Here is a 57,671-nt window from a genome sequence, read left to right as displayed (position 1 = left end):
TGAAACTCAACCGGATGCGTATTTTCCGGATCGAAGGTTTCTGTTACCTTGGTACCGTTGCCATCCTGTTCGAACAGAACGGTCACTTTACGGCCATCGCCCAGGGTGTAGGCCAGGTAACGGTTTTCCTCCACCTCGGTGTAGGTACCGCCGAAATCGAAGCTGAAACTGCCGTCCTTCGCAGCCATGGTCGTTTTGATGTTACCGCCTACCCGCACGTCGTTTTCAGAAAAAGGGGCATGCCAGTCGTCGGATGCGAAACACCATTGGGTAATGTGCTCCGGCGCATTCCATTTATTCCAGACGTCCGCTACCGGTGCATTGATATTCGCTTGTACAGTTACAGGTTGTGTTGTCGCTTCCATTTCTTTGTGTTTTTTAGTGATGATTGATGTTACAAAGTTGCCGGGTTTCCGGGAAACGGAGCGATGCCTGTTGCGACAAAAAGCGGGTGCGTTTGCGACACCCGCTTCAAAAACGTCATTGATTCACTGTCAGAGCCTTTTTTACTGCCGGTGCCACATGCGTTCCGAGCAGTTCGATCGACTTCATCAAATCCTTATGCGCAGGTGCACCCACGTCCGTATGCATGAGAAAGCGCGTAAGCCCGAACATCTCCTGATGGTAAAGTATCTTATCCACCACTTCGTTCGGCTCGCCCACAAACAATGCACCGCTGCGGCTTTGCCCGCCTTCGAACTGCGCACGCGTGTAAGGCGCCCATCCGCGGCTGCGGCCGACGCGGTCCATTTGTGCAGCATACGAAGGAAAGTACAGATCGCTCAATGCCTTTCCGTCCGGCCCCACCAGCCCGTGGGAATGCGTAGCCAGCTGCATTTTGGCAGGATCATGGCCTGCTTCCAGGTATTCGGTTTTATATAATTCAAAAAACGGCTTGAACTGTGACGGCATGCCTCCGATGATGGCGATGATCAACGGTAGTCCGAGCCGTGCAGCGCGTACCACCGACTGCGGCGTACCGCCTACCGCCACCCATATTTCCAGGTTATTGTTCACAGCCCGTGGCAAAACCTCCTGCCTGTCGAGCGTTGCGCGAAACTTGCCCTTCCAGGTAATCACATCGTTTTCATTGATTTCTTTCAGCAATTGCAGCTTTTCGGTAAACAGGCCATTGTAGTCATTCAAATCATACCCGAAAAGCGGGAACGATTCGATGAAACTGCCCCGGCCTACGGTAATCTCCGCACGACCGCCTGAAATGAGGTCTACCGTTGAGAAATTCTGATAAACCCGCACCGGGTCCGCAGAGCTCAATACGGTTACCGAGCTGGTGAGTTTGATATTCTTGGTCACCGAGGCCGCCGCCGCCAGAATGATCTCAGGCGTTGAAACCGCGAAATCCGGCCGGTGGTGCTCACCTATCCCGAACACATCCAGCCCAACCTCGTCGGCGAGCTTGATTTCCTCCAACATATCCTGCAAGCGCTCCTGCGGCGACTGAAAAGAACGGGTCTCATTGTTAAATGCAAGATCCCCGAACATGCTGATTCCTATTTCCATTTCCTGTTTGATTTTCGTCTTTGTTTCGCGCGACGACTTTATCGCAGCGTCAAAAACACAACCGCCGATACATCGTATAGATTCCGGATTTGCTCGTTCAGCGCAGTATCCAAAAGTATAGCGAGGGGCTGCGGCTGACGGCCGACCGCGGACCGCCGACGGCCGACCGTAGACCATGGACAATAGACCATGGACTACGACTCACTGGTCATTTGAATCGGGAAATAAGGGTCAGGTATTGTCAAATGCGGGTCAGATGTGTTGCGGCCGGCCATGGTCTATGGTCGGCCGTCTGCGGTCGGCCGTCAACCGTCAGGCCGCCTGCGGCCTACTCGCTCCGCAAGCTCCGCACGGGGTTCACCATCGCCGCCTTAATCGACTGAAAACTGATGGTAAAAACGGCAATCAGCACGGCTATCACGCCCGCCAGCGCGAACATCCACCATTCGATGTCGATCTGGTAAGCGAACCCTTGCAGCCACTGTTTCATAATATACCAGGCTACCGGCGAAGCCAATACAATGGCCATGACGACGAGTTTGAGAAAATCTTTTGAAAGCAATCCCACTATACCCGTTACCGATGCGCCCAACACCTTACGAACGCCGATTTCCTTGGTCCGTTGCTCAGCGGTGAATGCAGCCAGGCCAAACAGCCCAAGGCAGGAAATGAATATCGCCAGGAACGCAAAGTAACCCGCCAGTTTGCCCACGATCTGCTCGCTCTGGTATTGGCGGGCGTATTCCTGATCTGTAAATGAATAGGTAAACGGGACGTTGGGGTTCAGTTTCCTGCATATCCGCTCAATAGCGGCCAGTGTTTCGGGTGTTTTGCCTGCCTGAATGCGGACGATCACACTCCCTTGCGGTTCTCGCGCACCGAGGTAGGCGATCAGCGGGCGGATAGCCGTATGCAGCGACTGAAAATGGAAGTCTTTAAGCACACCCACAATCCGGACTTTCGAATTCCCCCACTTCATTTCACGGCCTACCGGGTCTTTGAGGCCCATTACTTTTACAGCCGTTTCATTGACAATCACCCCCGATGAATCCGTAGGGAAGTCTTTGGAGAAATCGCGGCCATCGGTCATTTTCAGGTTCATCGTTTTGGTAAAATTATAACCTATGCCTACCGGTGTGAACCTCACCGGGGCGCTGGGATCACTGCCGGGCCAGGTAATGCCATCAGTACCGTTCCCGTTGGACGCGGGATTGGCGGTCATGTGTGAGACCTGTTTCACGCCCGCTACCTGCGTCAGCTGTTCTTGCAGCAGGTTGAATTTTTTAAAAAGCTCACCTTCGATGGGGAAGTACACGAGGTTTTCACGATCGAAGCCCAGGTTTTTGTTTTGCACAAAACCTACCTGTTTGTAAATGATGATCATCCCGACAATCAGGATCACCGACAGCCCGAACTGAAACACGACCAGTCCCTGCCGCACCCACACCGAGCTCGAATCGAATTTCAGGGCACCTTTGAGAATGCGGACAGGATTTAGCGACGAGAGGAACAATGCAGGGTAACTTCCCGCGAGCAGGCCTGTCACGACGAGCAGCCCCGCAATCGCACCCCAGAACATCGGCTCCGAAAACGGCAGCGTCATTTGCTTGCTGGTGAGACTGTTGAATGCAGGCAGCAATAAAGCTACCAGCATTACCGCCAATACCACCGAAAGCACCGATATCAGGAACGCTTCACCCATAAACTGCCCGGCCAGCATCGAACGCATGGCGCCCACCACCTTCCGTACACCCACTTCCTTTGCCCGCCGCGACGAACGGGCCGTGGCAAGGTTCATAAAATTAATACAGGCAATGAGCAGGATGAATACTGCTACAAAACTGAATAGCTGTACATATTCAATGCGTCCGCCATCCATTTTCGCCTCTTTGATGGTGCTGTTGAGGTAATATTCATGAAAAGGCTGCATGGCCAGCTGTGTCTTATACGGCTTGTCGCCGTCGCGGTCGGTCTTATCGAGCAGATGGAGCATTTTTGCTTCCACTTTGGCAGGATCGGCGTCTTTACGCAATTTAAAAAACGTGAGCGGGTCGGTATTGCCCCAGTGCATAGCCCAGTTATTGTCGTCGACGTAGGCCTCCCAGGTCATGAGGCAATCGAATTGGAGCGAGCTGTTGGGCCCGACGTTCTCGAAAACCGCGGACACGGTCATTTCTTTGCGATTATCATAGCGGATCGCCTTTCCCATAGCCGCCTCCGGACTTCCGAAAAACGCCTCGGCCATGTTACGCGAAATGGCGATGTTGCTCTTGTCGTGCAACGCCCCGGCAGGTGTTCCTTGCAGCAATTTGTAACTAAACATTTTAAAGAAATCGCCGCTCACCCAGTTGGTTGCCTGTTTGTTTATTTTATTGCCGACAGAAAACGTCTGAGGAATCGTCCACGAGTACGGCGTGCTCATTTCGATCTCCGGCACCGATTTTTTCAGCTCGTCGGCCAGCGGCCCGGGTGTCCAGATCACCCCCTGCACTTTCCCACTGAAATACTCGCGCATGTAAATGCGGTACAGCTGATCCTTATTCGCATGGAAGGCATCCACGGCCCGTTCGTCGCGGATCCATAGCATGATCATAAGGCTGCAAGCCATGCCGAGCGCCAGCCCAAGGACATTAATGGCAGAAAATGTTTTGCTTTTGAGAAGGTTGCGAAATGCGATTTTGAAATAATTCTGGATCATGGCTGGACTGAATGAATAGGTTTCGGAATAGTCGTTTGCGCGTTTCGAGCGCGCGAATGGGCGCATGAGGCGTATGGCCGCGAGGGCATATCTCCGGTCGGCGGCCCGTTTGCCCAGGCTTTCGAGCCAGTAGCTGTACATTTCGAACATATCGCCCTGTAATTCTTCGCGGGTGTCGGGGTGCGACCAGCGTGCGAGCAGCCAGGTGGCCCAGCGTGGAGGGAGAACGTGCGGTGTCCGGCTCATATCAGTTTCCCATTAATTGGAGTGTCTGCGGCGACATCGCATTCCACAACGTCTCCCGCGCCTCTTTCGCTTCCCGCAATGCTTTACGGCCAAAGGCAGTCACGCGGAAAAAGCGTTTGCGCCGCCCTCCCCGTTCGGCAGTGGCCCCTCCCATTTCCGACGACAGGTACCCTTTCTCTTCCATTCGTTGCAAAGTAGTGTGCACGGTGCTGAATCCCACGGCCCGCCCGGTCTTCTGGTCGAGCTCCTGTGCGACGGTTACGGCGTAGGCTTCTTCCGCCAGCACCGCAACCGTCAGCAACACGACTTCTTCCAGTTCTCCTAAAAATGCTCTTTTCATGGCTAAAAGTATTTATTCCGATTATGTCGGGCAAATGCTGTGCCAGAATTTAAAAACGCGCTTGTAGCTATCCCGGAACTGTTTTTATGCATTTTAATAAAGCGATGAATGTCCGATTCCGAACATCCTTGGCATCAAAGCGGACAAGTCGCAGATAGTGCTTGAAAACCGGTGGCCAAACAGTTACATTTGGGATACAATCGGTTCTGTTTTATGGATATAGGCAAGGAGCTCCTGTTCTTTTTCAGTGCGCTGGGTGCTTTCAACGGCATTCTGCTGGGGATATTCCTGTTGTTTTTCACGCAAAAGAAATACCTCGCCAATAACTTCCTGGCGGGTTTGCTGCTGGCGTCCAGCGTAAGGATCGCCAAGTCGGTGTGCCTGTATTTCGACGGAGGCTTGCCCAAGATATATTTACAGATCGGTCTTTCCGCCTGCTTCTTCATCGGACCGTTTTTGTACTATTTCGTGCGCTCGGCCGTAATACCCCTGGAAAAGACGCCCAAGGGCTGGACCTGGACGCTCGCGGCGCTGGCCGTACTGACACTCTGCGTAGGCATTGCCCTTCCCTATTCCGAATACCCGGTTTTATGGAACAAAGTGATCGCGAGGCTGATTTACGTGCAGTGGTTTGGTTTTTTGGTGGCATCCGGCCTGACGATCCGCGGCCTGCTCCGAAAACTGTTCCACCGCTCCTACGTCATGAAGCCCGCCGAAACGTGGATCTCCATGATTTTCCTGGGCAACGTGCTGATCTTCCTTTTGTATTTTTCTTCGCTGATCAATGCTCCTTTCGCTTCGTACATCAGCGGGTCCATTGCGTTTTCGCTTATCCTTTACCTGATGATCACGCTGGTGATTTACAAAAAGAAAACCGACGAGCTGTTCCTGCTTTTACCCGACAAACCCGTCGCTAAAAAACTCAGCGGAAGTGATGCCGAAATATGGCTGGGCAAGCTGGAAAAGCTGATGAGCGAAAAAGCTATTTACAAAAATCCCGACCTGAAACTGCATGAACTCTCGCGTGAAATACAGGTTTCGGGGCACCAGCTTTCGGCCCTGCTGAACGACGGCCTGGGCAAGAATTTTACGACGTATATCAATGAGTGGCGCATTGCCGAAGCCTGTAAAATGATGGCTACCGAACAGCATCTGACGCTCGAAGCGATCGGTTATGAGGTGGGTTTCAACTCCAAATCCACTTTTTTTGCTGCATTCAAGAAGGTAAAGGGCACTACTCCCTCCGCCTATCAATTAACTATCAACCAACCCATTACGGATTAAAGACGGTACGAATTTATAAATCCGTACTCCTGATTTGCCTTTTGCACACCTCCCCAAACGGCAGGCTTTGGATTTTTGCATCAAACCATATCCATTGTCACAGCCATGAAGCTTTCCGGCATCATTTTCTCCATCCTTTTCCTGTTTACACAAATAGCCATTGCCCAGCACCGTTACGCGATTTCGGGTAGGGCCGTCGGTGCAAACGGGCAGCCAGTCGCCGTGTACGCCCGCCTGCTTGACCTGCCCGATTCCACATTGCTCCAAGGCGCGCCATTCGAGGACGGCCGCATTACTTTCACCGGCATTACGCGCGAACCTACTACCATCAGACTGAGCAGCGTCGGTCTAGCGGATACCGTGATCGTCATCAGTCCTAACGGCCGGACGCAGATCGACCTCGGTACGATCCTCCTGCGTGAACATGCGCACGCACTCGCGGACGTGACCGTACGCGGGCAGGCGCCGCTCGTGAGGCAAGGCGCCAACGGCACCACTGAAATCCAGGTAACAGGCAGCATTCTGGCCGGCAGCACATCCGCTACCGAGCTGCTCGGGAGGTCACCGGGCATTATCTTCACCGATGGCCGGGCAGGTGTGGCTGGGCGGGGCGAGGCATTGATTTTCCTGAATGGTCAGGCTATTACCTATGAACAAATGGCAGCCATTCCCGTAATCCGCATTGCCCGGGTAGAAGTGATCCCGAACCCCTCTGCCCGATACGATGCCGAGGGGAAAGCGGTGATCAATATCATTACAAAACAGGTTGTCGACGGCGGTATGACGGGCTCAGTAACCCAGCAATATGCCTATACCCAATTTGCGGGCAGTGAGCTCAATACCCTCGCGGATGCCCAGTACATGCGCAACAAGCTGGCGTTGCAGGCCAACTATGCCCTCCAAACCGGCAACAACCGTGAAGTACTCCACACCACGCGTACCCGCCCCTCGCCCACCGAATACCTCCACTCCGATCTCACGACCGACTGGCAGCGCAAATTGCGGAACTATTCCAATTTCGGTGCAGGTGCACAATGGAACCTGAATGCCAACAGCTATTTATCATTAAGTTACAAGGGAAACCTCAACAGCCTCGGCGGCAACCAGAATAGCAGCAATGCGCTCACCGACCAGAAGGGCAGCAGCTTCTACCAAAGCCGCATTGCCAAGGACGAAGAACGCTGGAACCATGCCGTTACCCTTAATTTCCAACACGCATTGGACACGCTCGGCTCTGCATTGTTTATCGGTACCCAATATGCCCGCTTTAAAACCGACCAGCACGACCGGATTGCCGAAAGCAGCCGCACCGGCGACAGCACCGGCCTGCGCAACCTGGTCAACGACGTGCTCGTCCGCATCAACATTTCCAGCACCCAGCTCGACTATACGAAAGCATTCCGCAATGGCGGCAAGCTCGAAACCGGCGCGAAGTTCAGCTACGCCGATAACGGCTCCGGAACCGACTTTATGGTTTCCACCGAAGACGGCCCGTTCGTGCCCGATCCGGGCCTGAGCAGCAACTTCCGGTACCGCGAGAAAGTACCCGCCGCGTACCTCAATTATCAAGGGACCATGAAAAACAAGGTACTTTTCGGTGTCGGTGTACGGGGCGAATACACCCATTACTCGCTCAATACCACTGCTCGTGGCGGCCAGGTTATCGGGGACAGGTACTTCAATGTTTTCCCCAATCTGTTTATCAGCAAAAACTTCCCGAATGGCCTGCAAAGCCGCATTTCCTACGTTTCAAAGATTACCCGTCCACGCTATCAGGCACTCAATCCGTTTGTAATTTACCAGGATCCCTTCACGACCATCGAGGGGAATCCCAATATGCAGCCCGAGAAGATCCATACTTTCGAAACCGGCCTGCAATACAAGCAGCTCGACGTCCGCGCGGGTTATACCTACACCAAAGACAAGATCAGCGGGGCTGCATTACGCGGCGATTCACCCAACAGCTACATTTTAAAAGGGATTAACCTCGCGCGGGAGCATTCCCTCTTCATGACCGCCTCAGCGACATTCAGCATCGCATGGTGGAACACGACCAACACCATCACGGTAAGCCGCAACAACCTGATCGACAATGAATATGGGTTCGAAATACTCAAACCCAGGCCTCAACTTTATGCCTACACCAGCAATACCTTTGATGTAAACCATATTTTTAAAATCCAGCTCATGGCCTGGTACCTGAGCGAAAGGTCGCAGGGACTTTACAATGATTTCAGCCGGTCGACGGTAACCCTGGGCATAGAGAAGGACTTTTTGAAAAACGCATTGAAAATCAGGCTCACCGCGAACGATATTTTCCACCAAAGCCACGTTCACGGCAAATACAGCGTCGGCGCAACCAACATTTATTATCACCGCACCTATTCCACCGCATTCTTCGGCATCAGCGCGATATACCGGTTCGGGCGGTCGGGAAAAATTACGTTTAACAGTAAATCAACGGGCGAATCGGAACAGAACCGGGCGCGGTAAATATGGTCATGTGTGGTCATGGTTAGTCAGGTGTCGTCATGGATAGTCAGGTATTGTCAAATTTGAAACGGGCTATTCTGACTATTTCTGACAAACCTTGACCGCTTATGACCACACATGACTACTCATAAGTCCTCAACGCCCCAACATCCCCCTGCGCCTTCAATATTTTCTTCAATCCATCGACATTCATTGTCAGCCCTACCTCGGCATCCGGGGCGGTTTCTTCGTTGATAATGCCGATCGGGCCGCGGTAGCTGCTGTCGCGAATGATGCGGATCATTTCCGCTTCCGCATCGCCCTCGCCTACGGGCACAACCTTCACGGGATTTCCTTTTTTAAGTCCCATTAAGTTCACGGCCATTAAATGCGGCAGTATTTTGGGGAAGAACTTGGGGAAACGTTCAATGTCCTCCTCGGCGTGGTGCAGGTTATAGACGATCCCAATGTTGGGTCTTTTGAGATATTTCATCACTTCCAGCTGGTTTTCCGGCATTCCGTACCAGCCGCCGTGGTTATAAAGGCCTACCGTACAGCCGATTTCCGCGGCTTTATCCGCAATGTAGGCTACCGGTTTGGCCACAGCCTCCACCTTTTGCTGCTGGGTCATTTTGTCCATGTCTTTAATCCCGCCGATCATACACCAGATCTCCGTTTTCACATTATGCCGTTTCAGCAGATCGAGGATAATGGGCAGATTCTGATCGTTTTCCGGGTTCGGGCCCGAATACAGCCAGAATGCCTGCAATTTGATGTGGTGCTTTTTCAATGCTTCCAGCTCGGCATCGAATTCGGGAATGTGCTTCTCGCGCCAGTCGTAGGCGAGCATGGTAAAACCCAGCTTGTTCAGCATTTCGGCGCGCTGCTGGGGGGTGCGTTCCTTGGAATCGAATGGGACAATACACCAGGCAATAAGGTTCTGCCGGGCATAAATGTTGTCAGTGCCTTTCTTCTTTTGCGCTGAAACCGTCGGAAATGACAGCAGCACGAGTAGTAATGCGCAGGTTGCGATCAGTTTTCGAAGCATCGCCGGGTTGGAGTTTTACAGGATAAGCCCCAACCCGGCGATTTCTTTATGTTTTCAATCAAATTTTACGCGAAGCATCGGCCATGAACGGGTCACTAATGCCCTCTTTACCGGTTTCTACACGGCCGGCAAAGCGCATAATGCCCCTCTTTGCGCCCGTATGCACGTTGAAATCGTACCACTGATGGGCCTTTGAAGCCGGGATAAGCATTTTCACCGTTCCGTCGGCGGGCAGGTTTGCTTCTATTTCCTTTTGCTGATAGGCATTGTCGGTAACTTTCAGCGTCTGGGGTTTCTTTCCGTTGTTCACCGCCACGAGTTCCAGATCGCCAGTCGGTTTACCATTTTTATTCAAAACATAACCACAGGACAATGCCATCTCCGATTCCTGCGCGTTACCTGCAAACTCGCGGAAGTAGCCATTAGGACCGTAGACCCGCAAGTGGTATTGGCCGTTTTCAAAACCCGCCAGCTTGAAACTTTCCGTCAGCGTATCGCCAGCCTTCACGGCGTAGTTCCACACCCGCAACACTTCACCTTCATAGGCATTCATGGCGTAAATGATAAACGGTGCGCCCGCCGATTTGGCACCGAAAACCTTATTTCCTGCATGCATGGTTATCTCAAATGCAGCCCTATCCGCAGAAAACGCCCCGTTTACATACAGCTCATACGGAATCGCCACCGACGGCCTGGTCCCCGGCTCCTGCTTCGGCAAAAAGGGCGATCCGACCGGGTTATCATTGATTTTCCCGATTTCCGTCGCATTTAAAGCCTTGAAATTTGCCGGCACCGCTTTGAACTGCGCTTTGTGAATCGTCGTGAGGATTTCATCGCGATTCACCGGCTTCGGTTTTTTATACGGCGACGCATCGAAAGGCTGGAAAACCGAGCTCATATTGCCGCATATCGTCCGGCGCCATTCGGTAATATTCGTTTCCCGAACCTGCTTCCTGGACTTATGGTTCGTAAATTCTTCCAGAAACTGGATAATCGAAGTATGATCGAAAACCTGCGAACACACCTTCCCGCCCCGCGACCACGGCGACGCCACCACGAGCGGCACGCGGAAGCCCAGGCCTATCGCCCCACCACGCGCATTGGCTTTCGGCACCTGGGATTCGTCCTGTTCCAACGGCACATACTCGGCCTTGACATCGATGCCCGCGGACACCTTCCCGGAGTTCGGCTTGGTCGGATCAGGAATCGAAAATGGCGGAATGTGGTCATAATAGCCGTCATTCTCGTCATAGCAAAGGATGAAGATGGTCTTCTTCCACACCTCCGGATTTTTCGTCAGGATATCGAGCGTCTCGGAAATGTACCACGCGCCATACCACGGCGCCGACGGGTGATCGGAGAAGTTCTGAGGCGCGGCGAGGTATGAAACCGTCGGCAGCTTACCTTCGTTCACATCCTTGCGGAACTGGTAGAAAATGTCGCTTTTCGGCATTTCGATAGTCTTACCCACGTCGCCGTCAATGTATGATATCGACGACAGTTTCAGATAATCCGGGTCATTGCGGTTGGTCACAAATGCATTACGGTGCAGCTCTTGCTGAAACACCGACAGCTTCTTAAAATTCTCCTCACTAAATTCGGCCAAATCAGTTTCGAGGCGTTCCAGCAAGGCATGCCGCTGCTCCCATGATTTGGTTAGTTTGTCCTTTTCAGCACCCGTCGCGGCATCCAGTTTCTCTTTCAATGCCGGAAGGTCCTTTTTGATTTTATCCACTTCCAAAGTCGCGTAATGGATAAAATCTCTCGAATATTTCACGCCATACTGGGCATAACGCTCCAAAGGGTTGCAGCCAAAATTGCTCAGCCACGAGCCGACGCCGGGATGGAACTGTACCACCGCGCCTACTTCATTCTGATAGAACTTCCAGCTGATACCGGCTTCCTGCATACGCTCGGGGAAAGTTTTCCATTTCACTGGTTTGTTAATGGAAAAATAGCTGTTCCGTACCACTGCCAGCGAGTCCATTTCCGGCTTTTCGCGGATCGTACCCGACCAGAGGTAATAACGGTTGGGATGCGTGGGCGTCATCGACGAGCAGAAATTCTGGTCACAAATCGTGAATGCGTCGGCCAGGGCATAGTAAAACGGAATATCCTCCCGCTCGTAGTAACCGAGCGTCAGCGGCATTTCGGCATATTCCTTGTGGCCCGACCGCTTGGAAGTGAGCCATTTGTCGGATTTACCGCCATTGTAGGCATCCACCTGCGACTCGCGCGAATGCGGCAGGTCGTGCATCCAGGTGGCTTTCGTATTTTTAATATCGAGCCTGAATGGCGCGTAAGTGTCGCCTTTCAGGTCGGTTTGGAGCCACACTTTATTCCTATTCGGCAGATCGATAGCCCGTGGGTCGTTGAAGCCCCGTACGCCCTGCAACTTGCCATAGCTATGATCGAACGAGCGGTTTTCCTGCATCAGGATGACCACGTGCTCCGCATCGAGGTAAGTCGTATTCGGATCGGGCGTGATCGCCATCGCCCGCTGCACCGACTCCGGGAACAAACTCGCCGCGCCCGCGCCGCCAGCCAGCATCGCCGCCTTTTTAATAAAATCTCTTCTTGAATCCATGGGTTTAGTTTGGGTGGTTACTAAAAGGTACAAGTAATGGGAGCGGCAAAATTACTGATGCGTTCGCCGGTAGTGGGTTATGGGAGTGTTAAGAAATTTTGGAAAAAATCCAGATGGATTGTAAAAATTCCAAAACAAGTAGTACCTTTGGGGACTACTCAAATGTTCCTTCATTCTTTCTGCACTCAGGAAACCATCAACCGGTAACACCTATTTTCGAGCTATGAACGCAATTGAAGAAAAAATCGAGGGGACTATCCATTTACTACTTTACATTCTGCAAAAGCTCGGCGGGCACTCCGATATTCACAAGCTTTTCAAAATCCTTTACTTTGCCGACCAGAAACACCTGGTCAAATATGGTGCTGCTATTTCACAGGATCATTATCACGCCATGAAAAACGGGCCGGTACCCTCCATTGCCTATGATATTTATAAGAATGTCAAAGAAGGTGGAACATCCTACGCGCGGTACTTTTCGGCTGTGGATCGTTACTCAATTCAAGGGATTACCGCACCGGATCTTGATTTCCTTTCCGAATCAGAAATGAAATGCATGGATGAATCTGTGCAGGAAAACAAAAAACTCAGTTTCAACGATCTGACGGACAAATCACACGACGAAGCCTGGAACCAGACAGGTCGGGACAAGGAAATAAGCCCGGTTGCCATTGCCAAAGCCGGCGGGGCTGACAACCACATGGTCAAATACATTGAAGACCAGTTGCTGATCCATTCAGCGAAGTTTGAATGATTACCAATAGCTGCAATCATTCTGATGGCTTCATTGATTGGGACCGTCCTTCGGATGATGGTCAAAGACACGACTCCGCCCAAAGTCAAGCGTTTCATTATCGTCGGTGAATCAGCCGACAGCCTCACGTTAGCTTCGGTATACATTAATACGGAACTCAATATGAAGGTCAATTACAATCTGGACCTTCAATGCCAACATATTGAATTTCCGGCCGACGGTCGCGACTATCTTGATCACACATCGTTTGTCGATTGCTCGAAACTCAAAATCATCGAGCGATCAGAACTATGCACGATCATTCAAAACCGTCCGACCGTCGTTATCGGCAAGCTCGATCGGCAAGATTTCGAAACAATAAGGCGCCAGATCAGCTGTTCAATGACCATCAAAGGCAAAATCAAGAAGCGATATGGCTTTTATGATTAATGCATTTCCCAATTCCTGATTTTTTTCAAACCCGACCTTCGGGTATTTCGATTTGGGGCTACTAAGAGGTGATATATGAATCAACACCTCATGCCACGCAGCTTATTTACACGTTTATTCCTCCTGATTACCATCAGTTTTAACGGGCTCCAAGGGTTCGCCCAAAAGGTACTTTCGGTTTCCGGCTATGTCAAAACAGCATCCGGCGAGGCGCTGCCCGGCGCAACCGTTTCCATCCTCAAAACCCCGAACGGCGTTACGACGGATGCGAATGGCTTTTTTGCCCTACCAGCCGCGAAAACAGGCACCTACACCGTGCAAGCCACATTGATGGGCTACAAAGCCGTGTCGGAAACGGTAACGATACAAGCCGGAAAGACAGCCTCCCTCCATTTCCAGCTCCAAGAAAACCAGCAAAATCTCAATGAAGTAAGCGTTTACGGTAAAACGGAAACGCAGGCAGTGAAGGAACAGGCCTTTACTGTGAATGCGATCGAGACGAAACAGTTTCAAAACACCACAGCCGACCTCAACCAGGTACTCAACCGCAGCGCCGGCGTACGCATCCGCGAGCAAGGGGGATTGGGATCGAACTTCAACTTTTCGATCAACGGGCTTTCGGGCAAGGCGGTGAAGTATTTCATCGACGGCGTACCGATGGAAGTCATGGGCAGCGCGATGTCGCTGAACAATATTCCCGTGAACCTGTCGGAACGTATCGAGGTGTATAAAGGCGTGGTGCCGGTGCAGCTTGGCTCGGACGCCATGGGCGGCGCGGTGAATGTGATCACCAACCAGAAACAAACCAACTACCTCGACCTCAGCCACAGCTACGGTTCGTTTAACACCCATCGTTCGGCGCTGACAGCTCAGTATGTGCACAAGCCGACGGGCATTACCGTCAAGGCGAGCGGCTTTTTCAATTACTCCGACAACAATTATAAGATGAAAGGCGTCGAGATCCTGGAAGGCGGGACGCGTGTCGGGAATCAGATCACCGACCTCACCGGGGCCAACTTCGTAACCACCGACGTGAAACGTTTCCACGACCACTACCGCTCGGGTATGGGGCAGGTAGAGGTGGGTATTACCAATAAAAGCTGGGCCGACGTTCTGTATGCAGGTTTTGGTTACTCCGAGAGCCGCCAGGACCAGCAAACGGGTTTTGAACAGGCCATTGTATACGGCAATGTGGAACGAAAGGGAAAATCGTCGACCGGGACGTTGCGGTACAAGAAAAGCAACCTATTGGTAAATGGCCTGGACGTAAACCTGTTTGCTTCGCTTTCAACAGACAAATACCTGACTGCCGATACCCTACTTCGCCAATACTACTGGGACGGCTCCTGGACTACCAAGGGCGCGACCGAAATGGGCGGTATCAAATCGCTCTCGCATATCATCCGCCCGCGTGCCTTCCTACGTGCGAATGCGAGCTACACACTCAACGAGCGGCATTCATTGAACCTCAACTACACGATAGATCGCCTCAAAAACGAGAATTATAATGAATTGCTCGTATCCGGCGACGATATGCCGGGGATCATGACGAAGCAGATCCTGGGACTTGCCTACCAGCAGGAACTGCTCGACAAGCGCTGGACCAATACCTTTTTTGCCAAATATTATGGCCTGGGCCTCGAACGGAAGAAATGGGTCGACAACGGCTACCAGGTTTTGACCGACAATTTCCCCAATTACGGTTACGGCGCGGCATCGCGGTACAAAATCCTGCCCGACCTCGGCGTGAAGCTCTCCTTGGAACATACCTTCCGCTTGCAGGAGGTAGAAGAAGTGTTTGGCGACGGCCTGAATGTCCAGCCTAATCCGGACCTCAAACCCGAGCGCAGCGATAACGTGAACCTGGGCTCCTACTATGGTTTCCGCACCGGCAAGCACCGCTTCTTCGCCGAAGCAGCCGGCTTTTACCGCAATGCCTCCGACTTCATTTACCCCGTTGCCGACCAGCGTTCGAAGGCTTTGAAAAACGAGAACAAATCGAATGTGCGGGTAACAGGCTTCGAAGCCGAACTCCGGTACGACTACGCCGATCTGCTTTCTTTCAATGTGAATGCAACCTATCAGAATGCGATCAATATGACGAAGTTCGGCAGCACGACCTCCAATGTGCCCGAAGCGACTTATAAGAACAAAATCCCTAATCAGCCGTGGTTCTTCGGTAATGCCAACCTGGGCATCGGGAAAAGCGATGTGTTTATGAAGGGTTCGCGCCTGCAATTCAGCTGGTTTACCCAATATGTGCATTGGTTTTACCTCACCTGGGAGGCTTTCGGGAATGTAAACGGCAAGTCGACGATCCCGAGCCAGCTGATCCACAATGCGACGCTGAGCTATTCGTTTGCCGACGGTCGCTACAACGTGTCGGCCGAATGCCGCAATCTCACCGACGACCTCGCGTACGACAATTTCAGGCTTCAAAAGCCTGGTCGTGCATTCGCGCTGAAACTCCGCTATTTCATCCATTAAGCAACTTAAATTTTACCTATAACACCCAAAAATGAACAGATTTTTCAGCTACCCGGCCAAAGCCATCCTCGTTGCGCTCACCGCATTCACCCTTCACGGATGCAGCGATAGCGACGATAACGGAGGTACTCCCGTTCAGGAAGAAGGCAAATACTCCGCCGTACTTTGTGTGGGCGCATGGCCCAATACCGCCTATTACATTGCGGATGTGCCGTCGCTCACGAGCGGTACCATCACCCTCAAAGGCAACGGCGCCGAAATGACCGGCAAAGTGTATGCGCAGGACATTATTCAAAAGGACGGATTTTACTACCACGCCAATTTCGGCAGCGGCCGTTTTGGTAAGTATCACGTTCAAAACGGCACGCTGGTGATCGACAAAGAAGTGCCCTTCACATTCCTCAACTGGAGCTCCTATGTGTGGGTGGATGATCAGACGCTCGTGATCTTCGGCGACGCGGAAGGCGAAGGCCGTTACGCTATCGTGAAAGTGGCAGATATGACGCTTACTACCGGAAAACTGGACCTGAAAGCAAAACCGGCTGGCTTTACCGGCTATAACGTCGGGTTTGCCGAATACCGCGACGGCAAGCTGTTTGTGGGCTACGGCTATTCGTTCTCGGATTGGTCGGTAAAACCGCTGCCGGTCAACCCCGATTTCAATGTGGCGGTTGTGAGTTACCCTTCCATGAAAACCGAAAGCACCATCACCGACACGCGCACCACTACGCCCGGCGGCCCGATCGTGTACGCGCCGGCGTCGTTCAAGGATGAAAACGGCGACATTTACTTCATCAGCGATCCGGTGGCCGGTTACGATTACAAATCTCCATCGATAGTTTACCGTATCAAAAACGGTGCTACCACGCTCGATCCGACCTATTTCTTTGATCTTTCAGCCAAAACGGATAACGGCATGGGCGCGGCGATGTGGTATATCGGCAACGGTAAAGCCATCGTGCGCACGCGTATCAAGGGCGAGTCAATCGATGCCGACCACTCGTTCTCTGTTATCGACGTAAAAACCGGCACATTTATCAAAAAGCTTGACCTCCCTGCCGACAAGGGCGAACGGATGGTCAATGCCGTGGTGGTGGAAGACGGCAAAGCTTATATCGCCGTGAATGCAGCCGACAAGGATTATATCTGGGAATACGACCCGGCTAGCGAAAAACTGACGAAAGGCGCCGAGTTTGTAGATGGCATCGATTACATTCTTCGGCTGGAAAAAACGAAATAACAAGCTCGCTATCAACACTTAATTGATATATCAAGTTAACCCCCGCGGAAAATCCCACGGGGGTTTCTTCTTTCTGCACAAGGTAACATTCTTTTTACATTCGGTTACAGTAAGCACATTAGTAACCATTCTTTTACCAAGAAAGACCTTGGTCATGCGATATTTCTTTACAACCGCACTGTGCGCCCTTTCCATGGGAGTCGCCCTGGCGCAGCAGCCTTCATCGACAGATTTTAACCTCAATTTTGAAAAAACACTCATTGCAGACAAGCTGCCTGCTCCCTGGATGGAATGGGGAAAAGGCTATAAATTCTCTCCCGATACCACGGAAAAATACCAGGGTAAGGCCTCCCTACGCATCCAGTCGCCGGAGGTGATGGACAATATACAATTCGGTTCTGCGGCCAACCCCTTGCCGGCCGATTACAGCGGCAAGGAAATAGAACTGAGGGGCTATATGAAATTCAGGGATGTCGGGAAGGGCTTCGCCGGGCTGATGATGCGGATCGACGGAAAATCGGGAATGCTGCAATTCAATAATATGCAAGGCGAAAACCTGCGCGGGACACAGGACTGGAAGCAGTACAGCATTAAGCTGCCCTACCCCTCCGGTGCAGATAAAATCTACATTGGCGCGCTGCTCGTGGGGCCGGGAACACTCTGGGTCGATCAGTTTGAGCTGCTTATCGATGGTAAGCCATTCACCGAGGCCCCTCCTAAAAAGATTTATGCCGCCGAGCTCGACAAGGAATTCGACGGCGGGTCGAAGCTGGCATTGGGTCCGGGTTACAAGCTTTCCAAAGAGCAGGCTACCAGCCTGGCGCAGCTGGGCAGGATATGGGGATTTGTGAAATACCATCACCCCGCCGTGGCGAATGGTAATTTCAATATGGATTATGAGCTTTTCCGCGTGGCTGCGCCGTACATCGCTGCCAAAAACGATACGGAGCGGCAACAGGTGATCGGCCAATGGCTGAGTAAGTTCGGGCCGATCAGGGAACTGTCGCCGGAGGCCATTCCGGCAGATGCGGTGATAAAACCGGACCTCGCGTGGCTTGCGAAGTCGGGCGATGCATTACCGCCCCGACTCGACTCCATCCGCCGGGCTGCCCGCACGGATGAGCATTACTATATCGCGTCGTATATCGACGTGGGTAATCCCGAATTCAAGAACGAAAATCCCTATGCGGAAATGGCCTATCCCGATGCCGGTTTCAGGCTGCTCTCGCTGTTCAGGTACTGGAATATGATCGAGTATTTCTTCCCCTACAAGCCGCTGATCCACGAGGACTGGCAGGCGGTACTGGAAGAATTTGTACCCAGGTTCGTGACGGCCGCTAACGAAACAGAATACAAACTGGCCGCATTGGCTCTCATTACGAGGGTCAAGGATTCGCACGCCAACCTCAATGGCAACCACGAAGCGCTGGACAAATATTTCGGGCAAAACTTCGCGCCCGTTCAGCTGAGTTTTATCGAGGGGAAACCGGTTGTTATCGATTATTTCAATGCGCAGTTGGGCAAGCAAACCGGGCTGAAACCAGGCGATGTGATCGAGACGATCAATGGAAAAGGTGTTAAGCAGATCATTGCCGAAAAGAAGCCTTACACGCCTGGCTCTAATCCCGTGATCCAGCTGAAAACTATGGCACCAAACTTGCTTCGGAGCAACGACTCCACGATTGCGATCACCTTCAAGCGGGCAGGAAAAGTGCAAAAAGCAAACATTTCTGTTTATCCGCGCAGCAAGGTTAATACATATGCCAATTACAACAAAAAGGACACTTGCTTCAAAATGATCGGGCAGGACGTAGCCTATATTTTCCCGGGGAAATTCAAAAATTCTTATCTGCCCGCATTGGCACCGCAAATCGGGAAAAGCAAAGGTTTGATCGTGGATATGCGGTGTTATCCGTCGGATTTTATGGTATTCTCATTCGGACCGATGCTGCTGCCGGAGGCGAAACCGTTTGCAAAATTCACCGTAGGCAACTTCAAAACGCCCGGTGTGTTTACCTGGACGCCCGAGCTGAAACTCGGCAAAACTAATCCCGATCATTACAAGGGAAAGGTGATTGTGATCGTGAATGAAAACTCCGTAAGCCAGTCGGAATTCACGACGATGGCCTTCGCCGCTGCACCCAATGTGACGGTAATCGGCAGCACGACAGCCGGGGCGGATGGTGATATATCACACATCGTCCTGCCCGGCGGGCTACGTACGAGCATCAGCGGTATCGGCGTCTACTACCCCGACGGCCGCGAAACCCAGCGGATCGGCATTGTGCCACAGGTAGAGGTGAAGCCCACCATCCAGGGCATTGCCGACGGCCGGGATGAGCCGCTCGAAAAAGCCTTGCAGCTCATCCACGGCAAGTAACCTCAAAACTCCCGGTCACCAAATTCGCTGGCCGGGAGTTTGGCTTTTTTGGCGAGTTGATTGAGGTTGTAGCTCAGATTAATGAGGAAAATGTCTGTTTCCTGAATGTAGTTGGTGGTCGTGTAAAAGTCTCTGCCCCAGGTTGATATACGCTGCTGGTTAGCACCTGCGATACCCAGGTCCATGTTCTGCCATTGCAATGTGGCCGAGAGTTTGCCTTTCAGGAACGTTTTCTTCACCGAAAGCGACGGATTCACAAACCGGGAATCCTCACCCTGCGCGGTTACTCTTTTCGACAAGTAGCTGATCCCCCACTGCGCCTGCAAAGTGGGGGCGATTTTGAAGGTAGTATTGGCATTAAAAGAATACACTACGCTCGATGTGTTCACCACTACCGTGTTCCCGAAAAGCCCTCCCTCGATCGCGTACCGATACACGTTCGCGCCGGCGTAAACCTGCCACCATTTAGTCAGGCTGGTATTCCCACCGATTTCCACGCCCCATGAAGTCGCCAGGCCTGCGTTGGTGTAAATACGGTTGACGATCGTATCATTGTAAACGCTGTTGACCCGGTTGACTACGTTTTTGATCCGCTGATTATACAAGGTTACAAAAGCACTTCCCTTTTCGAACTCTTTCACGACGCCCGCTTCGGCCGTTCCGATGAATTCGGGTAGAATGTCCGGATCACCCGATTCGAGGGTTTCGGAATGCTCCCGTTCGGGAAAAGGATTCAGCTCGTTGTTCGTTGTGCGCTGGACGCGGCGCGTGTAGCCCGCTTTCCCGCGCCAGCCTTTGCCCCATGCGTACTGGAATTGCGCAGACGGGAAGAAATTGGATAAATCAAGGTTGCGGGTAACGGCACCTTCGGCGGTAAACTGCCGGGTGGCATATTCATAGCGCAATCCACCCGAATATTCCAGCTTGCCCGATTTCCCGCTATACTGGCCGTACATCGAATGGATGTGGTTTTCCAGGCGCGTGCGGCTCGAAAACTGCGGCACCAGCACAAATTCGCCGGTTTCCATATTTTGATCCAGGTATTGAAATACGCCTTTCTGCAATTGGTTGCGATATTGGTAGCCTGTTTCCAGCTTCCCTTTGCCAATCGGTACAACATAGTCGGCCTGCAAGCGGTACGCATTTAAAGGGTTTTCGCTCGGATTGCGGGTGTTTTGCAAAGTATGCGTGCGGCCCGGCTCGGAAAGGTTGATATTGGTGGTGAGGCCGTCCAGCTCGGCAGATTCGACCAATCCGGACAACGTCAGCTCCGATTTATTTCCAAAACGATGCAGGTAATCGAGATTAGCAGACGTCACATCGGCTGTTTTCTGGGCAATATTGGAATTGAAATAGGTAATCCGTCCCACGTTCTGTCCTGTACCCAGGTTGGTTTTGGTATTGTTATAAACCAAATCGGCCCTTCTCGACTGGAAGCGATAACCCTTGTAAAAACCTGCTGAAATGACGTCCGACGGGCTGGCGGTATAGCTCACCGATGCCCGTGCCGTATAGTTGTACCGCTTGAAACTCCGCTCACCATCGGACGGGAAGGAAGTAAAAACATCCCCGATCGTCGTGTTGACGTCACCCACCCTCCGGCCTGTGAGATCGTTCCGAAGGTAACTGCCGCTCAGGTTCACTTCCCATTTACCAGCCCTGATGCCCCAGGCAGCGTCTGCGCCGAAGCGTTGCGGATTTTTCAGGTTATGATAGGTATGAACGGACGGTAACCCACCCTGCACATTCACCACCAGGCTCTGGCTGTCTTTCGCGACTGTTTTGGTAGTAATATTAATGATCCCCGATTTCCCGTCCGGATCAAAGCGCGCCGATGGGCTGGTGATAATTTCGACGTTTTCAATGCTATTCGCGGGAATCTGGTTAAGTACAACCGCGGGGTCGGTCTGCACCGGCTTGCCATTCACGAGCACCAGAAAGCCCGTCGAGCCGCGCAATGCGATATCGCCTTCGCTGTTGACTGTCACCGACGGCGTATTTTTGAGCACGTCCACAGCAGTACCTCCCTGGCTGCCCAGAAATGCGCCCGCGCGGTACACCTGCCGGTCGATTTTGTTTTCAACCGTGCTCCGGTTGCCTGTCACCTCCACAGCGTCGAGCACGCGACCATCGGGTTGCATGGCCAGAGGCGGTAATGCCACGTTACCCGCCTGCACGGGTACCGACGTGCGCAACTTCCCGTATCCCATGTATTGTGATTCGATGTAATACGCAGTAACACCCTGTTTTTCAAATAGGAAAGCTCCCCTATCATCTGCCAGCATGCCGCTTACCAGGGTTGAATCGGCTGAGCGGTACAATGCGACGGAGGCATAAGGCAGCCCCTGGCCGGTTTGATGATCGGTGATTTTGCCGGTAATGGTCACCTGGCTCTGCGCCATGATGGGCACTAATGCGCCAAAAAGCACTGTAAGGGTAAAAAGAAATTTCATAAGGGCTATTTCCGCCTGTTCACGGTGATGCGGCAAAAATAACCCTACAAACTCAGTAGACTTTTGTACTTTCGGTCCTAAAACTGGTATATCTAGGAAATCCCCTTGCGGTAAATGCTCGGCAGAACGCCGGTTTGCCTTTTGAAGAACTTATTGAAATGCGACGGGTCCGTAAAGCCAAGCTCGTAGGCAATCTCGCCCAAATTAGCTTGCGAGTAGAGCAGCAGGCGCTTGCTTTCGGCCGTCAGTTTTTCGTTGATCACCGCTCCGGCTGTTTTATCCAGAAACCTGCGGCAATTGGCATTCAATGTTTTAGGCGTCACATTCAATTGGCCGGAATACCAGGCGACTTCGTGCATGGATTTGTAATGTGCCGCCACCAGTTCAAAGAAGGATTTGAGCAATGGGGGCTCGGGCTGGCTGCGATCCATGTGCGCTTCACGTTTCAGCAAATTGAAGAGCAACAGCAGGTAAGTCTGTACAATAGCCTCATAATTTGACTGCCGTGAGGCATATTCCGTTTCAATGCTTTCAAAAATTCCCTCGAAAGTCGCCCCTGCGTTTTCAAGGCGGTAGCCGCTGCTGAATGCCAGAGGAAAGGTCTGAAACAGCGCATCATAAAGCGGGTGCCCCAGTAGAAAGTCCTTCTGCACCATGATTACGAAGCCTTTTGGGATGGCGGTCAGTTCCCAGTTATGAATCTGACCCGGCATCACGAGGTACAGGCTGTTGCCGCTTACCGGAAAACGGTGATGGTCGATCTGGTGCAGCCCTTCGCCCTGTGTAAGGTATATGATTTCGAGATATTCCTTGTGCCCGTGCGGATGAGTTGTTTTAATTACCTCCTTCATCCTTTTGATACGGAACAACTCTCTGTCGTTCAACTTATTCTTAATCTCGATTTGCATAAAACGGGGCCTAGGGATATTCTAGTAAATTAATAGAGTATACAAATTAAGTCAAAAGCATTGAACATGAAAAGAGGGCGCCCCGAAACAGGGCACCCTCTCGCACGTTAGCTACTCTAAATAATGGCTATTACGCCTGTTTCGCCAATTGGATATTGGCCAGGATCTTGATATTCTCTCCCAGTGCAAGACCGCCGGTTTCAGTAAGTGAATTGAATGTCACGCCGAACTCCTTGCGGTCGATGGTACCGCTTACTTCAAATCCGACTTTGGTATTACCCCAGGGATCACGCTCGGTACCGCCATATTCGGCTGCGAGTTCCACTTCTTTGGTAACACCTTTGATCGTCAGGTCGCCTACAAGCTTGTACAAATCGCCCTTATCTTTTCTAAGCGAAGTTGAAACAAAGCTGAACTCGGGATATTTCTCCGCTTCAAAGAAATCGGCATTACGCAAGTGCTCGTCACGGCCGGGCTGACCGGTATCTACGCTGTTGACGTCAATGGTAAAATTGACGTTGGCGTTCTCGAAACTATCGCCGTCCGTCGATGCCGACCCGCTGAAAGTACGGAAGAATCCTGTTACAGTCGAGATAACCAGGTGCTTTACTTTAAACTGAACTTCTGAATGCGCTACATCTACATTCCACGTTGTCTTTGACATGATTTCATTGTGTTTGATGGTATGAATACTTCACACCTGGCCCTCACAGGAAGCCACTCCTGATCGCCTGCCGTCAGGGCCGGGCGGCGATACAAAATTAGCCCCCAGGTGCACGCGAGATCGACCGCTTACCCCGAGGTTACCACTATACTCTTAGATAGTGGTTGCGCCTACCGCACTGGATTCAGGTTCATCAATGCACTTTCATATAAAAATTTTTCTACAAGAACAATCATTATTTGTAGAACCATATCTACGAATTAAATCATATCACGTAAACATTTAATTCGATATTTGTCCGCGAGTTACATGCTATCCTGCGCTCTCCCTCCTCGCCCGGCCAACAGATTTTAGTCCCGCAGAATTTGCTGCCCCGGGCCCGATCTATGCGGCCCCATTTACGCAGTCTGATCCAATCATGAATTTCAATCCCCTAATTTTTTCACCTAATCAAACGTTTGCTTATGAACAAAAATCTATTGATCAGGGCTCTTTTCCTGCTATTCGGAGTGCTGTGCTATGGAGCGGCCATAGCGGTCAACATCACCGGGACCGTCTGGGTCGATGCCGACAATGACGGCATCGTCGACGCCGGCGAAACCGGCACCGATTTTGGCGGTACGATGTACGTCAATGTCGTCAATGCATCCGGGGCGATTATTGCCTCTACACAAGTCGGCCCTGCCGGCGGCTATTCCTTCGCCGGCCTGCCCAACAACCTGACGGGCCACAAGCTGGTACTGACCAACACAGCCACCAATTCCAAGGGGAACCGCATACCGGGCACTTACTACGTGGCCGAAGACGTGGTAGGGCCAAGCAACACCGCCAACCAGGCCAATGCGCCGCTGAACGGCGAAATCGCGCTGACCAACCAGGCTGCCAACATGGCAAACCAGAACTTCCGGATGAGCCAGCAGACGCCGTTCGGGTGTCTGGATGGTATTGCTTATCAGATTGCAGTGGTTTCCGGGCAGACGGAGTCCTCCCTGTTCAGCTATAATGTGGGTTCGGGCACACGCACACTGATTGGATTGACTTCCTATTCGATGAACTCGTTGATTTACAGCACTGCTGCCGACAACTTCCTGTGGGCTACGCTGGTTGGCTCCAACGACATTGTACGGATCGGCGCGGGCGCCGGAACAGTAGTTTATGACATTGCAAACCTGCCGTCGGCCAGTTACAATGTGGGTGTGGAACTGCCCGATTCATATATGCTGGTTTACGCAACGAATGCAACGGACTACTACGTGATCGACGTCGACCCGACGCGTGCGACTTTCCTGGAACTGGTTGACCCTACCAACGGATATGCATTGAAAACGGGGCCGAATTACGGCACACCCGTTTCCGCAGGCTTTGCAGGCTCGGATATCGCCTACCTCACTTCCACCGGCCTGGCTTACGGAATCACCACAACCGGCGTCCTGCAAACGCTGAACCCGGCAACAGGTGCTGTAACGACCAACCCGACCGGCGTAACGGGCCTTCCGGCCGATCCATACGGCGGTTTATTCAGTGACAAGGCAGGCAAATTATATGCATTCAACAACACCACAGGAGGGTTTTACCGCATCGATCCCGTTGCCAACACCGCCACTTTGCTTTCAACGAGCCCTCCTTCGGGCGGAAACGACGCGGCAAGCTGCCCGAACGCATTCGTGGAATGTGATACCGATATTCCGGTGGTGCCGGCCGACGTGACCCTTTGCCCCGGCAATTCTACGAACTTCACCGTGGCCCCCGACGGCAATGGTCCGTTCACCTACCAATGGCAGCAAAGCACCAACGGCGGCGGTGCCTGGGCGAATATGCAAACAACGCCATTTACAGGCCCGAACGGCAGCTACTCAGGTGCCGGTACTGCCACGCTTACCGTAACGCCATCGACAGCGGCTTGGAACAACTACCAATACCGCTGCGTCATCACCAGCAACCTTTGTACTACGCAGTCGTCGTCGGCTACCATGAACGTGTACGCCACGCCCGGCGAACCAACACTGGTTGCCAGCACCGACGCTCCCATCTGCCCCGCAGTAACCTACGACCTGAACCGTCTGGTGGCAGGCCCAGGTCCTGCCGGCAGCACGTTGCGTTTTTACACTTCGTCGACGCCTTCCGCGGGCACCCTCGTGGCCGATCCTACGCAGGCACCTGCCGGCACGTATTACGCACGTTACGAAAACCCCGGTTGTTCCGGTCCGGTGAGCCAGCCGATAACCATCACAAGCTGCGTTACGCCTTTTGAATGCGAGGACGGCGTAGCCTATCAGGTGGCTGCGGCGGGGGGTGAAACCGTGTCTACGCTCTACGCGTACAACGTTGTCACTGGCGTTAGGACCCAGATCGCACCACTCACAACACTGGTAAATTCACTCATTTACAGCGAGATCGACAACACGCTATGGGCGACTAAAAACGGCACTAACTCGATCGTCCGCATCGGCGCCGACGGCACGCTGATCGAATACCCTATTGCCAATCTGAGCGGAAACTTCAACGTCGGCACCGGGCTGCCGGGAGGCTATATGCTGGTTTACAATTCCAACCAGCCGCGTTACTACGTGATCGATATCAACCCGGCACGTTCAACCTATCTGCGGCTGGTCGACCCGGCGAATAGCTACGCATTGCAGACCTCAGCGCCTTACGGCAAAGCGTTGAGTGCGGCCATCAATGTCGCTGACCTTGTGTATGAACCGGTTACGGGCTTGGTCTACGGGGTTGAATCCACCACTTCGAGACTGGTGACGCTCAACCATGTCACCGGGGTAACGACCGTCGGTGCCGTGGTAGCCAGCTTGCCCACAGGCACCTCTTTCGGGGCAGTATTTGCCGACCCGAGCGGCAAACTTTATGCATTCGCCAACGATCCCGGCACATTCCATCGCATTAACCCCACTGCGGCTACTTCGACGCTGCTTTCGACCAGCATTACCTCCAATAGCAATGACGGAGCGAGCTGCCCGAACTCAATTCTGGAAAACCTGCCTTTCGATTGCGCGGATGGTATTACCTACCAGGTGGCCGCCGCTGCCGGAGAACCTGTTTCTACACTCTACGCATACAATGTGAATACCGGCGCACGCACAGAAATCTCGCCGTTGCCAATGACGGTCAACTCGCTGATCTACAACTCTGCGGATAACATGCTCTGGGCAACCAAAAACGGCACCAACAGCATTGTACAGATCGACCGTGAAGGCGGTACGGTGGAATATCCCATCACGAACCTGCCCGGAACTAGCAACTTTAACGTGGGTGTAGAGTTGCCAAATGGCTATATGATGGTTTACACGACCAATCAGCCGAGATTCTACGTGATAGACGTTGACCCTAACCGCCCTTCGACCTACCTGAAACTGGTTGACCCGACGAACGGATTCGCGCTGCAAGCCGGCCCGACCTATGGCGTGGCACTGAGCGCACCTTTTGGCGGATCCGATTTTGCCTATCTGCCGTCGACTCAGCTCATATATGGATTCACGACCGATGCACGTATTTCGACGATCAACCCATTAACAGGTGCAGTTACCGTAGGCGCATCGCCGGTATCCGGCCTTCCAGGCGCCAGCGGCTTCGGCGCCGTTTTCGCAGACGCGACCGGTAAGCTCTATGCATTCCACAACGACTCGGGTCGTTTTTACAAAATAGACCCTGTTGCGAATTCAGCCAGCTTCATGTCAGCGTCGACACCATCCGGCAGCAACGACGGCGCAAATTGTGTAACCGCAACGCTTTGCGATATCGAGCTTACCAAGCCAAATCCGGCAGCCCAGATCGTTTGTGAAGCCACTACCGCTACTTTCGCAGTAAAAGCAACGGGTACCGGCACGCTTCTGTACCAATGGCAAGTGAGCACCGACGGCGGTACCAACTGGACAAACCTGGCCGCTGGCGGCGCTACCGATGCCAACGGAACCTATTCGGGCGCCAATTCGGACACATTGCGCCTTTCGCCCACCAACACTGTGTGGAGCGGCAACCAATACCGCGTGATCGTCGACAGCGACAGCGACCTGTGTACACTCACATCCGGCTCTGCTTTGCTCACCGTCCGGACTGAACAAGAGTGCGGATTGCCGGTTAAACTCGTTTCCTTCTCCGTTTCCAAAGAAGCCAACAGCACCGCGCTGCTCAACTGGAATACCTCCGAAGAAACCAACAGCGACCGCTTCGAAATCGAGCGCAGCTTCGACTCGAAAAACTGGACGATCATCGGAACAAAGGCATCGCACGGCGAAAGCAGCGTATTGCGTAAATACGATTTCGTGGATCAGGCACCGGCAGCGGGACTGAACTACTACCGTCTCAAAATGGTAGACCGCGCCGCGGACGATCAGAATGCCCCATTTGCATATAGCCGCATTCTGAGCATAGAATTCGAAGGCAACACAATGCTCGCCGCCTATCCCAACCCGGCCAGCGACCGATTGAAATTCAAGGATTTCGCAAAAGTGAAGTCTGTTGTCCTGCACAATGCCGCAGGCATAAAAGTAATCGACCGCAAGGCCGTCACCCCGGAAGGGCTTGACGTCAGCAAACTGGCTCCGGGCATTTACACCGTGAAGCTTACTTTGGCCGACGGCAGCCAACGGGTGCAAAAGGTAATCATAGTTAGATAAATAGTACTTGGTAAGGAAAAAAGCACAGGCCGGTTGGTCTGTGCTTTTTTGTGTTAAAACTAATGCTTTGGCGCAGGGGTGTTATCATTTTGTAGTACCAAAAATGGCAAATACACATTCCAATCCGCCTTCACTTCTTCCTGGTTAAGAAATCCCCGCGAATAATTGCCCAGTACAATATCGGGATCGCCATCGCCGTCCCAATCATTTACATCCATGCAAATCCAACGGCCGTTTTGGGCAATCGGCGGGGAAAATGGCTGGAATTTCAAATCGGATTTCGTCGACTGGTTTTGGAAATACAGGAATTTCTCTTCGGGATGATGGGCGAGGTCTGCGAAGAATGCAATCGATGCGATATCGAGGTCGCCATCACCGTCAAAATCTGCCGCCATCGCTTTGGTAGCCCCATTGGCGGGGTAAAACCATTTTTGTTCAAACTGAAAATCTCCTTTATTCAAATAAATATAAATGCCGTGGTAAGGTTTGAGAATGCGGGAATAATCGCTGTTGTCGCCTGATGTGTAGAGAATATCTGGCTTGCCGTCGGCATTGAAATCGGCGAGCTGGAAACTGGATGAGCCGTAAACGGGAGGAAAACGCAGCAATTCTTGTTCGGCAAATCCGCCTTTTTGGTTATTCGTAAAAAGCCAGATCCCCTCTTGCGCGTGAGCGAACAAAGCAATGATATCCGGCCAGCCATCACCATTGAAATCGCCGGTCACCGATTGCGTTGCACCCGCCACCTCGCGGACAGCTGATTTTTCAAACTTCCCGTCCTGCATTTGCCGGAACAGATACAGCCCGCCCTGATTATGCCCGAATGCGGACACGACATAATCCGTTTTCCCATCCCGGTTAAAGTCCGCCGCAGCGGTTTGCAACGGCCTGCGCAGGCCCGTGATAAAAGGCACAGGGTCCAACCCCGATGTCTCCACACGGTAGAGTTCGCCGCGCTCCACATCATAGGCCCGCATTTCCCCTACCGCCGTCACGATGGGCTGTCCGGGGGCCGGCCCTCCGGAGGCAAACAGCATATGCATCGCCGGCGAGGTCAGCGGAGCTTTCGATTTTTTACTGAAATCATGATCCCAGCGTACCAACGCAGGGATTTCGGAACTGCTTGTGTAAATCGACTGCCCAGCGCTGTCGATCGCAACCATGGTGGTGGTAGCGAGGTGCGATGTGTCGTCGGAAGGCTTTTTAAGCGTAAAACCGGCCCATTCCTCACGCACAGGCGTGGTCACGCGTGCCCCGGGCAAATGCACAGGCGCGAGAGAGTCATAATACGCCACGATTTTCATCCAGTCGGTTATGGGCATGGCCGAATTTTCACCGGCAAAATACTGGTTCCGCTGCCACACCTCGATCCCGAAGTATTGCGCCATTACCGGCAGCACCCGGTTTTTCCAGGTGTCCTTGTCGAGCAACGCCGGGTCGACAGGCAAATGACAGGTACTGCAATGCTTCCGGGCCGCATCCCTCCCCTCGGCCAGTTCGCCGGTCAGCTCGGTGTCGCCCGAAGTGCCGCAGGCTTGCAGGCACACTGCCGCGATAAAAATGCCGGCCGGTAATGCCGGGAGCCATTTGGATAATTTCATAAAACCGATCAATAATCCTTCTATTATAAACAAAAAGGGGCAGTTATAAACCGCCCCCATTGCTTTGGTAGATATTAGCTTGTTATTGGTAACCGGGATTCTGTTTCAATGACGATACGCCATTCTTGGTACTCAGGTCAATCTGACGCTGCGGTATCGGGAAGTACTCGTTCACATTTTTAAGGAACTTCCCGCCTCGTACGTCCGGCGTAATCTTGCCTTCGAATGCGATATAGGCATTCAAAGTCTGCTCAGCAATGCCCCAGCGCGACAGGTCGAAGAAGCGGTGGCCTTCCATCGCCAGTTCAAGCTTCCGCTCGAAATAAATGGCCGCCAATGCACCTTCTTTTCCTTTTGCAGCAAATGCACCGGCAGGATATTGCGCGATTTTGTAGTTCGCTGCAGGTGTCTTGGTAAATCCGCCCATTGGTTTGGCCGGATCGGCGTAGGTATATACCCAGCTTTCAGGCTTCGCAGCACGTGCACGAACGCGGTTCACATATTCCTGTGCTTTCGCCAGGTTGTTCTGCTGCGCTTCTGCTTCGGCAGCCATCAGCAGTACGTCGGCAAAACGGATCACCTGGATATTGATAGCCGTGCCCGGCGCCCATGAATGCTGATCCGAATATTTGTCCTGCGTAGCCTGCCAGTAGATATTCTTTTTAGGAGAATAAGGACCTGCATAGCTCTGGTCGCGAATCCACGACTGCCCCGGGTGGTTACCCCAGTCGAGGAACGGAATGCCGCGACGGCCTACCGTCCAGTCGATGCGCGGGTCGAGTGCCGTAGTAACATCCGGCGCAAATGCCGCGTCGGACTTGATACCCATGTCGTTCTTCAAAGTCGTCGCGTTGTAGCCGTCCACTTTGGGCAAGCCATTGGCGTCGGTCTGGAACGAGTTGGCGAGGTCCAGGCTCGGCTGGTAGAAACCGCAGCAGCGGAACGGCGAGTTGTAAGGGAAGTTCAGCATACCGCCGGTGTTCGCATTGTCGATGGTGTTGGTACCGTCGTTGGCAGCCATCTGAATCGCGAAAACCGATTCGGCGAGGTTCTTTTGCGCCGCGTCGAAGTTGTCCTGGTATTTGGGTAACAGGTCGTATTTCAATCCATTGCTGGTAACACCCTGCGCGATCACCTGATCAAAAATGGTCTTTGCTTCCGAATATTTCTTCTCGTAAAGGAAGGTTTTCGCCAGGTAAGCAGCAGCAGCCCATTTATTTGCGCGGCCTACTTCGGCTTGCGTGGCAGGGAGGTTGTCCATCGCAAATTTGAAATCCGCCTCGATGTTCGCCCAGATATCGGCATCATTCTTCACCGCTGCCGGGTCCGGCGTAGTTTCATCCACCCAGGGCACCATATTGAACATTTTCTTCAATTCTGAATAGTAATGTCCACGCAGGAAACGCGCTTGGGCCGTATAATCCGTCTTTTCGGCGTCGGTGATCCCCGATGTTACGAGCGGGATGAATTTCAGCACCGTATTGGCGCGGTTGATGCCTTCATAGGCAGCCCGCCATTTGCTATTGAAAAACCCGTTGCTCGGTCCCGCGCTGTAAATCATAATGGAGTTGATACCCGGCTGGTCGGCACCGTCGCTTCCCTTTTTGGCATCTCCGCCGGCGATACTTCCGTAAATCCAGTTGTCGGCAGCGGCATCCCATGCACTGGCAGCCCCTACCCCGTTACCGTCCAATGCCGCATAGGCCCCTACCAGCAAGCTCTGCACGCCCGCCTTGGTGCTCAGCTGCGCATCGCTCAACGAGCCCAATGCAGGTTTGTCCAGAAAACTCTCTTTGCAGGAATACGAAATCAGACCGAAAATCGCGACCAGCGCTATTTTTGAAAATCTAAATGTCTTCATCTCTTTCTGTTTTTATATACAGTGAATTAGAATGTCAGGTTTAAACCAACCAGGAACTGGCGCGTGTTCGGGTAAACGCCCTCATCCAAACCAAATGCGGTAGAACCGGCCACCTGGCTTTGTCCAACCTCTGGGTCCGGACCGGAATATTTGGTGATGGTGAACAGGTTGGCGGTTTGCACATACACACGCAGGCGATCGATTTTCAATGCCTGGGTCAGGTGTTTTGGCAACGTGTAGCCAATCTGGGCGTTTTTCGCGCGCAGGTAAGAACCATTCTCAACATAGTAAGAGTTAGGCACGTTGGTTGTACTGAAAGAACCTGTGTTTTCCTGGATCGGTGCGGTGGCATTCATGTGCTGGGGAGTCCATGAATCGTACAATGCCGTATTGCTTTTCGCACCCTGGAAGTTGGTGTAGAAGTCGTGCCACCATTTCAGGTTGTTCCAGATCTGGTTGCCTTGTACACCGTAAAGGAAGATACCGAAGTCGAAGTTTTTGTAGGTAGCACCGATATTCAAACCGTAGCTGAATTTAGGGCTTGGGTTACCGAGGAAGGTACGGTCGTCGGCGGTGATAATACCGTCGCCATTCACGTCTTCATAACGGAAACGTCCTACTTTCACCTCATTCTGATAAACCGCCGCCGGGTTACCGCTCTTCTCAGCCGCCTGTGCATTTGCTGCGTCGATCTCCGCCTGGCTGTTCCAGAAGCCTACGATGTTGTAGCCGAAGAACTGGCCGATCGAGTGGTTCACTGCATTACGGACAATCGTGCTACCGTTAAACCGGCGGCCTTCCTGGTCGAAATAGCTTACTCCGTCGGTGATTTTCACGATCTTGTTGTTGTAAGTCGTGAGTGTCACGGTCGCATTCAGTTTCAGGTCTTTGCCAATGGTTTTCTCACCGTAGATCGACATATCGATACCCTTGTTCTTCATTTTACCGATGTTCACAGCCGGTGCGGTACCTTGTCCGACGGTTCCGGCAAGCTCAGGCGAGAACAAAAGGTCGTCGATATTTTTCTGATAATAGTCGATCGTGAAATCGATGGCTCCGTTGAACAACTGCGCATCGATACCGATGTTGGAGTTGATGTTACCTTCCCATTTCGCGTTCGGGTTACCTACGCGGGTACGCTGGAAGCCCAGTACCGTGCTGTTGCCGGTTCCTTTGATATCGTAGAATGCAAAGCTTCTGTTCTGACCATAGGTTGTAAATGCATTGGCAGGATCCACATTGAACTGGTTACCCATAATACCCCATCCACCGCGGATTTTGAGGTCGGTGAGCCAGGTCAGGCTTTGCATGAACGCTTCCTCTTTCAATCGCCATCCCGCGCTCACGGCCGGGAACCAACCATATTGCGAGGTAAAACGCGACGAACCATCCCGGCGCAACGTACCGCTCAGGAGATATTTGTCTTTGAAGTTATAGTCGATACGGCCGATGTACGAGAACAACGCATCCGAAGAGCGGTTCGAGAAGTTGGTAGGTGTTCCTGAACCGGTAGAAAGACTGGTATAATTGGGGTCAAAAGAGAAATAGCTCTGGGTAGAACCGCCCACTTCGCGATAAGTACTGTTATAAGCCTCGGTACCCAAAAGCACCTTCACATTGTGTTTGTTATTGAATGAATGCTCGTAGGTAACGGTATTGGTCCACGTCCAGTTATAGCCGGAATTCACGCGCTCCGAGTAAGAGTTGGTCGTCACGTTCTCGGAGTTCTCCCATTCAGGATAAGCGAATGTGTTTTCTGCATAGGTAAACTGGCCTCCACCGAAGCTGGTACGGAAGTTGAAATCTTTGAGAAAATCCACTTCGGCGTACATGTTTCCGAACAAGTTGTTGGTAATGCCGCGGTTGTTGCGGGCACGGTCGCGAATCGCGACAGGGTTTTTGGCATTACCCAAACCACTACCGAAAGAACCGGCATAATTGCCCTGGATATCGTACACCGGAATGATCGGCTGCATACGGTAAGCCATACCGATACCACCACCCTCTTCGAGGATACCTGTACGCGGGTTGTTCACGAGCGTGAGCGCGATGTTCTCACCCACCCGGATAAACTTCGTCACATTGTACTGGCTGTTGGCACGAATCGTGTAGCGTTTCAGGTAGGTGTTCATCAGGTTACCCTGCTGGTTGAAGTGGTTGAACGAGAACAGGTAGTTACCTTGCTCTCCGCCGCCGCTTACCGAAAGGTTATGGCTCTGGATCGGCGCATTCTTGAACACTTCATGGAACCAGTCGGTACCCCCTTTGTTAGCCTTCACAATGCGGTAGAACGAGTCCATGTCCGCTTTGTCGGTATAATTGGGGTTCACGTAGTATTTCGACAAATCCACGGCACCTTCTTTCACGCCCGTAGGCACAATGTAGTCAGGCAGAACGGGCGTTTCGCCGCTGCCGTACTGCGGATCGTTGATCGTTGCTCCCGAGTTTTTCAATGCCAGGAATTTCAGATCCGCCATACCTTGCGGCGAAAGGATGTCGTACACGTTGCCTTTCGGAACGGTCTGCGTACCGTAGAACATATCGTAGCTCACTTTCACTTTACCCTGCCCGCGTTTGGTAGTGATAATTACCACCCCGTTGGATGCCCGCGAACCATAAATGGAGGCCGAACCGGCGTCTTTCAATACCTGCATCGAGGCTACGTCGTTCGGGTTGAGGTTGTTGATATCCTGCGTAGGCACACCGTCCACTACGAACAACGGGGTGTTGTTCCCGAATGAGTTGATACCGCGGATACGGATCTGCGGCGCCTGGCCCGGTTGACCGGAAGTAAGCACGGTCACACCCGAAGCACGGCCTTGCAGCTGGTTGCTGAGGTTCGAGTTGGGCTGTTCGGTCAGTTCGGATACCTTCACAATCGAAACGGCACCCGTCAGGTCCTTGCGGCTCGCGGTTCCATAACCCACAACCACCACTTCGTTCAACAGTTTTTCATCCTGGGTGAGCGTCACGTCGAGCGTGCTCTGGCCGGCGGCCACGTCTACATCTTTTGAAGAGAAACCTACGAAGCTGAATGTAAGTGTTACGTTGCCGTCTGGTGCGTCAATTTTAAATACCCCCTGGGCATCGGTGCCCGTACCGCGCGCGGTACCTTTGACGACCACCGAAACACCGGGCAGGAAAGCACCGTCTTTGTCGGTTACCGTGCCGGAAATGGTCCTGTCCACGGTTTCCGATTTGTAGCTTTGCGGATTGAGCTTTTCGATCGGCAGTTTCACTCTTTTCAGGATGATCTGCTTACCCGAAACCTCGAAACCAAGGTCCAGCGGCGCCAGGATGGTTTTCAATGCCGAGCCAAGCTGCTCCTGCTTCACATTCACGCTCACTTTGCGCTCCGCCTTGATCAGATTGGAACTATAAAGGAATTTTATTTTAACCTGGTCTTCAATTGCTGACAACACTTTACGGACGTCCTGATTCTGCATCTGGATCGTAACGCGGTTATTCAGAACCTCCTGCGCTTCGGTAGCACCAGCCAGGGCCACAGTCGTCAGAAGTGCAGCAATGATGAGTTGCATACAACTGAATCTCATAAGGATCTGCCAATAAGCATAGTTAGGATACAATTTTTTCATAACTTTACTAAGTTTTGTAACATGGAAAAATGGGCAAAACGAGTCCTCCATCCGCTGGTAACGGATGTAATCGAATTGGGGATGAACTCAGGGTTGGTGATGGTGCAACATCATCAACCTTCTTTTTTGGGGAGTTTGGTTAAATCATAGAAGCGATCTGGGGGTTAGGGTTGTTAGTTAGGTTTGTAAGCATTTGTAATTTCTTTGAATATCAGTTACATCCTCTGCCTGAGACGATCATCTTCCCGTCTATCACTTCGAAACTTGCCTCGATGCCCTTGCAAATAAGGTCCATCTTTTCATACAGGCTCTCGGTCGTGAAAGAGGCCGTCAGCAGGCATTCCCCGAACAAACGGTGGTCATATACGATGTCGATCCCGTAGGTCTCTTCGATATTGCTCAGCAATTCCGAAACCGGCATGTCCTGGAATTTCAGCAGCGGCGCTGGTAACACCGCCGAGGCCAGGATTTCCGGCTCATCGACCAATCCCTTACGGATCTGTGTTTGCTCACGTGAAAAAAGTACTTTCTGGTTCGGCGTAATGATCGTGCCCGCAAGCTCCGGACTGGCAATCCCTTCGCATACCTCCGTATCGGTGCGCGGGAAAACGGAAACTTTGCCGGTTTTCACACACACTTCCACCTGCTTCGCGTCCTCGAATGCCTTCACCATAAAACTCGTACCCAACACCTTGGTAACCAGCTCGTTGGAATACACCACAAATGGTCGCTGGCGGTTTTTAGTCACCGTAAAAAATGCCTGCCCCGACAGGTAAACTTCCCTCAATGCACTCTTGACGAAATCCTTACGATAACTCACACTGCTTTTCGGCTGCAAAAGAATCGTGCTGCTATCCGGCAATGTGAGCAGGATCGGCGAGGTAGTTGTGTTGGTTTGCTCGACCAGCGGTGCCTCCACGGCCGATACCAGTTCTTCATAGCTCACATGGCTATCGTGCCGGTTGGGCTGTCTTGCCCAGCCAATCACCAGCAACACCACCGCCGCAGCCGAAAGTGACGCACCCAAACGCAGCCACAGGCCACGCATAGGCCAGCGACTCGCCGAACCCTTCCGGCTATGAATCTCATCGAGCATCGCGGCCACCTGTCCGTCTGTCGGGAAATCCGCTTCCATTTCTGAGCGAATACCCAGCAGTACCGACCTGGCACCGGCAATAGCTTCGGCTTTTTCGGGGTGTGTGAGTAAAAAGTTATCCCAAAAATCACAAGTTTCCTGAGACGGGGCCAGTACCCAGGATTTGAAATATTGATCTTCCAGGAAATCAGTTACTTCGTAATGATAGTAACCCATCAGTATGATTATTTGATGAAAAATTTGACATGGTGCTCATCAGGAAAGAGCAAAAGCAATGGCGGTTTAACTCACTTTTCGTGAATTATTTTAGAAGAAATAGAAATAATCCCGAAGTGAGGATCGAAATGGTTAGCTGACGAAGCTTGGAAACAGCGCGTTGCACGAGGTTTCTCACCGATTGCTCGTTGATTGTAAGTATCTGGGAAATCTGGGAATAGCTGAAATCCTGGTAAAACCGCAGCATCATGACTTCGTACTGACGCCCGGGAAGGCTTTTCAGCCATGCGTCGAGTTCGTCCTTTTGTTTCTGGGTCTGCTCCGATTCGATGATTTCATTTTCCTTCGGAAGCGAAACCGGGTGAAATTCCTCGTCGATCAGATCCCAGGGCTCATTGAAACGCCCATTGCCATTCCGGTGAATACGCCGTCTGAGTGAACGAAAAAGGTAAAAACGGGGAGATTCGGCGTCGGCCAGGCGAGAATGGCTTTGCCAGAGGTCGATAAACAAATCCTGAACCAGATCTTCTACCACTGCTTCGTCCGGGATCAGTTTCTTGCCGTAACTGTAAAGCACCCTCACGTACCGCTGATACAGTAAAGTGAATGCCTCTTCGTCTCCCTGCCGGAAGCGCTGCCAGAGCATTCGATCATCGGTATCGGTAAAGGGAGAAGCCAAATAGTCAGGTTTTTGCTTTTATCAAAAATACTAAAAAATGTTCAAATAGAACAATTTTAACAAACATTCCCTTCGAATATTCGCATTTTTATGTCCTATATTGACCTGTTTGGCATATCGTAAACTGCTGGCTGCATAGCAATTAGCCCGACATGCGCCGGCAATTTTGTGTTGCATGATGGGGGTCATGAAGCCATTCGGCTATCGATCAGTTGAGAGAAGTCCCTCCGAAGCTCATTGATGTCCGGACTTTTCTTCATAAAACCGGAAGCGCCCAGTTCCATGCATTTCGTCACGATCTCCTTCTGGTCGGAAGTTGAATACATATATATCGGTGTCTTTACGAGCCTGGGGTTCTGTTTTAACTCCACGAGCAATTCCATCCCGTTCATTTTGGGCATATTGATATCTATAAAGATCAGATGCGGCTGATAGCTGTCGCCGCCCAGTTTTTCCAGCGCCTGGATGCCGTCGCATGCAAACTCGCATTCCACGTCCGCGCCTGTATCCTGCATCGTCAGCAGGAAAATTTCCTGATCGTCGACATCGTCGTCCACCAGGAAAATCATAATGTTTCCACGTATCATCATTTTAGAGGTAAGCTTACAGCCTTCCGGGCCCATTACTATGCCTCGGCCGACCCTTCCCGTTTACGGTGCTGACTGCAAAATTCATTCCAACGTAACCGGGTTATGAACGGCGGTCGGCCCGTTGCAAACTAGGGTCGCAAACCAGATCCATATGCCGCTGTCCGCCCCGCAAAATCACGTGTTAGGGAAAAAATTGCACGGTTACCGAGCCAGGACGGCCACGAAGCGCAACTTATTTGTAGAATTTTTTCAAAACAAAACCTAAAAAAGTAGAATTAATTAAGTTTTCTGTATACTTGCGGCTACAACATTTAGCCAACACTATTTCAATGAAGAAAAATCTCCTCCATTTGTGGCTGTTCATGCTCATGGCAGCCGTGTCTTTCTCGTGTAGCGACGACGACGACAAAACCCCTGACACTATCAAACTCGAAGACTCCTGGAAAGAAGGCTGGTCTTCGCAAAAAGTGCTCGACATCGCCAAAGGTCAACGTCCGGCCCCGTCGGTTTACCTCGACCAGAAGTACATCGATTTCCACCTGGCGCAGTTCAACGGTGGTGCCACATATCTCGTCTCCAAAGCATCATTAGACAAGTACGGCCGCGACACGCTCGGCTATCCGGATAATACGCAATTCGTGATGACCAAAGCCGAAATGGACGCCATGCTGACCAAAACCGGCAAGGACATCAGCAAGATTGAAACAGAACTCGGTATACCGGCCGGCAGCTGGAAAGGCCTGGAAATGGTACGGATATCGATTCCCGACCCCAAAGGATTGAAGGTACGCGTTCCATCGGGCAACGAAATGGGCGCCAACAGTTTATGGCTGCCGGGCGGGCACCTGCCGACGGGCTATTCCGAAGCGGTTGTCAACAAGATCCCGAAGGGAAAATACACGGAAACACCACTATAACCATGAAAACAAGGCAGCACGTTGGGCGACGTGCTGACCTTTCTTTTTTGACGTATATTTAGCCCCGCATAACGCTTTTTACATGAAAGAAATAGCTAAGGAAGCCTGGAACTACACTTTTTCCGAACAACATCCCGGAGATTACATCCTCTCGGTGGTGTGCGGCGGGGCAGGTTTGTATGACTTTGTAATCCGCCTCACCGGCGCACAGATCGCCGCCTACGAGCGCGAGGGTATTCCTTACATTTCCAGGCTGGCAGAACAGGTTCGCTACGACCAGACGCCCTTCAATGCACAAAAAGCCTGACGACCAACCTTCTTTTTTCCAAGCTGATTAACAGACTTTTAAAGGCCCATCCGGGCCTTTTTATTTTTTCCGTGCAACGTTTCGGGAACTCGGTCGTCATTGCATTGCATTCGCCGCAGGGCATCCGGCAGTGAGTGCGGATCTAACAGTCGTTAATTAGCCATGTATGAAAACACCCCTACTCACCCTGGCCATTCTGGCCCTCACACTGAATTTCGTTTCCGCACAGCACGTGCGTATTTCGGGCCTGCTGATGGATTCTACGGCCAGTAAGCCCGTCGAATTTGCCACGGTGGCATTGCTGCAAGACGGAAAAATCACCGAAGGCGTCACGGCCGATGCCAAAGGCCGGTTTACGTTCGCCAAAGTTGCGCCGGGCGTCTACATTGTTCAGGCCTCGCTGCTGGGCTATACGACCAAAACTTTCGGCCCTGTGCATGCCGACAAGGAGGATATCGAAATAGGCGTCATCAAGTTGGCGTCCGCAGCGCAAAATCTGAAAGAGGTAACGGTCAGCGAGCAAAAGGCACTCTTTGAAGAGCGTTCCGACAGAATGGTTTACAATGCAGAAAAGGACATCAGCATCAAAGGCGGTGACGCTACCGACGTTTTAAAGAAAATTCCGTCCATTGCGGTGGACATCGAAGGCAATGTGCAGCTGCGCGGCAGCGGCAATATCAAAGTATTGATCAACAATAAGCCTTCCAATGTCGTGGCGCGCAGCGTTTCCGAGGCCTTAAAGCAAATCCCTGCCGACATTATCAAGCAGGTGGAGGTAATCACCTCTCCTTCTGCCAAGTACGACGCGGAAGGCACCGCGGGCATTATCAATATTATTACCAAAAAGAATACACTGAAAGGCACGAACGGCTCCATCAGCCCGAACTTCGGCCAATGGAACAACTGGCCCAATGCGAGTATCAGCCACCGCAACAAAGGTCTGACGCTCTCTGCCAACGGCGGTTTCAGCAACTGGAAAAACAAGCGGTATATGCAGCAGCTGCGCACATTTACCAATGCCGACACCATCACCAACCAGGATCAGATGCAATGGGTACGCGGCCGGGGCAAGAACTTTTACGGCTCTTTCAATGCCGACTGGGATATCGACTCGCTCAACCGCGTCGGCACGGGCATCAACTATTATAATGGCATCAACACCAATTATTTTGACATTACTTTCGATGAGACCAGCCTGGGGGTTTCGCGCCAGTACTTCCAGCGCGATATGCGCCGGACCTACGACTGGCAGGGCGCCACGGTCAATTTCGACTACACTCGTTTATTCAAAAAACCTAAAAGGGAACTCACGCTCCTGATGATGTATTCCTTCGAAGGCGAGGACAGTGACTATGACTCCGATCTCAAAGACCGCAGCGACGCCGTGTATTACCGCGAGAAAAGTTACAATATCAGCAACAATAAGGAAGGAACGATCCAGCTGGATTTCACCAACCCGCTCGACAGCATCAGCACCCTCGAAACAGGCACCAAGACGATTTTCCGCAAAATTCTGAGCGATTACCGCATATCCAGCGCCATCGACGGTTCCCAGGATTTCCACGATATGCCGGAACAGGCCAATGTCTTCGATTATGCCCAGCAGGTCACCTCGGCTTATCTGGTTTACAACCGCACACCGAAAAACAAATGGGGCATCAACCTCGGCGCGCGCTACGAGCACACGTTCATACAAGCCAACTTCCTGAATGGTACCGCGTCTTTCTCGAACAACTACGGCAACCTCATCCCGAGCGTGAGCCTGTCGCGGAGCCTGAAAAAAAGCCAGCAGGTGCGTGTGAGCTACACCCAGCGCATTCAGCGGCCGCAGTTCTTTTACCTCAATCCGTATGTCAATCAGGCCGATTCCAAAAACCAGTACGGCGGTAACCCGTACCTGAAACCCGAGTTGACGCATTCGGTGGAGGCGAATTACAGTGTGTCGATCAAGCAGACAAGCATTAATGCATCGTTTTTCCTGCGCCAGACCAACAATGCGATCGAGAGTATCAGTACCGTCGACAGTGCCGGCGTTTTGAAACAGATTTTCCAGAATGTGGCCCAAAACTCTGCTTATGGCCTCAACCTGAGCGCCAATACCAAAATTATGAAGCAATGGTCCGTAAACGGCTCGCTCAACTTGTTCTATAATGTACTGGAAAGCGCCGAGCTCAAAACCCGCAACGCCGACTGGATGTACCGGATCAACCTCAACTCGACCATTGATTTCGGCAAAGGCATCAAAGCGCAGCTTTTTGGATTTTACAACTCGCCGCGCGTGAACCTTCAGGGCAGTTACGGCGGCTTCGGGTTCTATAATATTGTATTACAAAAAGAAGTACTGAAAAAGAAAGGAACGATCGGGTTTGGCTATGACAACCCGTTCAATCAGCGGATACGATGGAAAAACGACTTCTTAGGCCCGAATTTCGTGCAAACGCAGGACGTAGCCATGTATCGCCGCGGCTGGCGTCTCAATCTGAAATATGAATTCGGGCAGGTCTCCGGTAACCAGCGTCAGAAAAAACGGATCAGCAACGACGATAAGAAGGCCGGTGAAGGAAACAATTAAGGTTCAGCTGCATTACTAAATCGGACGGAATGGGGTAAAGCCCGGGTTTTGCGAAAAAACCCGGGTATTTTTTTGGAAACCGTATGGTTTCATTTATATTTGGAAACCATACGGTTTCCATTTTATTTTTTTCACCTCTTTCTAATTATGAACCAGACGCGGCGCGATGTTTTTCAGGCTATTTCAGACCCGACACGGCGGGAGATCATCGGTTTGCTGGCCCGGCATTCGCTTAACCTGAACAAAGTCGCCGATCATTTCACCATGAGCCGACCCGCCGTTGCGAAGCATATCCGCATCCTGACCGAATGCGGGTTGGTGATTGTGCAAACCCGCGGCCGCGAAACCTACTGCCAGGCCGATCTGAAAGGCCTCAAACAGGTTTCCGAATGGGCCAATACCTATCAGGAGTTCTGGAACGACAAGCTGGATGCGCTCGAACGCCTCCTGGACGAGGACCCTTCCGATGAAAATCTCTAAACTTTAACCCATAACAACAATGGCCTTTGAACCTTTTGTTTTAGAAAGAGTCCTGAATGCCCCGCCTGCACGCGTGTGGCGAGCCCTGACCGATGCCGGCCAGATGAAAAAGTGGTATTTCGATATTCCGGATTTCAAAGCGGAGCCCGGCTTCGAGTTTGAATTCACCGCCGGGAGCGAGGACAGGCAATACCGGCATCTCTGCAAGGTCACAGAAGCGGATCCGGGGCGGAAACTCGCCTACTCATGGCGCTATGCCGATTACCCCGGCGATTCCGAGGTAAGTTTCGAGCTTATTCCCGAAGGCGACAAAACCCGCCTTCGTCTCACGCACAAGGGCTTGCATACCTTCCCGAAAGACCACGCCGATTTCGGATTGCAAAGCTTCTCCGCAGGCTGGACGCACATTATCGGCAAAAGTCTGGCAGAATTTGTGGAACAGGAAGATTAAGGAATAACCCTGTCCGAGCGCAGCTGATCGAATATGCGGTAGAACATCTGTTCGGTATCCGCATATTCGTGAAAGCCTAGCCTCCTCGCCTTCGATCCATCCGCAAGAAAATCGTAGTCCCAGGAGAACACAAAATCTCCGAACGGCCAGGCGGATAATGCTTCATACCCGTATTGCAATCCGTGACGCTCGCGGAGCGCGTCCCACACGGGCGCCTTGTCGCGCATGACCTCCGCAAGCGGGAGCTGCACGGGCGGCGCGGTGTCGAGCCCGAAGTACCGGCCAATTTTAGGCCACATTTCCTCCCAGCGGAACAGATCACCATTATTAATATTAAATGCCTGATTGGCAGCGGCCGGCGTGGTAGCAGCCCAGACGGTGGCTTTGGCGAGCAGATCGGCGTCGGTCAGCTCGATGAGCGGATGATAGGCACCGGGTTTGCCCGGGAAGCGGAAAGGCACATTCAATTCCTTTGAAATGGAGGCGTAAACCGCGATCAGCGATACCAGATTGAGCGGATTACCCGGCGCAAAACCACCCACCACCGACGGCCGTATCGCCGACCAGCTCCACGATTTCCCCCGCTGCGCCGCGGTAATGTACCGCTGTTGCTCGGTCATGAACTCCGGAAGCATAATCGGCGGATCATCCTCCCGCGCAGGCGTCCTGAACGGGCCCAGGTGTGCGCCGTACACTTTGTAGCCTTGCATAAAACTAATGTGTTCGAGTTGCGGGGCTACCTTTTCAATGGCTTCCACCACATTCCTGAACATCGCCATATTAGGCGCTACCAGCTCCGCCCAGGTCGGCTTATCCTGGTAGGCGGTATAAAAAACGTGCGTCACGTGATTCAGCTTCGTGAATTTCGCGGCCACATCCGTCTCATCGAGCAAATCGACGACGATGGTTTCGACATTCCCCGACAGCGGCTTTCTTGAAGTCGCGACGACCTTCCAGTCGGGCAACGATTGCAGGTAGGCCGTCAGGTTCTTGCCGATTACGCCGCTCGCTCCTACTACGAGTGCGGTTTTTAAATGTTCCATTGGGTTATGCCCTGTCAAGGGGTTTAGTAAGGTAAATCAGGGGATTTGTTTCCAGCTTTTCCAGAGATGCTACGAATGCCTGGATATACGGCTGCGCGTTATGGGCATCCAGCCCTTCGCGACTTTCCCATATTTCCTGGAATACGAATACATTCGGGTTATTATCGTCCTGATAGAGATCGTACTGCAAACAGGCAGGCTCCTTTCTGGATTCGGTTACCATGTTCAACAGCGTCGCGCGGACCTCGTCGCGGTGCGCTGTTTTGCTTTCAATGACGGCGGTAAGGTAGATAGGCATGGTTTAAGCTGCGGTTTCAATTTCCAGACTGTTGAACACCCCGGCCAAATGTGCCAGGTATTGATTTTTGTAATCCTCGATGCGCTCCGGCGTCGCATTCTTTTCCAGATCGTGGAAATGCATGCTTTCCAGCGGCTCCATACCCGTAAATGCATTCATGCGATGGAAACCGAACATCACACCCTGGTCTACCGAATGTTCCCGGAAGAACTCACCGGGCAATGTAAATGCAGTTTCCGGTGCATTCCAGGTGGTGGTAAGCATATATTTCCGGCCGTGCAGCATACCGCCCGTGCCGTAATTGATAGCCGGGTTCTCCGTTTTGCGGCCATCACTGCGGTAAATGCCTTTTCTATGACCAGCCGTAAATACGATATCGATGTATTCTTTCAATTTATAAGGCATCGAAAACCACCATACGGGCGTGTGGTACACGACCACGTCGGCCCATACGAACTTCTTCACTTCCTCGTCCGGGTCGTACGGTTGGTTGATATCGGTTGTTTGCAGCTCAAAGCCATTTTCTTCGGTAAAATAGGCCTGGTCCAATCCTGTCAGCGTATGGTTGAATTTCCCTCCGGAATGCGCGAAATGCTGACCGCCGTTAATGACAAATATCTTTTTCATAGTTCTGTTTTGATTTTGACACTACAAATTTCCGGCAGTTAAATACATTATCAAAATAACTTAAATTGTATATTTGTATTATAAAACTTATAGATAGATATGGTACTCAATCTGGAATGGCTCCGTACTTTCAAGGCGATCTATGAAACGGGGACGCTCTCGGCAGCAGCCCAGGAGCTTTTTATATCCCAACCGGGCGTGAGCCTGCATTTGAATTCGCTGGAAGCCTACACGGGGCACAAACTGTTCGACCGGTCGCCGCGGAAAATGGTGCCTACCGAGCAAGGCAAGGTATTGTACAACTTCGTCCTCGACCCACTCCGGAAGCTGGAAGCCGTGGAGCAGCATTTTCATAAAAGCTCCAAATCCGAGCGGCCGACGATCAGCGTCGGAATGTGCTTCGAAACCTTCCAATACACGCTGGAAGAGCATATTGCGTCGCTGCCGTTCAACCTTATTATCAAGTTCGGAGAGTACCCGCAAATGCAGCAGGACCTCGACAACGGTCTGCTCGACCTCATTGTAACGCCGCAACAGGGCCAGCAACAGAATTTGCAGTACAAACCGTTTTCAAAAGAAAGGATTGTGCTTATCGCGGGCGGCCAGACAGACACCGAACCGCTCATCGATTTGTTCGCGCAGCCCAATAAGTCGGAAGCCGCCAACTGGCTCAAACAGCAGATCTGGTACAGCACCGCCGCCGATATGGAGCATTTGAAAAATTTCTGGCTCAAAAACTTCGACCAGCACCCCGATTTCCGCCCCAACTACATCGTACCCAACATTTGCTCGATCATCCGCTGCCTCAGCGACCGGGAAGGCTTCTCGATCGTCCCGCATTTCCTATGCGTGGAAGCCATCGAAACCGGCCAGATCCAGCTCGTGTGGGAAGGCAACACGCCCCTGGAAAACACGCTGTATTTCGGCACACGCAAAAAGACCATTTACCAAAAGGAAATCGAGCAATTGCAGGAGCTGTTTATTTCGAAATGGAAGGCGCCGGAGGCGGTGTTGGTTTGACGGCTGTGGGCTGACGCCCGACCGCTGACCACCGACCGCTGACCGCCGACCGTTGTGGGCTCGCACCCGACCATGGGCCGTCCACCATAGACCACGTTCAAATACAAATCGACCACAGACCTGAAACAGTTAACCTGGTCCATGGTCCGTGGTCGATTGTCTATCGTCGGCCGTCAGCGGTCGGCGGTCGGCGGTCAGAACCCCTAAATCCTCACGCTAATCGTAACCCCGATATTCCCCCGCGTGGCTTTGGAATAAGGACAAGTCTGATGCGCTGATTCAATCAAAGCGCGGGCGGTTTCTTCGTCAAGACCGGGCAGGTTCACGTTCAGGCGGGCTTGCAGGAAGTATTCTGCATTGGTAAGGCCCAAATCCACCTCGGCGTCCACCGCCGTGCCTTCCGGCAAGCTGATCTTTCTCTTTGCAGCTGCGATTCCTAATGCGCCGATAAAACATGCAGACCAGCCGGCTGCAAAAAGTTGTTCAGGATTGGTACCCGTGCCGTGGGAGCCTGGCGATGACAATTTTATATCCAGATTACCGTCCGAGCTGCGGGAAGCGCCGTCGCGGCCGCCGGTAGTGTGGGTTTTTCCTGTATAAATTACTTTGTCGATGGTGGTGGCACCTGCTACTTGGGTGATTTCGATCGTTTCCATGATAAATTACTAGTTGATTTTGTAGTCTTATAATAGTTTGTAATTCAACCCGAAACCGGCGTTTCCGCTGCGATTTCCGATACAAATAGACTACAATCCCGCTGTAAACGATCGCTCTAAATGGCCGAAGTGGGCGCATTAGCGGGCGAGTTAGACAATGATCGTGTCAGGTTGAAAAAGTGCGACCCATGGAGGAAGGATCGACGAGTAACGACAGCATTAATGTAAATGCAAGATTTGTTGTTACATCCCTGACGGGATTTTTGGCCTGTTCTCATTGCTGTTGCTACCAATATTACATCGCTACGCGATTGGGCACTCGTCCTTCCTCTTCTTCCCCTTTCCTTTCTTCCAACAACACCCGACCACATCTGACCACACCTGACAACACCTGACTACACCTGACTACACCTGACCGCGCCTGACCAAACCCAACCACGCCCTGTCCACTTCGCCCCCCAATCTGTCCACTTCACCCCGATTCCGATTCCCCACGGCGGCTCGCCATTCTACTTTTGAGAAAAAACAAACCGCTATGAACGCCCTTAAACACCATAAATACCGCAATGCAGTAGCCGTTTTGGCCGGCATTCTATTCACCAGTTTCGTTGTATTGCAGGTCAACAGCCCTACGGTCGAAAACCCGCCGGTAACATCCGAGTTTCATGGACCGGAAGAAGTGACCCGCATCCTGAAACGCTCGTGCTACGATTGTCACTCCAACGAAAGCAACCTGCGCTGGTACGACAAAGTCGCGCCATTCTCCTACAAAGTCGCTGCGGACGTGGAGGAAGCGCGCAAACGCTTTAATTTTTCGGAATGGGACAGTATTCCCAAGGCCGATCAGGAAGGTAAGCTCTGGTACATTGTCAATATGATCGACGCGGGCCGTATGCCGCTGCCCGAATACACAGCCACACACCCGTCCGCCAAAGTGACGCCCGAGGAGCTCACCATCCTAAAAAACTATGTGACCAGCATTTCCAAGAAGCATTACGCCGCCGGGGATACCGCCGCGATCATGGAAAAACCCAAAGTAGCGCACGTACCGACCTCCATCAACGGCATCCGCTATTTCGAAGACTACAAAACCTGGAAGGTGATCAGCTCCACCGGCCGCCCCGACAACGGTACTTCCCGCATTATCTACGGAAACGACATTGCCGTGAAAGCCCTGGAAGCAAACAAAATTCTCCCCTGGCCCGACGGTGCGGTGATCGTGAAAGTAGTATGGAACAGTCAGGCACCAGACGCCGACGGCAATGTAAAACCGGGCAATTTCAACAACATCCAGATCATGGTCCGCGACGCCAAAAAATTCGCCGACACCGAAGGCTGGGGCTTCGCAAGGTTCAGCGGCCTCGATTTGAAGCCCTACGGAAAAACCGCCTCGTTCGCAACCAGCTGCATCAACTGTCACCAGTTGGCGAAAGGAACCGGGTTCGTATTCGATATACCGACGCGGCCGGTTGGGGAGTGACGGACTGGAATTGACGGCCGACGGCCGACCGCCGACCGCCGACTGGCACATGGCTTCAACTGTCACAATTCAGCAAAAACCGTGATCCGCGATCCATCGTCCGTGGTCAATTATCCCAAATGATCACCATACCTCACTCGGCGGTCAGCGGTCGGCGGTCGGCGGTCGGCGGTCGGCGGTCGGCGGTCAAAACAACCCATTCAACCATTAAATCACCAAAAATCATGAAAACCACCATCATCACTTCGCTTTTCCTTTCTCTTGGCATTTCGATCTCCGCTATGGCTTTTAATGCAAGTACCTCAAATACCGACGACAATACTGCCAACAAAGGCTTCGCCGTCGTAGAGCTGTTCACCTCGGAAGGCTGTTCGAGCTGCCCGCCTGCTGATAAGCTGCTGGCGAAAATTCAGGAGGAGAATGCGGGCAAGCCGGTTTACCTGCTCGCGTTCCACGTCGATTACTGGAATCACCAGGGCTGGCGCGATGTATTCAGCGAAAAAGATTTTACCAAGCGTCAATACCAATATGCAAGCTGGCTGAACCTCGAAACGGTTTACACGCCGCAAGCTATCGTCAATGGCAAGCATGAACTCATCGGCTCACAGGAAGAAACGCTGAAACGTGCATTGAATATCGAACTGAATACCGCTGCACCGGCACAATTGAACGCGGAAGCGCAAATGGAAGCAGGTAAACTGAAACTGAGCTATCAAACGACAAATGCAGGACGCAATACCGTTTTGCAGGTTGCATTGGTGCAAAAAGTGGCACATACCATGGTGAAACGCGGCGAGAATGCGGGCCGGTTGCTCCCCCACGTGCAGATCGTCCGCCGCATCCAGAGCTTCCCGGCAACGACCAGCGGCAACGTAGCGATAAACCTGCCCGATGGTTTCAACGCGAACGAATGGGAAGTGATTACGTTCCTACAAAACACGCAGAACGGTAGCATTGTGGCTGCTGACAGACCTGTTGTTGACGGCCGACCGCTGACCGCCGACGGCCGATCGCGTTAAAGTATCGTCCATAGTCAAATATCCCAAACGATCACCATACCCCACCCGGCGGTCAGCCGTCGGCCGTCGGCGGTCAAAACATCAAAACAAACCATACGCTCATGAAAAACCTCATAGCAGTCTTCATTTCCGCGTCACTCGCATTAGCAGCTTGCCACGACTCCCGCAAGCTCACGCCTGCGCCGGAAACCATCTTCGACGACCATGGCCTGCACGTCATCACGTCGTTCCACAACGACCGTACCGGCACCATTTCGGTACTTTACGGCAACGACGAAGCCCTCGCACATGCGAGCCGCGAGCGCGACACACATACGCCGGGCGACGCTTCGCCGGGCGAAGTTTTCAAGCTCGTTACCTGGGACCTCAAACAAAACCCGTTGTGGTTCGGAAGTAATATCAATGGCGCCGTAAAGTCGGTGGAGACGGTGACTGTCTCGGCAGGCGAGTCGGGCCCGGTCGTCGACTATTCGACGGAAGGTTCGGATTCAAAAAGTGCCAAAAATGCCGTTTTAAGCAATGCAGAGCGGATTAGTTTTATATTTGCCCAACGGGCGTCTGTTTTCCCGTAAACCGGTTCACGAACAATCATGGTACAAAAGACATTCAGGGTTTCGGCGGTAATCGTCTGGCTGAGTTCCGTGTCGCTGGGCATACTCACCACCGTTCCCAAAATAGCCGAGAAGCATCCCAATGGTTTCGAGGCGATTACCAGCGCGTTGATCACCACCTCGTTCACCTTGTTTGTGTGGTATTTCAATATCTACTCGCTGCCCAAATTCACGAAGGGGCATTCATCGTCGGGCTTTTCGTACCCGCTGCTGTTCCGGAGTATCGCCATCGGCATCGTGCTCATGTTCCTGATGGTAGGCGCGCAGAAGCTGGCCATCCCGTCGCTGGATTTCGGGCCGGTGGTACTGATGTTCGAAGTGCGGGGGATCATGATCAACTTGATCTTCTACATGCTGTTGCATTTGCTCTATCAGACCCACCGCAACCAGCAGGTGATCCTCGAACTGGAACGCAGTAAAGCCGATAACCTCGGCGCTCAATATGAATTGCTGAAACAGCAGGTCAACCCGCATTTTCTCTTCAACAGCCTCAGCACCCTGAAATCGATGGTGGAGCTGGAAGATAAAAACAGTGTCGATTTCATACTAAAACTATCTGATTTCTATCGTTTTACCCTGGAAAACAGAAAGCTCGACCTGATCAGTCTTGCGGAAGAGATTGAAATACTCGACGCTTATATGTATTTGCTCAAAGCGAGGTTTGAGGAGGGTATCGAGCTGGAATACCGGGTCCCGGAGGATGTTTACCGTACCTGGATACCGCCGTTCACATTACAATTGCTGGTAGAGAACTGCATTAAACACAATGTGGTTTCGCTCGACAAGCCGCTGCACATTACCATATATGAAGAGAATGGCCTGCTGGTCATCGAAAACCCGCTGCAATTGAAGAAAAACCCCGAGCATTCCACCGAGGTGGGGCTCGACAATATCAATCGCCGGTATTTCCACCTGCTGAACCAAAAAGTACAAATCGAAAACGACCAGGAATATTTCAGGGTCAAACTGCCGCTTATTCATGAAAATCGTAATCATTGAAGACGAAATCAAAACGGCCCGCTCGCTGGCGCAGCTGATCACCACGCTCCGCCCCGAGGCCGAGGTGGTGGCCACGATCCAGAGCGTGGAACGGGCCGTTTCCTACCTCACCGAAATGCCCCAGCCCGACCTGATTTTCATGGATATCCAGCTTTCGGACGGTCTGTGTTTCGAAATTTTCGAATCGGTGAAGGTGGTGCCGCCGGTGATATTCTGCACGGCTTACGACCACTATGCGATCGAGGCATTCAAGGCCAATGGCATCGATTATCTGCTCAAACCATTTAAAAAGGAGCATATTGAAGGCGCGCTGGACAAACTGAGTCAGTTGAAAAGCTATTTCTCCACAGAAAAGCCGCTGGTACCCGAGCTCGAAATGCTTTTGAAAAGGCTCGGCGAGCCCGAAGGCAAGAAAAGCTTCCTCGTGTTCAAGCAAAACAAATACATCACGATCAAAACCGAGACGATCGCCTTCTTTTACATCCACAACGAAACCACCTGGCTGCGCACGTTTGATAACCAGGATTACACCATCACACAACCGCTGGAAGAAGTGCAGGGCATGGTGTCGCCATCACAGTTTTACCGGCTGAACCGCCAGTATCTGGTCAATTTCGATGCGGTAAAGGAAGTGGAGCATTATTTCTCGCGGAAGCTCTTCATCAAACTCACGATCCCGACGCCCGAGAAACTGCTGATAGGAAAGGAAAAAGTGAGCCATTTTCTAGGCTGGCTCGAAAACCGGTAGCCGGGCTACGGTAGTGTTAAAAAGAAAAATCCATTGAACATAATAGGATCAATGGATTTTGACTACATAACTCAATAGCAATAACCGCACTTGGTGTACTTGTTATTGTGGTCGAAATATATCGTTAAGAAGCAGGCGGTGTAATTAAAAATGAATTAAAAATACACCCCGCCCCCTCAGATCGTGATGGTCTGTCCTATTTCGGGCAAATGCAGCGTCAAGCCCGCATCGGCAAAAGCCTGGATCGCCGCGGCTTTATCGACCTTGATAAATCCGAAAGTATCGTAATGCACGCCCAGTACCTGGGTTACGCCAAGCAGTTTGGCCGCCTCGATAGCGTCTTCAATCCCCATCGTAAGCACATCACCGATAGGCAATGCCGCAAAATCCAGCTTCGCCCATTTCGGGACGAGCGACATATCGAGCGTCAGCGCAGTATCGCCGCTGTAATAGAAGTTACCGTCTTCGGTTTTGAATGCAAAACCCTCCGCCACACCGGCATAGCTACCATCCTGAAAACTGCTCGAATGCACAGCCGCCGTACCTTTCGCGGTACCGAAATCGAACGTCCATTTACCGCCCGGGTTCAATGGATGCACATTCTTCACCCCCTGCGCACCAAAATGCGTGTAGAGTTCCCAGCTCCCCACCACCATCGCATCGTTATGGCTGGCGATCTTCACCACGTCGTGCGAGTGGTCGAAATGCCCGTGCGAAACAAAAATATAATCCACCCGGATATCGTCGGGATTAATGCCTTTGGCCAGTTCGTTGCCTGAAATAAAGGGATCGAACAGGATCGTTTTGCCTCCCGCCACTACGGAGAAACAAGAGTGGCCGTAATAGGTTATGTTCATCGTCTCAGTTTTTAATGTAATAATACTGCGGTGCACGGAGCTGTCAAAATGATGCTGGCACAAAAAAAAGTGAAAGAATAAGACGACTGCTTAATCGTCCATTTGAATCCATTTGAACATATGTAACCGAAGGTATTCAAATACAGTACTTTATGGGGAAAATATTTCCCAGTTTTGTTGGAAATTTGTAAAAGTACTTCTACATTCGTGAGCATTTACAGGTGCGAATTAAAATTCACTTATCTAATTCTTTCATGATTATGAAAAAACGTTTCTCCCTCGTCTCGTTCATGTTTGTGGTGATGTTGGCTGGCTTTTCAGGCCGTGCAGTGGCGCAGGACACACAAACCGACAACCACGCGATCTCCGTGGTTGTACCTGTCGTAGCTTTGCTTGACCTTGAAACCTCCGCAACCAAAAACTTTACTGCCAGTTTTACCAAACCCACCAACGACGAAGCAGGTGAAAAAATCCTGGCTCCTGCCGACAACAGTACGATCTGGCTCAACTACACGTCGATCCAGGCAGGAACGACCACCAAGAAAGTGAACGTGAAAGCCAGCGCGCTGGTCGACGGCGTGGACATCCACATCGTAGCCGCTGCTGCTGCGGGAGGTGCGGGCACAAAAGGAACTCCAACGGCCGGCGGCTTCAACCTCTCGACAACCGATCAGGCGCTCATTACCGATATCGGAAGTGCCTACACGGCTTCGGGACCGACCAGCGGCCACCAGCTCACCTATTCTTTCATTGCTGCCGATGCCAACTACGCAAACCTGCGCTCCGGCACCACGAACGTTACCGTGACCTACACACTCGCTGACAACTGAGATTCCGAATGAAATGGATTGCCTTACTCAGCATGATGCTACTGATGCCCCGGTACACGCGGGCATCGGTAGTGATCTTGAACGGATTGACGCACAACCACAGCATTCCGACGCCCACTACAAAGGTCCAGGGGGCCATTAAGGTCAAAAATGACGGCGGAAAAGACTCCCGTATACTGGTATACCGTCAGGACCTCGTTTCGCAATGCGACCAGCAGGCGGCCTACCCGGAGATCGGTAGCCATGGCAGGTCGCTCGGGGCAGGACTGAAAACGAATGTCGATGAGCGGGTGATCGCTACCAAAGAAGAATACGACGTGCGGTACACGATCGAAGCCGATCCGAACCGCCAGCCGGGCACTTATTGGGAGGTCATTATGGTGGAAGTAGCAGATCCCGTGCGCGAAGAAACGCACAGCGGCATTCAGGTCAATTCGAAAGTACGTTATGCCATTCAGGTGATCGTGGACATCGGGCCGGTGGAAGGGCCTCCCCTGTCCTATGAAAAGGTCATCTACGAAAAGGTTTCCGCCGACCAGTCGGTTCTGAAAGTCGTTCTGAAGAACAACGGTGCGTACGGCGCGCGTACAAATGTCATCCTCGAAGTTTACGACAGCAACGGTAACAAACTCAAAACCACGCAGCCCAACACCCGGATGCTTTACCCGGGCAATTGCAGCACGTTTGAGATACCCATTACCGACGTGCCGAAAGGCAAGTACGACTGCGTGATCATCGCCGACACCAAAAAAGACCTGTTCGGTTCGAACATTTCTTTACAGATTGAATAATCCTCCTCTCCCATTGTACCGGCTGATCGCCATATTGCTTTTCATGACAGGACTGAATGGTTACGGGCAAACACCTGTGACCGTCACCCTGGCCAATGTGCCGGATGCAGTTGTACCCGGAGGGCATATCACGTTGTTTTTCGATGTCAAATCCACCACACCCCTACCTGATTCGCTGCGGGAAGAAATACAGTTGCCCGAAAAATGGCGGCTTCTTTCCCAGCGACGTCCGGTAAGGGCCACCGGCGACCAACGGGTGCGTTATTTTTACGTAATAGCTGCGCCCGCAGGCTGTCCTTCGGGCGATTACCTGGTGAAATTCCTGGTTCATGCGAATGGTGAGGAGGTTACCACACAGGTACCGCTCACCATCGGGCAAATCCGCAGCATCGAGCTCTTTGTCGTGACGCAGCCCGAATTTGTTCGTGAAGGAGACACGCTCCGGCTTACCTACATGATCCGCAATGCGGGCAACAATGCCGAGAAATTCCTTTTGAAATCCGACCACGGAAAGGTCGAGCAGACAGCCGACAGCCTCACCCTCGAACCCGGAGCCGACACGCACGTGACCGTCTCGCAAGTCATTCCGGTCACCGACAACAATGCGTGGCAAGCGTCGTCGAACCTTTCGGTGATGATGACCGGCGGCGCAGAGCCGGTGTATTCCGTAACCAGCATACCCGTTTTTTCCTCCAAAGTCAGAAAAATCGACCGCTACTTCCGCTTCCCGGTGGAAGTAGGCGGCGGTTATTTATCGTATCGCTATGGCGGCAGGACGGTAACAGCCTACCAGTACCAGGCCACCGGCAAGGGCTTTTTAGATCAGAAAGAACGCCATTACCTCGATTTCATCGTGCGCGGGCCCAACCAGTTCGTATTTCCGGCGGTGGGCACCTACGACCAGTATTCCCTCGATTACGCCTGGCGCAAACGCCTGTTCGTCTCCGCGGGCGATTATGTTTTGCAGCTCAACAACCTGATGGAATTCGGCCGGTTCGGGCGAGGGCTGCGGGTGGAGCAGCAGTTCAAGAAAGTGGCCTACACGGTATTTTACCAAAAGGCCCGGTTTTTCATGAACCAGAAAGACTCGTTTGGAGGGAAGTTTTTATACAAATTCGGTGAATCGGCCCATATCGGCGTGCATTATGCTTCCAAGAATGTGTTTTTCCATGACAGGCGCTTCTGGTCGCACATGACGGGCCTGGCCGCGAACGTACACACAAAGGAATTTAACCTGGAAAGCGAAGTAAGCGCCGGCCAGGCCATCGGCAAAACCGATTACGGGGCATTTCTGCGGCTGCAATTAGCCAAAAAGTGGATCAGCATTACCAGCAACGTGATTTATGCAGGCAAGCATTTCTATGGCTTTTACAACAATAGCCGACTATTCAACAACAACATCGGCTTCAACATTACCCGGAAACTGACCATCGGAGCGAGCAACAACTTTTCCGACGTAAACCCCAGCCTCGACGCAAACCTGTACAGCGTTTCTCCGAAAGACCGCAGCTATATAGGATACATTTCCTTCCAGCCCGACCAGCGCAACCGCTTTTTCCTGTTCTATTCCAAAGCGGAACGCAAAGACCGGCAGCAACCCGCTGCATTCCACTACTCCGAGAATTTCAGCAATTTCTCCTATACCCTCACTTCCCAGAAGTTTACGCTATTTTACCAGGGGCGGTACGGATACTCCAAAAACCACCTCGCCCCCGACGACAACGGCCGGAGCGAATCGTTTTCAAACCTCGTGCAGCCGGTCGTCCGGCTTTTTCCGTGGATTTGGGTCGGCGGATACTTCGAGCACCAGCATACCAGCAAATTTTCGGCATCGGGGACGGTCGAAAATCTGTTCTTTTACGGCGGTAATGCACGGATCAACATCAAAAGAAACCTGTATGCGAGCTTCCTCTACCGCAACAATTACGCTCCCGATGAGCTGTATGTGCGGAGAAGTTTTGTGGACGCGTCGGTTGTGCTGGATTTGAAAAGACACATTTTCTCATTCTCCGGCGGCCGCTCCTACATTCCCAACGTGGGCAATACCGATCAGAACACGCTGTTTTTCAATGTCAAATATGCATTGCGGCTGAATGTTCCGCTGGGACGGAAGAAAAATATCGGTACGGTAAAAGGCCAGCTCACGGGTTTCGGGTTCCGCAAGCAGGGCAACCTCATCCAGCTCGGCAGCCACAAGTTCATGACCGACAGCACCGGCATGTTCACTTTCAATGGTGTGGCGCCCGACCAATATTACCTGAGCATTACCCAAAACGAATCGGGCAGCGATGGCGTGGTGCCAGTGGTGCGTATGCCTATGCTGGTAGATGTGCGCCCCGACAGCCTTAGTGTAGTGGAAATCCCGCTGACGCGTACCGGCAGCATCGCGGGCAGGATCGAATTTTTAAAAGCAAAACAGAATGGGTTATCGTCGGTATTGACTGAAAAGCCGACGGTACTGGTAAAATTACATGGTGAAAACGGCAGCTACCTAACCGAGCTGAACGATAAAGGAGAATTCTCATTCCGTGAAATACGCCCGGGAACCTGGGAAATATCGGTATTCATCCCCGGCAGCCAGGATCGTTTCGTCGTCGAAGACAGTAACCGCCAGCTCACGGTAGAAACCGACAAGACGCTCGATCTCTCGTTCCGGATCAGGCCGAACGAGAAGCGGATCCATTTTTCGGAGCGAAACTTTGAAGTATCTGTTAAAAAATGAAATACATACTGCTCATATGCTGCATCTTAGCCAATCTCGCCTCATACGCGCAGACGGTCGCGAACGTGGACGTGAGCATCACCATGCCGTCCGTCGCCCTGGTAGACATCCTGCCGTCGGGCTCCAACAGCGTTAACCTGCAAATGACCGCCCCGACCGAAGCGGGGAATGCCGTCGCAACAGGCTCTTCCAATAATACCAACTGGCTTATTTTCACCTCGGCTGTCACGAGCGGAGGGTCGCGGAGCATCAAGGGCGACGTGATAGGAACATTACCCGCGGGCATCCGCCTGCGCCTCGACGTATCCGCGTACGTAGGCTCGGGGCTGGGCTTTACGGGCGGCAACAGCTACGTCACGGCGAACAAGTACCTGACCAACACTCCAACGAGTTTTATTGACAATATCAAAGGTGCTTATACAGGCATTACCTACGGCAGCAATGGCTTCCAGCTCACTTATTCGCTGGAAATACAGAATTATGCCAACATCCGCAGCGGCACATCGAACGTGACGGTGCGTTACACTATGGTCGACAACTGATGAAGTATCTTATCGCCTTCTGCCTTGCAAGCTTCGCAGGATTCGCCGCTTCCGCACAAACGATTTCGATCAACAGCGGAGCGACGTGGTCAATCCCGACGCTGTCGTCGACGATCACCAAGGCCGGCAAAAATTATGAGCATATCGAAACCAGCAGCGCCTCCCAGACCCTCCTGAAAGTCAATGCACTCCTCGCATGGTCCATCACCGCGCACCTCAGCACGACCTCCAACTGGGACTCCTCGCTCAAACTGTCCGTCCAGCGGACCGGCAACGGAACCGGCATTGCCATCCTCACCGGCGGCACCACCTACATCCAGCTCACCAGCTCGCCTCAGGCATTTTTCAGCGGCCTGCTCAACCTCACCGCCCACCGCGACAACATCCCGATTCAATACAAAATAGAAGGGCTCTCCGTAATGCTGCCCGTGAAGACGTACACGACGACGGTGACTTATACGATTTCGGGGTTGTAGGGGCCCTGCGGGCCCGACAGCCGACGCACTGGTGCAAATCTCCTGATTTGTACATACTATTCGCAGGCCTCCGGCCGGTCACTAATGCAACCAAGATGCGCGGCATCGACCGGCCGGAGGCCTGCAAATATTTGGTCACGAAGGCCTACCTTCGCGCCATTCACGCCGCAGGCGCTACTCAAACATCCCCGCCTCCCGTATCTCCCGAAACGGCTTCTCAAAAAACGCCATCGTAATACGGTTGAAATCTGAGGCGTAATGCACCAGCGTCGAATGCCCCGAATTGGGCAGTATCCATAGGTAGGACTTCGGAATGGCCCTCGCGATCTGAACCGTGTGCTCGGGGATGATCACGTCGTGGTCACCGCCGATAATGAGCGAGGGGCAGTGTACCCGGTGCAGCTGTTCGAGCGTGATATTCGGCTGGACGGCCATTAGGTGCATGAG

General features: G+C 52.2%; 45 protein-coding genes (2 of these 45 only partly in view). 24 read left to right on the top strand and 21 right to left on the bottom strand.

What is annotated here, in order from left to right; genetic code table 11:
• The 4 genes from CLV60_RS02985 to CLV60_RS02970 form a co-directional block, all read right to left on the bottom strand.
• A protein-coding gene (locus tag CLV60_RS02985; protein WP_106593868.1) for an SRPBCC family protein crosses the window boundary here: on the bottom strand, positions 1 to 365 show its 5' portion. It extends 55 nt beyond the left edge of the window; only the first 365 of its 420 coding nucleotides appear in the window; its start codon is at positions 363 to 365; its stop codon lies beyond the left edge, outside the window.
• 115 nt (positions 366 to 480) lie between these two features.
• A complete protein-coding gene (locus tag CLV60_RS02980; RefSeq protein WP_106593867.1) occupies positions 481 to 1,521 on the bottom strand; it encodes an LLM class flavin-dependent oxidoreductase in 1,041 nt (346 codons plus the stop codon).
• A 328-nt stretch (positions 1,522 to 1,849) separates the two neighbouring features.
• Positions 1,850 to 4,465, bottom strand: a complete 2,616-nt coding sequence (locus CLV60_RS02975) for an ABC transporter permease (protein ID WP_229210789.1) — start codon at positions 4,463 to 4,465, stop codon at positions 1,850 to 1,852.
• Between the two features lies 1 nt (position 4,466).
• On the bottom strand, positions 4,467 to 4,805 hold the full coding sequence (locus CLV60_RS02970) for a PadR family transcriptional regulator (protein WP_106593866.1): 339 nt from the start codon (positions 4,803 to 4,805) through the stop codon (positions 4,467 to 4,469).
• Positions 4,806 to 5,018: 213 nt separating this feature from the next.
• Between CLV60_RS02970 and CLV60_RS02965 the strand changes: the two genes are divergently transcribed.
• Both CLV60_RS02965 and CLV60_RS02960 read left to right on the top strand, forming a co-directional pair.
• Positions 5,019 to 6,089 (top strand): helix-turn-helix domain-containing protein, encoded by a 1,071-nt coding sequence (locus tag CLV60_RS02965; protein WP_106593865.1) that lies wholly within the window; start codon positions 5,019 to 5,021, stop codon positions 6,087 to 6,089.
• 75 nt (positions 6,090 to 6,164) lie between these two features.
• Complete coding sequence (locus tag CLV60_RS02960; RefSeq protein WP_146151515.1) at positions 6,165 to 8,582, top strand: TonB-dependent receptor domain-containing protein; 2,418 nt, start codon at positions 6,165 to 6,167, stop codon at positions 8,580 to 8,582.
• A 121-nt stretch (positions 8,583 to 8,703) separates the two neighbouring features.
• On the opposite strand, the gene CLV60_RS02955 is transcribed toward CLV60_RS02960, so the two are convergent.
• Positions 8,704 to 9,609: a sugar phosphate isomerase/epimerase family protein gene (locus CLV60_RS02955; protein WP_106593863.1), complete on the bottom strand. Its 906-nt coding sequence runs from the start codon at positions 9,607 to 9,609 to the stop codon at positions 8,704 to 8,706.
• Positions 9,610 to 9,667: 58 nt separating this feature from the next.
• On the bottom strand, positions 9,668 to 12,196 hold the full coding sequence (locus CLV60_RS02950; RefSeq protein WP_106593862.1) for a phosphocholine-specific phospholipase C: 2,529 nt from the start codon (positions 12,194 to 12,196) through the stop codon (positions 9,668 to 9,670).
• A gap of 223 nt (positions 12,197 to 12,419) precedes the next feature.
• Between CLV60_RS02950 and CLV60_RS02945 the strand changes: the two genes are divergently transcribed.
• From CLV60_RS02945 to CLV60_RS02925, 5 genes are all read left to right on the top strand, one after another.
• Positions 12,420 to 12,950, top strand: a complete 531-nt coding sequence (locus CLV60_RS02945) for a Panacea domain-containing protein (protein WP_106593861.1) — start codon at positions 12,420 to 12,422, stop codon at positions 12,948 to 12,950.
• 24 nt (positions 12,951 to 12,974) lie between these two features.
• Positions 12,975 to 13,379, top strand: a complete 405-nt coding sequence (locus CLV60_RS02940) for a hypothetical protein (RefSeq protein ID WP_229210788.1) — start codon at positions 12,975 to 12,977, stop codon at positions 13,377 to 13,379.
• Between the two features lie 90 nt (positions 13,380 to 13,469).
• Positions 13,470 to 15,866, top strand: coding sequence for a TonB-dependent receptor (locus CLV60_RS02935; protein ID WP_106593860.1), 2,397 nt, complete (start codon positions 13,470 to 13,472; stop codon positions 15,864 to 15,866).
• Positions 15,867 to 15,897: 31 nt separating this feature from the next.
• Entirely contained in the window at positions 15,898 to 17,106 is a 1,209-nt protein-coding gene (locus CLV60_RS02930; protein WP_106593859.1) for a DUF4374 domain-containing protein, read from the top strand.
• Between the two features lie 154 nt (positions 17,107 to 17,260).
• Positions 17,261 to 19,486 (top strand): S41 family peptidase, encoded by a 2,226-nt coding sequence (locus CLV60_RS02925; protein ID WP_106593858.1) that lies wholly within the window; start codon positions 17,261 to 17,263, stop codon positions 19,484 to 19,486.
• A gap of 2 nt (positions 19,487 to 19,488) precedes the next feature.
• Here CLV60_RS02925 and CLV60_RS02920 read toward each other — a convergent pair whose 3' ends face one another.
• From CLV60_RS02920 to CLV60_RS02910, 3 genes are all read right to left on the bottom strand, one after another.
• Positions 19,489 to 21,939 (bottom strand): TonB-dependent receptor, encoded by a 2,451-nt coding sequence (locus CLV60_RS02920; protein WP_106593857.1) that lies wholly within the window; start codon positions 21,937 to 21,939, stop codon positions 19,489 to 19,491.
• A gap of 92 nt (positions 21,940 to 22,031) precedes the next feature.
• Complete coding sequence (locus CLV60_RS02915; RefSeq protein ID WP_106593856.1) at positions 22,032 to 22,847, bottom strand: helix-turn-helix domain-containing protein; 816 nt, start codon at positions 22,845 to 22,847, stop codon at positions 22,032 to 22,034.
• Between the two features lie 130 nt (positions 22,848 to 22,977).
• Positions 22,978 to 23,511: a YceI family protein gene (locus CLV60_RS02910; RefSeq protein WP_106593855.1), complete on the bottom strand. Its 534-nt coding sequence runs from the start codon at positions 23,509 to 23,511 to the stop codon at positions 22,978 to 22,980.
• A 464-nt stretch (positions 23,512 to 23,975) separates the two neighbouring features.
• Here CLV60_RS02910 and CLV60_RS02905 point away from each other — a divergent pair, with 464 nt between their 5' ends.
• Positions 23,976 to 28,139 (top strand): DUF6923 family protein, encoded by a 4,164-nt coding sequence (locus tag CLV60_RS02905; protein WP_106593854.1) that lies wholly within the window; start codon positions 23,976 to 23,978, stop codon positions 28,137 to 28,139.
• Positions 28,140 to 28,198: 59 nt separating this feature from the next.
• On the opposite strand, the gene CLV60_RS02900 is transcribed toward CLV60_RS02905, so the two are convergent.
• From CLV60_RS02900 to CLV60_RS02875, 6 genes are all read right to left on the bottom strand, one after another.
• The gene (locus CLV60_RS02900; RefSeq protein WP_106593961.1) at positions 28,199 to 29,740 is read right to left on the bottom strand and encodes an FG-GAP repeat domain-containing protein; all 1,542 of its coding nucleotides are present in this window, start codon (positions 29,738 to 29,740) and stop codon (positions 28,199 to 28,201) included.
• 82 nt (positions 29,741 to 29,822) lie between these two features.
• Positions 29,823 to 31,601: a RagB/SusD family nutrient uptake outer membrane protein gene (locus CLV60_RS02895; RefSeq protein WP_106593853.1), complete on the bottom strand. Its 1,779-nt coding sequence runs from the start codon at positions 31,599 to 31,601 to the stop codon at positions 29,823 to 29,825.
• Between the two features lie 26 nt (positions 31,602 to 31,627).
• Positions 31,628 to 35,197 (bottom strand): TonB-dependent receptor, encoded by a 3,570-nt coding sequence (locus CLV60_RS02890; RefSeq protein ID WP_106593852.1) that lies wholly within the window; start codon positions 35,195 to 35,197, stop codon positions 31,628 to 31,630.
• A gap of 211 nt (positions 35,198 to 35,408) precedes the next feature.
• The gene (locus CLV60_RS02885) at positions 35,409 to 36,509 is read right to left on the bottom strand and encodes a FecR family protein (protein ID WP_106593851.1); all 1,101 of its coding nucleotides are present in this window, start codon (positions 36,507 to 36,509) and stop codon (positions 35,409 to 35,411) included.
• Between the two features lie 85 nt (positions 36,510 to 36,594).
• Positions 36,595 to 37,188 carry an RNA polymerase sigma factor gene (locus CLV60_RS02880; RefSeq protein ID WP_106593850.1) on the bottom strand — a complete coding sequence of 198 codons (594 nt, stop codon included), beginning with the start codon at positions 37,186 to 37,188 and terminating at the stop codon, positions 36,595 to 36,597.
• 185 nt (positions 37,189 to 37,373) lie between these two features.
• Positions 37,374 to 37,778 (bottom strand): response regulator, encoded by a 405-nt coding sequence (locus CLV60_RS02875; RefSeq protein WP_106593960.1) that lies wholly within the window; start codon positions 37,776 to 37,778, stop codon positions 37,374 to 37,376.
• 329 nt (positions 37,779 to 38,107) lie between these two features.
• Between CLV60_RS02875 and CLV60_RS02870 the strand changes: the two genes are divergently transcribed.
• From CLV60_RS02870 to CLV60_RS02850, 5 genes are all read left to right on the top strand, one after another.
• The gene (locus tag CLV60_RS02870) at positions 38,108 to 38,695 is read left to right on the top strand and encodes a hypothetical protein (protein WP_106593849.1); all 588 of its coding nucleotides are present in this window, start codon (positions 38,108 to 38,110) and stop codon (positions 38,693 to 38,695) included.
• 82 nt (positions 38,696 to 38,777) lie between these two features.
• Complete coding sequence (locus tag CLV60_RS02865; protein WP_106593848.1) at positions 38,778 to 39,002, top strand: hypothetical protein; 225 nt, start codon at positions 38,778 to 38,780, stop codon at positions 39,000 to 39,002.
• Between the two features lie 166 nt (positions 39,003 to 39,168).
• Complete coding sequence (locus CLV60_RS02860) at positions 39,169 to 41,574, top strand: TonB-dependent receptor (RefSeq protein WP_106593847.1); 2,406 nt, start codon at positions 39,169 to 39,171, stop codon at positions 41,572 to 41,574.
• Positions 41,575 to 41,721: 147 nt separating this feature from the next.
• Entirely contained in the window at positions 41,722 to 42,054 is a 333-nt protein-coding gene (locus CLV60_RS02855; RefSeq protein WP_106593959.1) for an ArsR/SmtB family transcription factor, read from the top strand.
• Between the two features lie 19 nt (positions 42,055 to 42,073).
• Entirely contained in the window at positions 42,074 to 42,505 is a 432-nt protein-coding gene (locus CLV60_RS02850) for an SRPBCC family protein (protein ID WP_106593846.1), read from the top strand.
• Here CLV60_RS02850 and CLV60_RS02845 read toward each other — a convergent pair.
• The 3 genes from CLV60_RS02845 to CLV60_RS02835 are packed head-to-tail and all read right to left on the bottom strand — an operon-like array spanning position 42,502 to position 44,473.
• Entirely contained in the window at positions 42,502 to 43,548 is a 1,047-nt protein-coding gene (locus CLV60_RS02845) for an SDR family oxidoreductase (RefSeq protein WP_106593845.1), read from the bottom strand. The genes CLV60_RS02850 and CLV60_RS02845 overlap by 4 nt on opposite strands.
• Positions 43,549 to 43,552: 4 nt before the next feature.
• Positions 43,553 to 43,846 carry a putative quinol monooxygenase gene (locus CLV60_RS02840; RefSeq protein ID WP_106593844.1) on the bottom strand — a complete coding sequence of 98 codons (294 nt, stop codon included), beginning with the start codon at positions 43,844 to 43,846 and terminating at the stop codon, positions 43,553 to 43,555.
• Positions 43,847 to 43,849: 3 nt separating this feature from the next.
• Complete coding sequence (locus tag CLV60_RS02835) at positions 43,850 to 44,473, bottom strand: NAD(P)H-dependent oxidoreductase (RefSeq protein WP_106593843.1); 624 nt, start codon at positions 44,471 to 44,473, stop codon at positions 43,850 to 43,852.
• 99 nt (positions 44,474 to 44,572) lie between these two features.
• Here CLV60_RS02835 and CLV60_RS02830 point away from each other — a divergent pair, with 99 nt between their 5' ends.
• Complete coding sequence (locus CLV60_RS02830) at positions 44,573 to 45,493, top strand: LysR family transcriptional regulator (protein ID WP_106593842.1); 921 nt, start codon at positions 44,573 to 44,575, stop codon at positions 45,491 to 45,493.
• A gap of 203 nt (positions 45,494 to 45,696) precedes the next feature.
• On the opposite strand, the gene CLV60_RS02825 is transcribed toward CLV60_RS02830, so the two are convergent.
• Entirely contained in the window at positions 45,697 to 46,149 is a 453-nt protein-coding gene (locus tag CLV60_RS02825) for an organic hydroperoxide resistance protein (RefSeq protein WP_106593841.1), read from the bottom strand.
• A gap of 535 nt (positions 46,150 to 46,684) precedes the next feature.
• On the opposite strand from CLV60_RS02825, the gene CLV60_RS02820 reads away from it, so the two are divergent.
• The 5 genes from CLV60_RS02820 (at position 46,685) to CLV60_RS02800 (ending at position 51,006) form a co-directional block, all read left to right on the top strand.
• Positions 46,685 to 47,629: a heme-binding domain-containing protein gene (locus CLV60_RS02820; RefSeq protein ID WP_106593840.1), complete on the top strand. Its 945-nt coding sequence runs from the start codon at positions 46,685 to 46,687 to the stop codon at positions 47,627 to 47,629.
• A 224-nt stretch (positions 47,630 to 47,853) separates the two neighbouring features.
• Positions 47,854 to 48,648, top strand: a complete 795-nt coding sequence (locus CLV60_RS02815) for a DUF1223 domain-containing protein (protein WP_106593839.1) — start codon at positions 47,854 to 47,856, stop codon at positions 48,646 to 48,648.
• A gap of 101 nt (positions 48,649 to 48,749) precedes the next feature.
• Positions 48,750 to 49,220, top strand: coding sequence for a hypothetical protein (locus CLV60_RS02810; protein ID WP_106593838.1), 471 nt, complete (start codon positions 48,750 to 48,752; stop codon positions 49,218 to 49,220).
• An 18-nt stretch (positions 49,221 to 49,238) separates the two neighbouring features.
• A complete protein-coding gene (locus CLV60_RS02805; RefSeq protein ID WP_106593837.1) occupies positions 49,239 to 50,258 on the top strand; it encodes a sensor histidine kinase in 1,020 nt (339 codons plus the stop codon).
• The gene (locus CLV60_RS02800; RefSeq protein WP_106593836.1) at positions 50,239 to 51,006 is read left to right on the top strand and encodes a LytR/AlgR family response regulator transcription factor; all 768 of its coding nucleotides are present in this window, start codon (positions 50,239 to 50,241) and stop codon (positions 51,004 to 51,006) included. The genes CLV60_RS02805 and CLV60_RS02800 overlap by 20 nt, the downstream gene beginning before the upstream one ends.
• A 176-nt stretch (positions 51,007 to 51,182) precedes the next feature.
• Here the strand turns inward: CLV60_RS02800 and CLV60_RS02795 are convergent, their stop codons facing one another.
• Positions 51,183 to 51,863 carry a metal-dependent hydrolase gene (locus CLV60_RS02795; protein WP_106593835.1) on the bottom strand — a complete coding sequence of 227 codons (681 nt, stop codon included), beginning with the start codon at positions 51,861 to 51,863 and terminating at the stop codon, positions 51,183 to 51,185.
• Positions 51,864 to 52,123: 260 nt separating this feature from the next.
• Between CLV60_RS02795 and CLV60_RS02790 the strand changes: the two genes are divergently transcribed.
• From CLV60_RS02790 to CLV60_RS02770, 5 genes are read left to right on the top strand one after another with little or no spacing between them, the layout of a single operon-like run.
• The gene (locus CLV60_RS02790) at positions 52,124 to 52,693 is read left to right on the top strand and encodes a hypothetical protein (RefSeq protein ID WP_229210787.1); all 570 of its coding nucleotides are present in this window, start codon (positions 52,124 to 52,126) and stop codon (positions 52,691 to 52,693) included.
• An 8-nt stretch (positions 52,694 to 52,701) separates the two neighbouring features.
• On the top strand, positions 52,702 to 53,484 hold the full coding sequence (locus tag CLV60_RS02785) for a hypothetical protein (protein WP_229210786.1): 783 nt from the start codon (positions 52,702 to 52,704) through the stop codon (positions 53,482 to 53,484).
• Positions 53,477 to 56,206 carry a hypothetical protein gene (locus CLV60_RS02780; protein ID WP_229210785.1) on the top strand — a complete coding sequence of 910 codons (2,730 nt, stop codon included), beginning with the start codon at positions 53,477 to 53,479 and terminating at the stop codon, positions 56,204 to 56,206. Before CLV60_RS02785 ends, CLV60_RS02780 begins: the two co-directional genes overlap by 8 nt.
• Positions 56,203 to 56,748, top strand: a complete 546-nt coding sequence (locus CLV60_RS02775) for a hypothetical protein (protein ID WP_106593833.1) — start codon at positions 56,203 to 56,205, stop codon at positions 56,746 to 56,748. The genes CLV60_RS02780 and CLV60_RS02775 overlap by 4 nt, the downstream gene beginning before the upstream one ends.
• Complete coding sequence (locus tag CLV60_RS02770; RefSeq protein ID WP_106593832.1) at positions 56,748 to 57,224, top strand: hypothetical protein; 477 nt, start codon at positions 56,748 to 56,750, stop codon at positions 57,222 to 57,224. Before CLV60_RS02775 ends, CLV60_RS02770 begins: the two co-directional genes overlap by 1 nt.
• Positions 57,225 to 57,398: 174 nt before the next feature.
• Here CLV60_RS02770 and CLV60_RS02765 read toward each other — a convergent pair whose 3' ends face one another.
• On the bottom strand, positions 57,399 to 57,671 hold the end of the coding sequence (locus tag CLV60_RS02765) for an alpha/beta fold hydrolase (RefSeq protein WP_106593831.1). It continues 570 nt past the right edge of the window; 273 of the gene's 843 nt are visible here — the last part of the coding sequence; its start codon lies off the right edge, out of view; it ends in the stop codon at positions 57,399 to 57,401.

Source organism: Dyadobacter jiangsuensis (assembly GCF_003014695.1).
Lineage (GTDB): Bacteria > Bacteroidota > Bacteroidia > Cytophagales > Spirosomataceae > Dyadobacter > Dyadobacter jiangsuensis.
The sequence above is the reverse complement of the archived record's forward strand: the minus strand, read 5'-3'. Positions and strand labels throughout refer to the sequence as shown.

Coding starts and splice junctions, on each gene's coding strand:
- CLV60_RS02950 (WP_106593862.1), bottom strand. CDS start 12,196: ATGGATTCAAGAAGAGATTTTATTAAAAAGGCGGCGATGCTGGCTGGC.
- CLV60_RS02840 (WP_106593844.1), bottom strand. CDS start 43,846: ATGCCTATCTACCTTACCGCCGTCATTGAAAGCAAAACAGCGCACCGC.
- CLV60_RS02965 (WP_106593865.1), top strand. CDS start 5,019: ATGGATATAGGCAAGGAGCTCCTGTTCTTTTTCAGTGCGCTGGGTGCT.
- CLV60_RS02815 (WP_106593839.1), top strand. CDS start 47,854: ATGAAAACCACCATCATCACTTCGCTTTTCCTTTCTCTTGGCATTTCG.
- CLV60_RS02830 (WP_106593842.1), top strand. CDS start 44,573: ATGGTACTCAATCTGGAATGGCTCCGTACTTTCAAGGCGATCTATGAA.
- CLV60_RS02915 (WP_106593856.1), bottom strand. CDS start 22,847: ATGCAAATCGAGATTAAGAATAAGTTGAACGACAGAGAGTTGTTCCGT.
- CLV60_RS02800 (WP_106593836.1), top strand. CDS start 50,239: ATGAAAATCGTAATCATTGAAGACGAAATCAAAACGGCCCGCTCGCTG.
- CLV60_RS02845 (WP_106593845.1), bottom strand. CDS start 43,548: ATGGAACATTTAAAAACCGCACTCGTAGTAGGAGCGAGCGGCGTAATC.
- CLV60_RS02810 (WP_106593838.1), top strand. CDS start 48,750: ATGAAAAACCTCATAGCAGTCTTCATTTCCGCGTCACTCGCATTAGCA.
- CLV60_RS02790 (WP_229210787.1), top strand. CDS start 52,124: ATGAAAAAACGTTTCTCCCTCGTCTCGTTCATGTTTGTGGTGATGTTG.
- CLV60_RS02850 (WP_106593846.1), top strand. CDS start 42,074: ATGGCCTTTGAACCTTTTGTTTTAGAAAGAGTCCTGAATGCCCCGCCT.
- CLV60_RS02885 (WP_106593851.1), bottom strand. CDS start 36,509: ATGGGTTACTATCATTACGAAGTAACTGATTTCCTGGAAGATCAATAT.
- CLV60_RS02890 (WP_106593852.1), bottom strand. CDS start 35,197: ATGAAAAAATTGTATCCTAACTATGCTTATTGGCAGATCCTTATGAGA.
- CLV60_RS02875 (WP_106593960.1), bottom strand. CDS start 37,778: ATGATGATACGTGGAAACATTATGATTTTCCTGGTGGACGACGATGTC.
- CLV60_RS02775 (WP_106593833.1), top strand. CDS start 56,203: ATGAAATACATACTGCTCATATGCTGCATCTTAGCCAATCTCGCCTCA.
- CLV60_RS02945 (WP_106593861.1), top strand. CDS start 12,420: ATGAACGCAATTGAAGAAAAAATCGAGGGGACTATCCATTTACTACTT.
- CLV60_RS02920 (WP_106593857.1), bottom strand. CDS start 21,939: ATGAAATTTCTTTTTACCCTTACAGTGCTTTTTGGCGCATTAGTGCCC.
- CLV60_RS02930 (WP_106593859.1), top strand. CDS start 15,898: ATGAACAGATTTTTCAGCTACCCGGCCAAAGCCATCCTCGTTGCGCTC.
- CLV60_RS02935 (WP_106593860.1), top strand. CDS start 13,470: ATGCCACGCAGCTTATTTACACGTTTATTCCTCCTGATTACCATCAGT.
- CLV60_RS02975 (WP_229210789.1), bottom strand. CDS start 4,465: ATGAGCCGGACACCGCACGTTCTCCCTCCACGCTGGGCCACCTGGCTG.
- CLV60_RS02940 (WP_229210788.1), top strand. CDS start 12,975: ATGGCTTCATTGATTGGGACCGTCCTTCGGATGATGGTCAAAGACACG.
- CLV60_RS02855 (WP_106593959.1), top strand. CDS start 41,722: ATGAACCAGACGCGGCGCGATGTTTTTCAGGCTATTTCAGACCCGACA.
- CLV60_RS02925 (WP_106593858.1), top strand. CDS start 17,261: ATGCGATATTTCTTTACAACCGCACTGTGCGCCCTTTCCATGGGAGTC.
- CLV60_RS02860 (WP_106593847.1), top strand. CDS start 39,169: ATGAAAACACCCCTACTCACCCTGGCCATTCTGGCCCTCACACTGAAT.
- CLV60_RS02910 (WP_106593855.1), bottom strand. CDS start 23,511: ATGTCAAAGACAACGTGGAATGTAGATGTAGCGCATTCAGAAGTTCAG.
- CLV60_RS02905 (WP_106593854.1), top strand. CDS start 23,976: ATGAACAAAAATCTATTGATCAGGGCTCTTTTCCTGCTATTCGGAGTG.
- CLV60_RS02980 (WP_106593867.1), bottom strand. CDS start 1,521: ATGGAAATAGGAATCAGCATGTTCGGGGATCTTGCATTTAACAATGAG.
- CLV60_RS02970 (WP_106593866.1), bottom strand. CDS start 4,805: ATGAAAAGAGCATTTTTAGGAGAACTGGAAGAAGTCGTGTTGCTGACG.
- CLV60_RS02820 (WP_106593840.1), top strand. CDS start 46,685: ATGAACGCCCTTAAACACCATAAATACCGCAATGCAGTAGCCGTTTTG.
- CLV60_RS02795 (WP_106593835.1), bottom strand. CDS start 51,863: ATGAACATAACCTATTACGGCCACTCTTGTTTCTCCGTAGTGGCGGGA.
- CLV60_RS02770 (WP_106593832.1), top strand. CDS start 56,748: ATGAAGTATCTTATCGCCTTCTGCCTTGCAAGCTTCGCAGGATTCGCC.
- CLV60_RS02865 (WP_106593848.1), top strand. CDS start 38,778: ATGAAAGAAATAGCTAAGGAAGCCTGGAACTACACTTTTTCCGAACAA.
- CLV60_RS02895 (WP_106593853.1), bottom strand. CDS start 31,601: ATGAAGACATTTAGATTTTCAAAAATAGCGCTGGTCGCGATTTTCGGT.
- CLV60_RS02955 (WP_106593863.1), bottom strand. CDS start 9,609: ATGCTTCGAAAACTGATCGCAACCTGCGCATTACTACTCGTGCTGCTG.
- CLV60_RS02825 (WP_106593841.1), bottom strand. CDS start 46,149: ATGGAAACGATCGAAATCACCCAAGTAGCAGGTGCCACCACCATCGAC.
- CLV60_RS02785 (WP_229210786.1), top strand. CDS start 52,702: ATGAAATGGATTGCCTTACTCAGCATGATGCTACTGATGCCCCGGTAC.
- CLV60_RS02870 (WP_106593849.1), top strand. CDS start 38,108: ATGAAGAAAAATCTCCTCCATTTGTGGCTGTTCATGCTCATGGCAGCC.
- CLV60_RS02805 (WP_106593837.1), top strand. CDS start 49,239: ATGGTACAAAAGACATTCAGGGTTTCGGCGGTAATCGTCTGGCTGAGT.
- CLV60_RS02900 (WP_106593961.1), bottom strand. CDS start 29,740: ATGAAATTATCCAAATGGCTCCCGGCATTACCGGCCGGCATTTTTATC.
- CLV60_RS02835 (WP_106593843.1), bottom strand. CDS start 44,473: ATGAAAAAGATATTTGTCATTAACGGCGGTCAGCATTTCGCGCATTCC.